Origin of the sequence: Paraburkholderia sp. SARCC-3016 (assembly GCF_031119615.1) — a bacterium.
Lineage (GTDB): Bacteria > Pseudomonadota > Gammaproteobacteria > Burkholderiales > Burkholderiaceae > Paraburkholderia.
In genome coordinates, this window is the sequence record NZ_JAVHZD010000033.1 from 1 (window position 1) to 57,671 (window position 57,671).

General features: G+C 64.9%; 43 protein-coding genes and 1 pseudogene (1 of these 44 running past the window's edge). 17 read left to right on the forward strand and 27 right to left on the reverse strand.

Features of this window, described 5'->3' with window-relative positions; translation table 11 throughout:
- Window positions 1–72: 72 nt before the first annotated feature.
- The 4 genes and pseudogenes from QYH69_RS27970 to xylA form a co-directional block, all read right to left on the reverse strand.
- Window positions 73–264: pseudogene (locus tag QYH69_RS27970) on the reverse strand (sugar ABC transporter permease); the annotation flags it as partial.
- Entirely contained in the window at window positions 261–1,817 is a 1,557-nt protein-coding gene (gene xylG / locus QYH69_RS27975; RefSeq protein ID WP_308834966.1) for a D-xylose ABC transporter ATP-binding protein, read from the reverse strand. The gene xylG and the pseudogene QYH69_RS27970, both read right to left, overlap by 4 nt.
- Window positions 1,818–1,920: 103 nt before the next feature.
- On the reverse strand, window positions 1,921–2,949 hold the full coding sequence (xylF, locus tag QYH69_RS27980) for a D-xylose ABC transporter substrate-binding protein (RefSeq protein ID WP_308834967.1): 1,029 nt from the start codon (window positions 2,947–2,949) through the stop codon (window positions 1,921–1,923).
- A 227-nt stretch (window positions 2,950–3,176) separates the two neighbouring features.
- Window positions 3,177–4,502 carry a xylose isomerase gene (gene xylA / locus QYH69_RS27985; RefSeq protein ID WP_308834968.1) on the reverse strand — a complete coding sequence of 442 codons (1,326 nt, stop codon included), beginning with the start codon at window positions 4,500–4,502 and terminating at the stop codon, window positions 3,177–3,179.
- A gap of 331 nt (window positions 4,503–4,833) precedes the next feature.
- Between xylA and QYH69_RS27990 the strand changes: the two genes are divergently transcribed.
- Window positions 4,834–6,042 carry a DNA-binding transcriptional regulator gene (locus tag QYH69_RS27990; protein ID WP_308834969.1) on the forward strand — a complete coding sequence of 403 codons (1,209 nt, stop codon included), beginning with the start codon at window positions 4,834–4,836 and terminating at the stop codon, window positions 6,040–6,042.
- 24 nt (window positions 6,043–6,066) lie between these two features.
- Window positions 6,067–7,176: an aldose epimerase family protein gene (locus tag QYH69_RS27995; RefSeq protein WP_308834970.1), complete on the forward strand. Its 1,110-nt coding sequence runs from the start codon at window positions 6,067–6,069 to the stop codon at window positions 7,174–7,176.
- Between the two features lie 271 nt (window positions 7,177–7,447).
- Here the strand turns inward: QYH69_RS27995 and QYH69_RS28000 are convergent, their stop codons facing one another.
- The gene (locus QYH69_RS28000; RefSeq protein ID WP_308834971.1) at window positions 7,448–8,227 is read right to left on the reverse strand and encodes an SDR family oxidoreductase; all 780 of its coding nucleotides are present in this window, start codon (window positions 8,225–8,227) and stop codon (window positions 7,448–7,450) included.
- Between the two features lie 417 nt (window positions 8,228–8,644).
- Between QYH69_RS28000 and QYH69_RS28005 the strand changes: the two genes are divergently transcribed.
- Window positions 8,645–9,286: a TetR/AcrR family transcriptional regulator gene (locus QYH69_RS28005; RefSeq protein ID WP_308834972.1), complete on the forward strand. Its 642-nt coding sequence runs from the start codon at window positions 8,645–8,647 to the stop codon at window positions 9,284–9,286.
- Here QYH69_RS28005 and QYH69_RS28010 read toward each other — a convergent pair.
- The gene (locus QYH69_RS28010) at window positions 9,258–10,769 is read right to left on the reverse strand and encodes an HD domain-containing phosphohydrolase (RefSeq protein ID WP_308834973.1); all 1,512 of its coding nucleotides are present in this window, start codon (window positions 10,767–10,769) and stop codon (window positions 9,258–9,260) included. The genes QYH69_RS28005 and QYH69_RS28010 overlap by 29 nt on opposite strands.
- Window positions 10,770–11,067: 298 nt before the next feature.
- Between QYH69_RS28010 and QYH69_RS28015 the strand changes: the two genes are divergently transcribed.
- Window positions 11,068–11,406 carry a hypothetical protein gene (locus tag QYH69_RS28015; RefSeq protein WP_374992513.1) on the forward strand — a complete coding sequence of 113 codons (339 nt, stop codon included), beginning with the start codon at window positions 11,068–11,070 and terminating at the stop codon, window positions 11,404–11,406.
- 168 nt (window positions 11,407–11,574) lie between these two features.
- Here QYH69_RS28015 and QYH69_RS28020 read toward each other — a convergent pair whose 3' ends face one another.
- From QYH69_RS28020 to QYH69_RS28030, 3 genes are read right to left on the reverse strand one after another with little or no spacing between them, the layout of a single operon-like run.
- Window positions 11,575–12,849, reverse strand: coding sequence for an extracellular solute-binding protein (locus QYH69_RS28020; protein ID WP_308834974.1), 1,275 nt, complete (start codon window positions 12,847–12,849; stop codon window positions 11,575–11,577).
- 56 nt (window positions 12,850–12,905) lie between these two features.
- Window positions 12,906–14,885, reverse strand: a complete 1,980-nt coding sequence (locus QYH69_RS28025; protein ID WP_308834975.1) for a beta-galactosidase — start codon at window positions 14,883–14,885, stop codon at window positions 12,906–12,908.
- A gap of 11 nt (window positions 14,886–14,896) precedes the next feature.
- Window positions 14,897–16,078, reverse strand: coding sequence for a sn-glycerol-3-phosphate ABC transporter ATP-binding protein UgpC (locus tag QYH69_RS28030; RefSeq protein ID WP_308834976.1), 1,182 nt, complete (start codon window positions 16,076–16,078; stop codon window positions 14,897–14,899).
- Window positions 16,079–16,291: 213 nt separating this feature from the next.
- Between QYH69_RS28030 and QYH69_RS28035 the strand changes: the two genes are divergently transcribed.
- Window positions 16,292–17,404 (forward strand): LacI family DNA-binding transcriptional regulator, encoded by a 1,113-nt coding sequence (locus QYH69_RS28035; RefSeq protein ID WP_308834977.1) that lies wholly within the window; start codon window positions 16,292–16,294, stop codon window positions 17,402–17,404.
- 26 nt (window positions 17,405–17,430) lie between these two features.
- Here QYH69_RS28035 and QYH69_RS28040 read toward each other — a convergent pair whose 3' ends face one another.
- Window positions 17,431–19,029 (reverse strand): histidine kinase famiy protein, encoded by a 1,599-nt coding sequence (locus QYH69_RS28040; protein WP_308834978.1) that lies wholly within the window; start codon window positions 19,027–19,029, stop codon window positions 17,431–17,433.
- Between the two features lie 488 nt (window positions 19,030–19,517).
- On the opposite strand from QYH69_RS28040, the gene QYH69_RS28045 reads away from it, so the two are divergent.
- The 3 genes from QYH69_RS28045 (at window position 19,518) to QYH69_RS28055 (ending at window position 21,719) form a co-directional block, all read left to right on the forward strand.
- Window positions 19,518–20,516 carry an aldo/keto reductase gene (locus QYH69_RS28045; RefSeq protein ID WP_075157983.1) on the forward strand — a complete coding sequence of 333 codons (999 nt, stop codon included), beginning with the start codon at window positions 19,518–19,520 and terminating at the stop codon, window positions 20,514–20,516.
- A gap of 286 nt (window positions 20,517–20,802) precedes the next feature.
- Window positions 20,803–21,069, forward strand: coding sequence for a hypothetical protein (locus QYH69_RS28050; RefSeq protein WP_075157984.1), 267 nt, complete (start codon window positions 20,803–20,805; stop codon window positions 21,067–21,069).
- Window positions 21,066–21,719 carry a hypothetical protein gene (locus QYH69_RS28055; protein WP_308834979.1) on the forward strand — a complete coding sequence of 218 codons (654 nt, stop codon included), beginning with the start codon at window positions 21,066–21,068 and terminating at the stop codon, window positions 21,717–21,719. Before QYH69_RS28050 ends, QYH69_RS28055 begins: the two co-directional genes overlap by 4 nt.
- 105 nt (window positions 21,720–21,824) lie before the next feature.
- Here the strand turns inward: QYH69_RS28055 and QYH69_RS28060 are convergent, their stop codons facing one another.
- The 7 genes from QYH69_RS28060 to QYH69_RS28090 all read right to left on the reverse strand — a co-directional run bounded on the left by QYH69_RS28060 (window position 21,825) and on the right by QYH69_RS28090 (window position 32,103).
- Window positions 21,825–22,796, reverse strand: coding sequence for an ROK family protein (locus tag QYH69_RS28060; protein ID WP_308834980.1), 972 nt, complete (start codon window positions 22,794–22,796; stop codon window positions 21,825–21,827).
- 40 nt (window positions 22,797–22,836) lie between these two features.
- The gene (zwf, locus tag QYH69_RS28065; protein WP_308834981.1) at window positions 22,837–24,456 is read right to left on the reverse strand and encodes a glucose-6-phosphate dehydrogenase; all 1,620 of its coding nucleotides are present in this window, start codon (window positions 24,454–24,456) and stop codon (window positions 22,837–22,839) included.
- A gap of 256 nt (window positions 24,457–24,712) precedes the next feature.
- Entirely contained in the window at window positions 24,713–27,466 is a 2,754-nt protein-coding gene (locus tag QYH69_RS28070) for a glucosidase (protein ID WP_308834982.1), read from the reverse strand.
- Between the two features lie 82 nt (window positions 27,467–27,548).
- A complete protein-coding gene (locus QYH69_RS28075; protein WP_308834983.1) occupies window positions 27,549–29,582 on the reverse strand; it encodes an amylo-alpha-1,6-glucosidase in 2,034 nt (677 codons plus the stop codon).
- 81 nt (window positions 29,583–29,663) lie between these two features.
- Window positions 29,664–31,010 (reverse strand): ATP-binding protein, encoded by a 1,347-nt coding sequence (locus QYH69_RS28080; RefSeq protein WP_308835032.1) that lies wholly within the window; start codon window positions 31,008–31,010, stop codon window positions 29,664–29,666.
- Window positions 31,011–31,045: 35 nt separating this feature from the next.
- Window positions 31,046–31,756, reverse strand: coding sequence for a response regulator (locus QYH69_RS28085; protein ID WP_308834984.1), 711 nt, complete (start codon window positions 31,754–31,756; stop codon window positions 31,046–31,048).
- Between the two features lie 23 nt (window positions 31,757–31,779).
- The gene (locus tag QYH69_RS28090; protein WP_308834985.1) at window positions 31,780–32,103 is read right to left on the reverse strand and encodes an EF-hand domain-containing protein; all 324 of its coding nucleotides are present in this window, start codon (window positions 32,101–32,103) and stop codon (window positions 31,780–31,782) included.
- Between the two features lie 288 nt (window positions 32,104–32,391).
- On the opposite strand from QYH69_RS28090, the gene QYH69_RS28095 reads away from it, so the two are divergent.
- Window positions 32,392–32,763, forward strand: coding sequence for a hypothetical protein (locus QYH69_RS28095; protein ID WP_308834986.1), 372 nt, complete (start codon window positions 32,392–32,394; stop codon window positions 32,761–32,763).
- A gap of 56 nt (window positions 32,764–32,819) precedes the next feature.
- Here the strand turns inward: QYH69_RS28095 and QYH69_RS28100 are convergent, their stop codons facing one another.
- Window positions 32,820–33,551 carry a DUF3313 family protein gene (locus QYH69_RS28100; RefSeq protein WP_308834987.1) on the reverse strand — a complete coding sequence of 244 codons (732 nt, stop codon included), beginning with the start codon at window positions 33,549–33,551 and terminating at the stop codon, window positions 32,820–32,822.
- Between the two features lie 456 nt (window positions 33,552–34,007).
- Here QYH69_RS28100 and QYH69_RS28105 point away from each other — a divergent pair, with 456 nt between their 5' ends.
- The 3 genes from QYH69_RS28105 (at window position 34,008) to QYH69_RS28115 (ending at window position 39,806) form a co-directional block, all read left to right on the forward strand.
- Window positions 34,008–35,429 (forward strand): efflux transporter outer membrane subunit, encoded by a 1,422-nt coding sequence (locus QYH69_RS28105; protein ID WP_374992514.1) that lies wholly within the window; start codon window positions 34,008–34,010, stop codon window positions 35,427–35,429.
- 155 nt (window positions 35,430–35,584) lie between these two features.
- Window positions 35,585–36,730 (forward strand): efflux RND transporter periplasmic adaptor subunit, encoded by a 1,146-nt coding sequence (locus QYH69_RS28110; RefSeq protein ID WP_308835033.1) that lies wholly within the window; start codon window positions 35,585–35,587, stop codon window positions 36,728–36,730.
- Window positions 36,731–36,740: 10 nt separating this feature from the next.
- Complete coding sequence (locus QYH69_RS28115) at window positions 36,741–39,806, forward strand: efflux RND transporter permease subunit (protein ID WP_308834989.1); 3,066 nt, start codon at window positions 36,741–36,743, stop codon at window positions 39,804–39,806.
- 87 nt (window positions 39,807–39,893) lie between these two features.
- Here the strand turns inward: QYH69_RS28115 and QYH69_RS28120 are convergent, their stop codons facing one another.
- The 3 genes from QYH69_RS28120 to rarD form a co-directional block, all read right to left on the reverse strand.
- On the reverse strand, window positions 39,894–40,562 hold the full coding sequence (locus tag QYH69_RS28120) for a class I SAM-dependent methyltransferase (protein ID WP_308834990.1): 669 nt from the start codon (window positions 40,560–40,562) through the stop codon (window positions 39,894–39,896).
- A gap of 234 nt (window positions 40,563–40,796) precedes the next feature.
- On the reverse strand, window positions 40,797–42,395 hold the full coding sequence (locus QYH69_RS28125; protein WP_308834991.1) for a tetratricopeptide repeat-containing glycosyltransferase family protein: 1,599 nt from the start codon (window positions 42,393–42,395) through the stop codon (window positions 40,797–40,799).
- 134 nt (window positions 42,396–42,529) lie between these two features.
- Window positions 42,530–43,405, reverse strand: coding sequence for an EamA family transporter RarD (rarD, locus tag QYH69_RS28130; RefSeq protein ID WP_308834992.1), 876 nt, complete (start codon window positions 43,403–43,405; stop codon window positions 42,530–42,532).
- A 199-nt stretch (window positions 43,406–43,604) separates the two neighbouring features.
- Here rarD and QYH69_RS28135 point away from each other — a divergent pair, with 199 nt between their 5' ends.
- The gene (locus QYH69_RS28135; RefSeq protein ID WP_308834993.1) at window positions 43,605–44,393 is read left to right on the forward strand and encodes a sulfite exporter TauE/SafE family protein; all 789 of its coding nucleotides are present in this window, start codon (window positions 43,605–43,607) and stop codon (window positions 44,391–44,393) included.
- Window positions 44,394–44,399: 6 nt separating this feature from the next.
- Here QYH69_RS28135 and QYH69_RS28140 read toward each other — a convergent pair whose 3' ends face one another.
- The 3 genes from QYH69_RS28140 to QYH69_RS28150 form a co-directional block, all read right to left on the reverse strand.
- Window positions 44,400–44,654 (reverse strand): hypothetical protein, encoded by a 255-nt coding sequence (locus QYH69_RS28140; RefSeq protein WP_308834994.1) that lies wholly within the window; start codon window positions 44,652–44,654, stop codon window positions 44,400–44,402.
- 163 nt (window positions 44,655–44,817) lie between these two features.
- Window positions 44,818–46,914, reverse strand: a complete 2,097-nt coding sequence (locus QYH69_RS28145) for a D-(-)-3-hydroxybutyrate oligomer hydrolase (RefSeq protein ID WP_308834995.1) — start codon at window positions 46,912–46,914, stop codon at window positions 44,818–44,820.
- A gap of 256 nt (window positions 46,915–47,170) precedes the next feature.
- Window positions 47,171–47,515: a BON domain-containing protein gene (locus QYH69_RS28150; RefSeq protein ID WP_308834996.1), complete on the reverse strand. Its 345-nt coding sequence runs from the start codon at window positions 47,513–47,515 to the stop codon at window positions 47,171–47,173.
- A gap of 638 nt (window positions 47,516–48,153) precedes the next feature.
- Here QYH69_RS28150 and QYH69_RS28155 point away from each other — a divergent pair.
- The 3 genes from QYH69_RS28155 to QYH69_RS28165 all read left to right on the forward strand — a co-directional run bounded on the left by QYH69_RS28155 (window position 48,154) and on the right by QYH69_RS28165 (window position 51,956).
- On the forward strand, window positions 48,154–49,764 hold the full coding sequence (locus tag QYH69_RS28155) for a TAXI family TRAP transporter solute-binding subunit (protein ID WP_308834997.1): 1,611 nt from the start codon (window positions 48,154–48,156) through the stop codon (window positions 49,762–49,764).
- Between the two features lie 318 nt (window positions 49,765–50,082).
- A complete protein-coding gene (locus QYH69_RS28160; RefSeq protein ID WP_308834998.1) occupies window positions 50,083–50,727 on the forward strand; it encodes a 2-hydroxychromene-2-carboxylate isomerase in 645 nt (214 codons plus the stop codon).
- 134 nt (window positions 50,728–50,861) lie between these two features.
- On the forward strand, window positions 50,862–51,956 hold the full coding sequence (locus tag QYH69_RS28165; protein ID WP_308834999.1) for a LysR substrate-binding domain-containing protein: 1,095 nt from the start codon (window positions 50,862–50,864) through the stop codon (window positions 51,954–51,956).
- 34 nt (window positions 51,957–51,990) lie between these two features.
- Here QYH69_RS28165 and xdhC read toward each other — a convergent pair whose 3' ends face one another.
- From xdhC to xdhA, 3 genes are all read right to left on the reverse strand, one after another.
- Entirely contained in the window at window positions 51,991–52,635 is a 645-nt protein-coding gene (gene xdhC / locus QYH69_RS28170) for a xanthine dehydrogenase accessory protein XdhC (protein ID WP_308835000.1), read from the reverse strand.
- A complete protein-coding gene (gene xdhB, locus QYH69_RS28175; RefSeq protein WP_308835001.1) occupies window positions 52,632–55,016 on the reverse strand; it encodes a xanthine dehydrogenase molybdopterin binding subunit in 2,385 nt (794 codons plus the stop codon). Before xdhB ends, xdhC begins: the two co-directional genes overlap by 4 nt.
- Window positions 55,017–55,104: 88 nt before the next feature.
- Window positions 55,105–56,679, reverse strand: a complete 1,575-nt coding sequence (gene xdhA, locus QYH69_RS28180) for a xanthine dehydrogenase small subunit (RefSeq protein WP_308835002.1) — start codon at window positions 56,677–56,679, stop codon at window positions 55,105–55,107.
- 391 nt (window positions 56,680–57,070) lie between these two features.
- On the opposite strand from xdhA, the gene QYH69_RS28185 reads away from it, so the two are divergent.
- Window positions 57,071–57,671, forward strand: partial view of an MFS transporter gene (locus QYH69_RS28185; protein WP_308835003.1) — the beginning only. Its footprint extends 614 nt past the window's final position; only the first 601 of its 1,215 coding nucleotides appear in the window; it begins with the start codon at window positions 57,071–57,073; its stop codon lies beyond the right edge, outside the window.

The following is a 57,671-nucleotide window of genomic DNA, read 5'->3' on the forward strand; positions in this document are numbered from 1 at the left end:
AATCGGTCTTAGGAAGACAAAACATTCTACCAACTCCTTGGCTCACAGAACGACATGGCTACGATCCGACTTCAGGTTCGACAGATTGCGCGGCGTGACGAACGCGCCGTCGGTCAGGAACGAAAAGAACGTCCAGATCACCGCGACCGCCAGCAGCAGCGCGAGCAGTTTGTAGCGCGCGAACAGCTGCTTGACGCGCTGGCCCGATGCGACCGATGCGCGCTCGGGCGCGCGGTTTTCGACAGAACCGATTTCAGGTGTCATGCGACGCTCGCAAGTTGGGTAGGGTCATGGCGTTCGGCGCTGAGCGCAGCGGTCAGGATATGCTCCTGCGTCAGGCCGTCGTTGACGAAGTCGCCGCGCAGGCACCCTTCGCCGATCACGAGCACGCGGTCGCTCACGCCGAGCACTTCGGGCAACTCCGACGACACGACGACGATCGACACGCCGCGCCGCGCGAGCGCGAACATGAGCTTGTAGATTTCGTATTTGGCGCCGACGTCGACGCCGCGCGTCGGCTCATCGAGAATCAGCACCTGCGGATCGGTGAGCAGCATGCGCGTGAGCACGGCCTTCTGCTGGTTGCCGCCCGAAAGACTCGCGATCGACAGCATCGGCGACGCGGCGCGCACCGACAGGCGCTTCATTTCGGTGTGGATCGCGTCGAGTTCCGATGCGCTGTCGATGCGCCCGCCTTTCGCAAAGCGCGACAGCACCGCAAGCGTGATGTTGTGGCCGACGCCGAGCTGCGGCACGATGCCGTGCCGCTTGCGGTCCTCGGGCACCATCGCGATGCCGGCGCGGATTGCGTCGGCCGGGGCGCCGATCTTCAAACGCTTGCCGTGCAGCGAAACCTCGGCGTGGCTCGCGCCCGCATACGCGCCGAAAATCGCCTGCATCAGCTCGGTGCGGCCCGCGCCGACGAGACCCGCGACGCCGAGAATCTCGCCTTTGCGCAACGTGAACGACACATCGTCGACGCGTTTGCGGCTCGCGTTCGTCACGTCGAAACACGTCACGTTGCGCGCTTCGAAAATCACCTCGCCGATATCGTGCGGCTCGCGCGGAAACAGATTCGTGATCTCGCGCCCGACCATCATCGCGATGATGCGGTCGGTGTCGAGCTGCGCCATCGGCCGGGTCGCGACATGCTTGCCGTCGCGAATCACGGTGATCGTGTCGCATACGGCCTCGACCTCGTCGAGCTTGTGCGAGATATAGACGCACGCGACGCCGCGCTTCTTCAGGTCGCGCACGATATTGAGCAGGATCTTCGTTTCGGCTGCCGTGAGCGACGAAGACGGCTCATCGAGAATCAGCAGCTTCGCGCGCTTGTTCAGCGCCTTCGCGATTTCGATCAGCTGCTGGTGGCCGCCGCCGTAGTTCATCACGGGCTGCGCGACGTTGATGCCTTCGATGTTGAGCTCGCGCAGCAGCGCGTCGGCGCGCTGATACATCGCCGCGTAATTCATGCGGCCGCCGGGCAGCGTGATTTCGTTGCCGAGGAAAATATTCTCGGCCACCGACAGCTGCGGCACGAGCATCAGTTCCTGGTGAATGATCACGATGCCGGCGCGCTCGGTGTCGCGAATGTTTTGCGCGTGCAGCGGCTTGCCTTCCCACAGCATCTCGCCGGACCAGTCGCCGTACGGATAGACGCCCGACACGATCTTCATCAGCGTCGATTTGCCCGCGCCGTTTTCGCCGCACAGGCCGACGCATTCGCCGGGTGCCACAGTCAGATCGATGCCGTCGAGCGCCCGTACGCCGGCAAACGATTTGGCGATGCCGCGCAGTTCGAGAAGCGCTGATGCCATGCGCGCTTGTTCCATGCGTTTCATCCTGGATGGATCGAGGGCGCGCGCGTGCCCCGGTCGTGCCGCAGGTGGTGCGGGGTACCGGGCACGCGCGCGTGTTGCGTCAATTGCCGGCGAGCTGGGCCTGCGTATAGAAGCCGTCCTTGATCACGATGTCGGCATTGCTCTTCGTGAGCAGCGTCGGCTGCAACAGCACCGTGTCGACCTGCTTCTTGCCGTTGTCGTACTTCGCGTTGAACGCGGGCTTCGTGCCCTTCGCGAGATCGACCGCCAGCTGCGCGGCCTGGCTTGCGATCAGCTTGAGCGGCTTGTAGACGGTCATCGTCTGCGTGCCGGCGATCACGCGCTTCACGGCCGCGAGGTCCGCATCCTGACCCGACACCGGCACCTTGCCCGCGAGATGCTGCGCGGCAAGCGCCTGGATCGCACCGCCCGCGGTGCCGTCGTTCGAGGCGACGATGGCATCGATCCTGTTGTTGTTCGCGGTCAACGCGTCTTCGGTGATGCGCAGCGCGGTTGCGGCGCTCCACTCGGGCACCCACTGCTGGCCGACCACCTTGATGTCGCCGCGGTCGATGGCGGGCTTCAACACCTTCAATTGCCCTTCGCGCAGCATTTTCGCGTTGTTGTCGGTCGGTGCGCCGCCGAGCAGGAAGTAGTTGCCCTTCGGCTGCGCGTTGAAGACGCCTTGCGCCTGCAATTCGCCGACTTTCTCGTTGTCGAACGAGATATAGCCGTCGACGTCGGCATCGAGAATCAGGCGGTCGTAGGACACGACCTTGATGCCGGCCTTGTGCGCTTCGGCGATCACATTGCCGAGCGTCTTCGAGTTGAATGGCACGATCACGATCACGTCGACGCCGCGCGAGATCAGGTTCTCGATTTGCGAAATCTGGCGCGATTCGCTCGCATCGGCCGACTGCACCGACACTTTCGCGCCCAGTTTCGTTGCGGCCTCAACGAAATAATCGCGATCGCGCGACCAGCGCTCGACGCGCAGATCGTCGATACAGAAGCCGATTTCGGGTTTGTCCTTGCTCGCGTGCGCAAGCGGTGCAATCGATGTCAGGCCGGCAAACATCGCGGCGCAGACGAGCGAATTCAGGACGGTACGACGCATGGCAGATTTCATGTCTCACTCCTTTTTTCTGGTTGGCTACCGGCGCTTTCAAAGTGCGAGAGAGGTGAAGAGGCCGGCGAAATCGTACGGATGCGCCGCGAATTCGTGTTCGCGGTCGTCGATTGTGTTGATGCTGGATTTATCCGCCCGACAGCGTGGGCTGCGCGGGCCCGCCGGGCAATTGCGAAATCGCCCGGCGCGCTTGACGTTTTTTAACGGCGCGCGACGCTTGCCTCGCGTTATTTCGCGGGGCTGTAAAGCGCTTGCGTCACGATGTTTTCGAGGTACTCCTGGCGACCGCTCACATGGCGCGGCGCGATGCCGCGTGCGACCGCATCGTTGGCCAGCGCTTCGAGCGTGACATCGCCCGACAGGATCTTGCGGCCTAATTCGCTGTCCCACGCTGCATAACGCTTTTCCTTGAACGCCGCGAGCTGGTCGTTTTCGACGAGGCGTGCCGCGCGTTCGAGCGCAATCGCAAGCGTATCGATCGCGCCGATATGACCGTAGAACAGGTCGTCGGGATCGATGCTTTGACGGCGCACCTTCGCATCGAAGTTCATGCCGCCCGTCGTGAAGCCGCCGTTGCGCAGAATCTCGTAGAAGGCGAGCGTCAGTTCTTCGACGCTGTTCGGGAACTGATCGGTATCCCAGCCGTTCTGCGGATCGCCGCGATTCGCATCGATACTGCCGAACACGCCGAGCGCAAACGCATTTGCGATCTCGTGATGGAACGAGTGGCCCGCGAGCGTCGCGTGGTTCGCTTCGATATTCACGCGAATTTCATCCTGCAAGCCGAATTGCGTGAGGAACCCGTGCACGGTCGCGACATCGTAGTCGTACTGGTGCTTGGTCGGTTCCTGCGGCTTCGGTTCGATCAGCAAGGTGCCCTTGAAGCCCTTCTTGTGCTTGTGCTCGACCACCATGCTCATAAAGCGGCCCAGTTGCTCGCGCTCGCGCTTGAGGTCGGTGTTGAGCAGCGTTTCGTAGCCTTCGCGACCGCCCCACAGCACGTAGTTCGAACCGCCGAGGCGCTGCGTCGCTTCGAGCGCTTCGAACACCTGCGTCGCGGCGAATGCGAAAACCTCGGGGTTCGGATTCGTTGCGGCGCCGGCCGCGTAGCGCGGATGCGAGAACAGGTTCGCCGTGCCCCACAGCAGCTTCACGCCCGTCTCTTCCTGCTTGCGCGCAAGGTAGTCGACGATCGACCGGAAGTTGCTCACGTACTGATGAATGCTGTCGCCTTCGGGGGCGACGTCGTTATCGTGAAACGTATAGAACGGCGCGTTGAGCTTCGAGAACAGTTCGAATGCGCAATCGGCCTTCAGACGCGCACGCGCCATCGGCTCGCCCGCGCCGTGCCACGGGCGCTCGAAGGTGCCCGGGCCGAACATGTCGGTGCCGGCCCAGCCGAACGTATGCCAGTAGCAGACGGCGAGGCGCAGATGATCTTCCATGCGCTTGCCGAGCACGAGCCTGTCGCGATCGTAATAGCGGTACGCAAACGGGTTGGTCGACTGCGGGCCTTCATAGCGCACGGCCGGCAGGTGTTCGAAATACGACATGCGCGTCTCCTTGATTGATGTCGTGAGTGCGCGTTTCATCGCAAGGGCACAGACGACCCGCACCGCACGTTTGCATGAGTGACGCCATGCTGCCAGCTTGCGCTTCGAACCGGCAATTGCGAAATCCGCCAGCGCGACTAGCGATTCTTGCCGCCCGTTAAAATCGTATGGCGGCAGCAAGCTTGCACCGCCTAGAATAAGCGGAACACTTAATACCGACAGCGTGCAAAACCGCTTGCCCACATGGTGAACCGCGTTTGCCCTTAAGGGTTTTGCCGCATATGGAGACGACGGCATCGCATCCTTCGATGCATGCTGCCTAACTGGAACGATGACACGCCAGCAACCCGCTCAACGTACGCATCGAATCGCGCTGCTCTTCAACGCGAACAAGGTCTATGACCGCGAGATCATCACCGGCATCGGCAAGTATCTGCTGTCGACGCGCGTGGCATGGGACCTGTTTCTCGAAGAAGACTTTCGCGCGCGTTTAAACGGCATCGAACACTTCGAGGGCGACGGCATCATCGCGGACTTCGACGATCCCGCCGTGTGCGAAGCGCTCTCCGATTGCCCGCTGCCCGTGGTCGCGGTCGGTTCATCGTACGAAGAGGCGTCGCGCTATCCAGAGAATCTGCCGTATATCGCCACCGATAACCGCAAGCTCGTCTCGCTTGCCTATACGCATCTGATCGGCGCGGGATTGCAGCGCTTCGCGCTATACAGCCTGCCCGAATCGCCGACGAACCGTTGGGCGCAGGAGCGCGAGTTCGCCTTCAATGCGCTGCTCGAAGCCGATGGCCTGACCGGCGACGTGCACCGCGGTCTGCCGACAAGCGCGCCCGTATGGAATCAGGCAAGCGAACAATTGGCCGCATGGCTGCAAGCTCTGCCGAAGCCCGTCGGCATTATCGCGGTGACCGATGCGCGCGCGCGTCAGCTGTTGCAGGTGTGCCTGATCTCCGGCATCGCGGTGCCCGAGGAAGTCGCGATCATCGGCATCGACAACGACCCGTTGACGCGCTCGCTGACGCGCATTCCGTTGTCGTCGGTCATTCAGGGAACCGAGGAAATGGGCCGCACGGCTGCGCACCTGCTGCATCAGATGCTGGGCGGCGCGCGCTTCGCCGGGCGGCGCATTCTCGTGCCGCCGGTCGGCATCAATGTGCTCGAATCGACGCGGCATCAGCCGGTATCGAGCCCGTATGTGATGCGCGCGCGCCATTACATCCGGCAGTACGGCTGCCAGGGCATCAAGACCGAGCAGGTCGCCGATTATGTCGGAGTGTCGCGTTCGTCGCTCGAAGAACACTTTCGCCGCGAACTCGGCTGCACCGTGCATCAGGAGATTCTCAACCACAAGCTCGAAGTCGCGAAGCGGTTGCTTGCGCAGTCCGATATTTCGAGCACCGAAGTCGCGATCCGCTGCGGCTTTACGTCGTTGCAGTACATGTACGCGGTGTTTCGCCGCGAACTCGGCTGTACCCCGCGCGAGTACCATGAGCGTCTGCACGCCACGCAGGCATCGCAACCCGGCTGAACACAGCACTTCGATTTTTCATCCATGAACCTTGCAGACTCGCGCAGCACCGATCGCGCTCCTCGCACGCACGTCACCGTCGAACGCTGGGGCACGCTGCCCGGCGGCGATGCGGTCCGTCTCTTCACGCTGCGCAACGCGCATGGCATGCGCGTGGCGATCAGCGACCTCGGTGCGACGCTCGTGTCGTGGCACGCGGCCGACCGCGCGGGCCGGGTCGCCGATGTCGTGCTCGGCCACGACACGCCGGCCGAATATCTCGCGAACACGTCGTACTTCGGCGGCACGATCGGCCGCTGGGCGAACCGCATCGCGCAGGCGCGCTTTGCGCTCGACGGCGTCACGTATCAGCTCGACCGCAATCAGGGCGATAACCTGCTGCACGGCGGCGCAACCGGCTTCCATCGCGCGCTGTGGAACGCGCGCGAAGTGGACGGCGCGCTCGTTTTCACGCACGAATCGCCGGAAGGCGACGCGGGCTTTCCGGGCACGCTCGAAGCAAGCGTGCGCTACGCGCTCGACGACAACGGCGCGCTGACGATCGACTACGACGCCATTACCGATGCGCCGACGCCGGTCAATCTGACGAATCACGCCTATTTCAACCTGTCCGGCGGATCGTCCGACATCCGCGGCCATATGATCGAAATCGACGCGGACGAATTCTGGGAAGTCGACGACACGCTGATTCCGCTTGCGCGCGCAAGCGTGGCCGGCAATGCATTCGACTTCCGCACGAGCGCGCCGATCGGCGCGCGCCTCGACTGGCCGCATTCGCAACTTGTGCGCGGCAAAGGCTTCGACCATTGCTATCTGCTGCGCAGCGCGTCGGGCGCCACGGGGGAATCGAATGCGCCCGGCGCGGTGCGCCGTGTCGCGGTGCTGTACGACCCGGGCAGCGGCCGCGAACTCACCGTCGCAACCGACGCGAACGGCTTGCAGTTCTATTCGGGCAATTATCTGGAAGGCGTGGTCGGGCGCGGCAAGCAACCGTTGCGCAAGCACGCGGGGCTGTGCCTCGAAACCGGCGGCTACCCGAACCAGATCAATATGGACGAGGTCGCCGCGCAAACCGTATTGCGGCCCGGCGAACGGTATCGGCACACGGCCGTCTACCGGCTCGGCGTTCGGTAAAAGGTCCGGCTTCGCCGATGTGTGCCGCGCGTACGGGCCGGCGCTTTAAAAGCGCCGGCTCGCGTCGAACACCGGTCGGCTGCATAAAACCGTAACCGCCAGAAACATTTCGCACAAGTATGGGACCCAGCTGAATACGCGGCGCACGCTCGGCGCGGTGCTCGTGATCGGGTCGATCGTGGCCGCGGTCTGTGTCGGGCTCGCGTAGCCGCCGGGCTCGCGTAGCGCGGTTCAGCATCGATCAGCGTCTTTATCGCCGGTCACGGCTTTCTCATTGCGGCGCGCGGAACAACGGCGCGCCGCTCGGTGCGCCCGTCAGCCCGCCATCGACGACGATCTCCATTGCCGTCATGCCCACCGAGTCGTCCGATGCGAGGAACAGCACCGCGCGCGCCGTTTCTTCGGGATCGGCGAGACGGCCGATCGGGATGCGCGGTGCGATGGCCTTTTCCGTATCGTCGAGCGTCTGACCGGCACGCGCGCCGCGCGTCCAGATCGGCGTACGCGTCGCACCCGGAATGACCGTATTCACGCGAATCCCGCGCGGCGCCAGTTCCGAGGCGAAAACCTTCGCCATTCCCGTCACGCCGGCCTTCGATGCCGAGTAAGCGGCCGAGCCCGCGATGCCCTCGCTGCGCATCACCGAGCCGTTGAGCACGATCGCGCCGCCTTCGCGCATCAGCGGCAGCGCGGCCTGCACGGTGAGGAACACCGACGTCAGGTTGGTGCGCGTGATTGCCTCGAAAGCCTCGGCCGTGGTGCTGCCGAGCGGCGTCGCGCCGCCCACGCCGGCATTGGCGAACACGACATCGAGCGATCCGAATGCGTCCTTCACCCGGTTGACGACGCGCTCGAGCGCGCTCGCGTCGTTGAGGTCGGCGTCGATGCCGATCGCGTTCGGGCCGAGTTCCGACAGCGCCTGAGCGAGCTTGTTCGCGTCGCGTCCGGTGATCGCGACGCGCGCGCCCTGCTCGATCAGCATCTTCGCCGTCGCAAAGCCGATACCGCTGTTGCCGCCCGTTACGAGGGCCATCTTGTTCTGGAAACGCATGATGTTCTCCTGAGGAACCGTTCGTCCACGCTGAACCGGATGGCTCAGCGCCTTATTCATTGCAGTCGCAACCATAAACGTAATAATACTGATCGCAATGATTAAGATCAAACGACTTGGGAAGAACACTGTGTTCAGCGGGCAAGCACAAAAGGGAAATGAAAGGAAACGGTGGCGATGCGGCTACCTTCGCCCGGTTATACGTGGCCGTCATCGGTGTCGTCGCAAGCGAAGCGATCGCCAGTAAATTGACGATCACCTCGCGGCACACGGTCGCGCGCGGATGCAATGGAATTGTTGAGTTTTCGCCGGAAATCGAAGCGCTTATAATTGCATGTGCAATTATAAAATTGCACGTCGTCACGAGACCCGGCCCGGCCGTGCAGCGGTCGGGTCGAGGCAGGTTGGGAGTTCGCCATGAAAGTCAGCAAGGAACAGGCGGCGCAGAATCGCGCCAAGCTTATCGAGACAGCCGCGCGGCTGATGCGCGAGCGCGGCATCGACGGCGTCGGCGTCGCCGAAATCGGCAAGGCCGCCGGTCTCACGCACGGCGCCTTATATGCGCACTTTCCCTCGAAGGATGCGCTCGCCGCCGAGGCGCTCGCGTTCGGGCTCGAACGTGGGCATCGGCGCCTGACGGCGCCGCGCGACGGGCGCCTGCCCGAACTCGGCGAACTGCTCGATGGGTATCTGTCGGAGCAAAAGCGCGACGACATCGCGGACGGCTGCGCGATGGCTGCCTCGGTCAGCGAGATCGGACGGCAGGACGTGTCGGTCAGTGAGCGGTTTGCCGAAGGCTTCGAGCAGATGGTTAGCGTGTTCGCCTCGAAGCTTGGCGCGGAAGAGGCCGATGCGACCCGGCGCGAGCACGCGGTGACGATGACGGTCGCGATGATCGGCGCGATTTCGGCGTCGCGCGCGGTGATCAAGGCGCGGCCCGAACTCGCCGACGAAATTCTTCATGCGGTCCGGCATTCGATCGATACGATCGCAGCGCGCGACACCACGCATCCGGACATGGCCGGCAAGCCTACAGCAGCCCCAGCGCCGACGCCTTGAGCGTAGCGGCCGCCCGCGTCGAACACTCGAGCTTGCGAAACACGCTTTCGACGTGCGTGCGCACGGTGCTCGGGCTCAGATCGAGTTCGCGCGCCACTTCCTTGTTGCTCGCGCCGCGGCTGATCGAGCGCAGCACATCGGTCTCGCGCGCGGACAGCCGCGCCGCCGCGGACGCTGCGCGGCGCTGTTGGGCGCTTGCCGCGGCGCGCGGCGCGTCCGCTCCGCACTCGCACGCAAGCAGCACCTCGACCACCTGCGGATCGAACCGGCCGCCTGCCGCATCTTCGCGCAGCAGCTTCGCCGCTTCGTCGACGCCATAGGCGGCGCGCCACGGCCGCGCCGCGCGCAGCGCGACCCACGCGACCGATACTGCGAGCACGCGTGCTTCGAGCGGCAGCGCATCGCGCGCGAGGCCGCGAAAATAACCGGAGCCATCGCCGCGCTCGTATGCATACGACGCGAGCTCCGCGGCGTCGGCCAGTGCGCCGGTCTGCCTGCCCGCGCGCGCGGTCCAGTACGGCACGAGACGCACGCGCTCCCATGCGGACGCCGGCAACCTGCCCGGCGTATCCCACAGCGCATTCGGTACCGCCGCGCGGCCGATGCCGTGCAGCAGGCCCGCGCGATAGACGCGCTGCTGCGCAAGCGGATCCGTGCTCAGCTGCGCGCAGCATTGGGCGGCCGTCTGCGCGACGGCGCGCGAGTAGCCCGTCATCCACGGCAGCTTCAGATCGATGACGTCGGCGATCAGCTCGGCCGTCGTCATATCGGACATATGCGGCGTCGCGAGCGCGTCGTCGATTCGGGCGGGCTCGAGCGCGTCGAGCATGCCGAGCCATTGCCGGCCATGCGCGTCGCCAAGAGCCGCAAGCGCGGCCGGATAGCGTGCATTCGCGCGCTGCGCGATCAGCTGCAGCGCCTGTTCGACGCCATAGACGCGCGCGAAGATTTCGAGGTCGCCGGCCAGCGCGATCAGATACACGGCAACCGGCACCGCCTCGCCCGCGAGTTTGTCGGGCAGGCCGCAGCCATCCCACGCTTCGAAGATGTGCCGCAACGCAGCCTGGGTGCCGGCCGCAAGGCCGAGCATGCGCGCGACTTCGCCCGAGACTTCGCAATGAATCTGCGCGAGCGGCGTCAAGGCGGCGCTGACGCCGCCTTGCGCGGCGAGCGGCTGCGCCCAGTCGGGCCGGTTCTCGAGCATCGCTTCGCGGCCGCCGACGTCGTCGCCGAGCAGGTCGGCAAAACCCGACGCGTTCGCGGTGCAGCCGGACCAGCGCAACAGCGACGCTTCGATGACCGCGCCGTGCACGGCGTCGTCCGCGCCGGCCGCACGCGCGAATTGCGCGGCGAGCCACGCGGTGCGCAGCGAGTGGTCGGTGGGCTGGCCCATGCTGAGGTCGCCGATAAAGGCGAGCGCCTTGACCGCGTCGAAGACGCGCAGCGCGGCGCCCGGGTCCGGCGCCGTTGACGATGCATTCATGATCCGCCGGCGAATGGAAACAGAGGACGATTGACGATCTTGCGCACTATACCGTCATCGCGGCTGCGAACAAGGCCCGGTAAAAAGCGCGCCATTGCAATAGAAGGCGGCGCGACGCGGTAATACGGACACGGCGAGGCAGCGCCCGGAACGCGAACGTCCCTGCAATTGCCCGACAAAGCTCATAACTGCAGCGTGCGCATTGCAGTCCTCGCCGCGATCGCCAATAGTAGAACGACGTGCGCGCCGCGCGTTCGATGCGGCGCGCGCCCGGTTTTCATCTGATAAGGAGCTGATCGTGCACAAGTCCACTGCTACGCTGCATCTTGCCGCCGCACTCGCCGCGCTCGCTTTGGCAGGCGTTGCCGGCTTTGCGAACGCACAAGGGCTGTCCGTCTACGACGACGTCCATGCGCCGCAAAACAGCACGAAGCTGATGCCGAACGCACCGCTTGGCAGCGAGTATCCGACGCACGGCAACCGCCAGGCAGGCGAACTCGACCTGAACCCGACCGACCCGCGCGCCCAGCTCGCCAACGGCCTGCCGAACAATGCGGAAGCAGGCGGCTATGGCGCACCGCTTGCCGGCTGGCGCAACGATGTCGCGCCGCCGCCTGCCGGACAGAAAGTCGAATGAGCACGCTACGAGCGGTCGAAGGAACGGTCGAAAAAAAGCCCGCGCAACAGCGCGGGCAACCTTCGCGGTGGAGAAACCGGGTAAAACCGCCGGCAAGCGGCAAGTGCGCGAGTCCGCAGCGATAAGCCGGCAACTACGCTCGTACGGCTCACCGAACGCCGAACCGCCTCACTTCTTGTAGATCCGCTTACGCGCCTGTTCGAGTTGCGCCAGAATCGCATCGAGCTTCGTCGGATCGGACACGAACTGCTGCATGCCCTTCATCCCTTCATCGGCCATTTCCTTCGTCATATCGCGATCGTAGAACTGCGCGATACCGCCCTTCGTATTCGCGAGAATCTGAAAGCCGATCTTCGAGATCGGATCGTCGGGTTCCGGCGACTTGCTGTTCGCCGACAGCGACCCGAGCCCCTTCGCGAGCTGCGCGCCGATCTCCGGCGTTTCGACAAAGGCAAGGAACGCGTGCGCGTCGGCCTTGTTCTTCGCGCGCGACGGGATATGCAGCGATTCGACCGGACCGTCCTCGGCGGTCGGCACGTTCGCATCTATAATCGGAAACTGGAAGTAGCCCATCGAGGGCTTCACGTTCGCCGGAAAGCCGCCGGTGATGAACGTGCCCATCAGCATCATCGCAGCCTTGCCCTGGAACAGGAACGGCTGCGCGGCGTCGAGATCGTACGACAGCGAGTTGTCGATAAAGTCGTGCTCGTCGAGCAGCTGCTTCCACGTCGTGTAGACCTTCTTCACGCGCGGGTCCGTGTACGGAACGTCGCCGGCCATCAGCTTCTGATGGAACGCATTGCCGTTGATGCGCAGGCCCAGGTAATCGAACCAGCCGGCGAGCGTCCATGCATCGCGGCCGCCGACCGCAAACGGCGTGATGCCGGCCGCCTTCAGCTTGCGGCATGCATCGAGCAACTGGTCCCACGTTTTCGGCTCGCCCGCGATGCCGGCCTTCTGGAACAGATCCTTGCGATAGAACATGCCCCACGAGTAATAGACGGTCGGCGCCGCATACTGCTTGCCTTCGACAGTCGACGCTTCCTTCGTCGACGCGTACATGCCGTCCCAACCGTTCTTCTGCCAGTCGCCGCTCAGGTCTTCGAGCAGACCGCGCCGCGCGTAGTACGCCATGCGCTCGCCGTTGTGCCAGTTCACGACGTCCGGCGCGACCGTCGTCAGCCAGCCCGGCAGTTGCACCTTGTAGGCTTCCTCATCGATAAACGATGCCTTCACGTCGACGTTCGGATGCGCCTTTTTGAATTCGTCGAGTACCTGCTGCCAGACGGCTCGCTGGCTTGCGCCCTTGAACGCGATATTGATCGTCATCGTGCCGGCGTGCGCGGCAGCCGGGAAAGTCAACACACCCGACGTCGCCGCGGCAGCAAGCGCGAGCGCAACCGCGATGCGCGTGCCGCGAGCCTTCAGTGCTTTTACGGTCATTCCTGTCTCCCTGGTTTTGCTTTCTGTGGCACTGCTACTGGATCGATCGCTGCGATTCAACGTGTGCGGTATGCGGCCACGCCTTGCGGTTCGACTTCGCGCGCGCCGATCACGAAGTCGGCCGCGGCGACGCCATCGATGTCGCCGATGTCGTGCGTACGCTCGCCGTAGTTGAATACATAGGTCAACGCGCCACGACGGCTCACGCGCACGCTGTCGCCGAGCGCGTGCGGCGCGAGACCCGCTTCGGTCGCAATGCGCGCAAATAGCTGTCCGGTAAGCCGCTCGTCGAAAATACTCGCGAAGTAGTGCGCGGCGCCGCGGCGCACGTACGCAGGATGGCCGTCCATAAAGCGCGCGCGAATCTCGAGCGTCGTGTCATCGCCTGTGTCGATCAGATCGCGCCAATGGCGCGCCTCGCCCGCCGTCTGCGCGTCGACACTGACGCGCTCGCCCGCATTCGGCCGCAGCGATTCGACGCGCCACACGCGCATCGGCAGCAACGACGCGAGCGGCCCCGGCGGCAAGTGCGGCGGAATCTGCAGGTCGCGCGTCTTCGACCCGCTGCGCGGACCGAACACGACATGCGCGCCGCTCGCTTCGACGCGCGCGGCGAAGTCGTCCGGCACGACCGGCAGCGGTGGCACGACGACCAGCGCATAGCCGTCGAGCGGCGCGGTTGCCGGAATCACGTCGACATCGAAACCGAGCGCGCGCAACGCCGAGTAATACTCGAACGCAAAACGCGGATAAGCGAAGTCGGCGCCCTGCGGATGGATCTCGAACAGCCACTTCGCTTCGTAGTCGTAGACGAGCGCAACCTTCGTGCGCACGGCGGCGTCGGCGTCGGCATGCGCCGCCGCGACCGCGCGAATTTCCCCGGCCACGCGCGCCGCTTCGCGCCCGCCGACATCGAGCCGGTTATCGGGCGTGTTGAGCCCCGCATGCATCTGTTCCTGCGCAAACGGCGCCTGCCGCCATCTGAAGTACGACACGCAGCCCGCGCCATGCGCGAATGCCTCCCAGCTCCACAGGCGCACCATGCCCGGCAGCGGCGCCGGATTCCACGGCGCCCAGTTGACCGGGCCCGGCTGCTGCTCCATCACCCAGAACGGCAGCTTCGACATGCCGCGATAGACGTCGTGATTGAACGACGCGAAATCCGGATGGCTCGTACGCAGCCATTTCGCCTTCAATTCCGGGGCGAACCACATCTGCTCGAGCGCACCGAGCGGATAGCTGTCCCACGTCGCGACGTCGAGATCGGCCGCGACCTTGTAGTGATCGAACTCGGTGAACAACTGCATGAAGTTGTGTGCGACGGGCCGGCCCGGCGAATGCGCGCGGATGATGTCGACCTGCATGCGGTTGTAGCGCGCGACCTCATCCGATGCGAACCGCCGGTAATCGAGCCGGTGCGACGGATGCGCTTCGGTGACGGTGCCGACCGGCGCGTCGATTTCGTCGAAGCTGCGGTACTCCATGCTCCAGAACACCGTGCCCCATGCGCGGTTCAATGCATCGACGGTCTGGTAGCGCGCCTTGAGCCACTCGCGGAAACGCATGATGGCTGCTGGCGAATAGCTGACCACGGTGTTGTGGCAGCCGTACTCGTTATCGGTCTGCCAGTATGCGACCGCCGGGTGCCTGCCGTAACGTTCGGCCACGGCCGTGCAGATCGTTCGCGAGGCTTCGAAAAACGACGGCGACGAAAAATCGTAGTGACGGCGCGAGCCGAACGCACGCGGCCGGCCGTCCGCATCGACCGGCAGGATGTCCGGATGGCGGTCGATCAGCCACTTCGGCGGCGTCGCGGTCGGCGTGCACATCACAATCTTCAGGCCGGCCTTGCCGAGCACGTCGACTGCGCGGTCGAGCCACGCCCAGTCGTATTCGCCGGGCGCCGGTTCGATACGGCTCCACGCGAATTCGGCGATCCGCACCTGCTCGATGCCGAGCGCTTTCATCCGGCGCGCGTCGTCTTCCCACATCGACTCGGGCCAATGTTCGGGGTAATAGCAAACTCCGAGGCGCATCGCTTCGTTCCTTATGCGTTGAGGGCGACGGCGGCGCCGCGTGCGGGCACCGCAAAGCCGTCTTCGGTGAACAGATGGCACGCGGCCGGGTTCGCGCGAAACGTCACGCGCTCGCCGATCGAAACCTGCGCGCCGCCCGGTACTTTCGCGATCAGCGTGTCGCCGCCCGGTTGATCGAGATGGACGTAGCTGTGCTCGCCGAGATGTTCGACGAGCTGGACGCTGCGTGTCAGTGTGGTGTCGGCGTGGCTCGCATGATGTGCGCCGTTGGCGTGGCGAGCATCCGCATCGATCAGTTCGAGATGCTCGGGACGCACGCCGAACGTCACCGGCTGCGCGTTCTGCAAGCTGCTGCCGTCGGCTTCGATGCGCATGCGTTCGCCTGTCTGCGCAAGCGCGACGCTCACGCCTTGCGCATCGGCGCAGACCACCGTCGCGGGCAGAAAATTCATGCGCGGCGAGCCGATAAAGCCGGCGACGAAGCGGCTCGCCGGCCGGTGATACAACTCGAGCGGCGCGCCGATCTGCGCAATGCTGCCGTAGCGTTCGGTATCCTTGCCTGCATGCAGCAACACGATGCGGTCGGCCAGCGTCATCGCCTCGGTCTGATCGTGCGTCACGTACACGACGCTCGCCTTCGCGAATTGCCGATGCAGCTTTGCGATTTCGATACGCGTCTGGCCGCGCAAGGTCGCATCGAGATTCGACAGCGGCTCGTCGAACAGAAACACGCCCGGCTCTCGCACGATCGCGCGGCCGATCGCCACGCGCTGCCGCTGGCCGCCGGATAAGGCACGCGGCCGCCGTTCGAGCAACGCTTCGAGCTGCAGAATCCGCGCGGCTTCGCGCACCTTGCGGTCGACCTCGCCCTTCGGCACTTTCGCGAGCTTGAGTCCGAACGCCATGTTCTCGTAGACGCTCATATGCGGAAATAGCGCGTAGCTCTGGAACACCATCGCCACGCCGCGCTCGGCCGCGGGAATATCGTTTACGATGCGCCCGCCGATCGACAGGTCGCCGTTGGTCACGTCTTCGAGGCCCGCGATCATGCGCAACAGCGTCGACTTGCCGCAACCGGACGGACCGAGAAACACGCAGAACTCGTTTTCGCCGATCTCCAGATCGACGTTGCGAATCACCGGCGCGCTATCGCCGTACGCTTTCTGTACGCCGCGTAAAGAAATGCTCGCCATTCGTCTCCACTCCATGTTTAAATCAGCGGGAGCCGGAGATTAAGCGCTTAATCAGCGGGGCTTCAAAAAACGATCGCAAGCGCGACCGTTCGCAGGAAGCTTCGTCTCCGATCTCATTGTGTTTGTGCGGGAATGTTGCCGCGCGCCGGGCCGCAACGCAAATTCCGAGAAGACATCCCACATACTGGCGGCACCTTTCGTCCTACCCACTCCATGTCCACTTTGAGCGAAGTCGCGGCCCACGCCGGCGTCACCTCGGCAACCGTATCGAACGTGCTGCGCAACCGCGGACGCGTCGGCGAAGTCACGCGCAAGCGCGTGCTCGAAGCGGTCGCCGCGCTCGGCTATCGCCCGCATCTGGCCGCGCGCGCGCTCGCCGAAGGCCGGGCGCCGACCATCGCACTGATGGTGTCGAGCATCGCCAATCCGTTCTATCCGGAGTTCGCGCTTGCGGTCGAGCGTGCGGCGCGCGCAAGCGGGCATTTCGTGATCATCTGCAATACGAACCAGGACCCGCTTGTTGGCCGCAAATATCTCGAACAGATTGCCGGCACGCTGTCGGAGGGCGTGCTCGTAATGAACGCGAATCTCGACTTCGCCGACCTGCACAAGACCGAAGCACGCGGCACGCCGGTCGTGCTGTGCATGTGGGAGCGGCCGCGCGACCCGCCGGGGCTGCCGTGCGTCGCCGTCGATTTCCGCCGCGCGGGCGAACTCGCCGCGCAGCACCTGCTCGAACTCGGCCATCGGCATATCGTTGCGATTGTCGGCAGCAAGCGCGCCGGCATTCATGCGGCGCGCTACGAAGGCTTTGTCGACGCGTTGCGGGCCGCGGGCGTCAAGCTGCCGCGCACGTGCGTGCGGCATGCGCCCGACACGATCGAAGGCGGCTATGCGGCCGCGCACGAGCTGCTCGACGCGCATCCGCACGCCACGGCTGTCTTCGCGACCAACGATCTGCCTGCGCTCGGTTCGATCAATGCCGCATTCGATCTCGGGCGCGATGTGCCAACCGATCTGTCGGTGGTCGGCATCACCGATATTCAGCTCGCGCAGCAGTCGCGGCCGCCTTTGACAACCGTCGCAGTGCCTACTGTCGAAGCGGCGGAACTGGCGGTGTCGCTGCTGCGAGAGCTTGTCGAGCGGCCTGGCGACGCGCGTCACGCGGCTCGGCGCGACGCACGCAACGACGCACGGCACGACGCGCGAAACGACGCGAGCGCAGCGCGTGTCTGCGTCACGTCAGCGCCACGGCTGATACTGCGTGGTTCGACTTGCGCGCCGCGTGATGCGAGCGGCTCGAACGCTAAACAGTCGCGCCCATGAAGGCTAGAGGATGAACGGCCGCAATATCAAACGCCCGTCGGCCCATTGAGCACGACGCGCACCTTGCGCGCGAGCTCCGCGCGCTGATACGGCTTGTGAATAATCGCGAACTCGGAGCCCGCCGCATCCTTGCGCTCGATCGATGCATCGGCATAGCCGGTCGTCAGCAGCACCTTGAGGTTCGGCCGCAGACGCTGCGCCTCGCGCGCGAGCATCACGCCGTTCATATTGCCGGGCATGATCAGATCGGTGAACAGCAGGTCGAAATCCGCGCCGTCCTGCAGCGCGACGAGCGCCTCTTTCGCATCGAGCACGACGCGCGTGCGGTAGCCGATCTGTTGCAGCATCGCCTGCGCGACCTCGGCTACTTCGACGCGATCGTCGACAATCAGAATCGTCTCGTTGCCCGCCTGTTCGATCGCCTTCGGCGCGACCGGTCGCGCCAGCTTCGCGTCGTGCGCGGCGGGGAAATAAAGCCTCAGCGTCGTACCGATGCCGACCTCCGAATACAGATTCACCGCGCCGCCCGACTGCTTCGCGAAGCCATAGACCATCGACAGGCCGAGCCCCGTGCCTTTGCCCTCTTCCTTCGTCGTGAAGAACGGGTCCATCACGCGATCGACGATTTCGGGTGGAATGCCGCTGCCGTTATCGGAGATCGAGATCGACACGTATCGGCCCGGCCGCAGGTCCGCGAAGCCGATCAACTGCGGCCGGTCGAGATCGAGGCTCTGCGTGCGCACGGTCACGACGCCGTCGCGACGCCCGTGCAACGCATCGCGTGCATTGAGCAGCACATTGAGCAGCGCGACTTCGAGTTGCGACGAATCGACGCGGCAATTCGCAAGGTTTTCTTCGAACTCGGTGGCGAGCGAGATTTCCGCGCCGAGCGTGCGCCGCGCCAGCTCGACCATGCCCTCGGCGAGCGCGTTTAGATTCACCGTGCGGCCGACCAGTCTTTGCTTGCGCGCAAACGCGAGCAGATGTTGAGTCAGCGTCGTGGCTTTCGAGACCGAGCCGCGCATCTTGTCGAGACTGCGCAGCATGCCGTCGCGATCGGCATCGTGCTCGATGCCGAGCTGCAGCATATCGACGTAACCGGACATCACCTGCAGCAGGTTGTTGAAATCGTGCGCAATGCCGCCCGTCAATTGACCGAGCGCTTCCATCTTCTGCGCCTGGTGCAGCGCGTCCTCGGCGTCGCGACGGCGGCTCACGTCGAGCTGCGAGCCGAAGAAATAGACGAGCTCGCCTGCCTCGTCGAATATCGGCGACAGAAAGAGCGCATTCCAGAACGTCGTACCGTCCTTCCGGTAGTTCATGACTTCGATCGCAAGCTCGCGCCGCTCGGCCACGGCGCGGCGCACTTCATCGATAGCCGCGCGATCGGTTTCGGGACCCTGCAGAAAACGGCAGTTCTGGCCGAGCACCTCGGGCAATTCGTAGCCCGTCATGCGCAGGAACGCATGGTTCGCGAAGATAATCGGGTTGCCGGGCTGATGCGGATCGGTGACGACCATCGGCATGCGGGTGGTCGACACGGCCGCGAAGAAGATGTCGTCGCGGTGGTCCGAGATCTCGTGCGCACCGCTGCGAATCGTGGTTTGAATCCGAGTCGTGTCCATAGCTTCCGGCAGGCGCTGATGACGGGCCACACGACTCGCGGGTTCGCTCGCGGGTTCAATCACTCATGTGTGGGCGCGCCGCACTCCGCCAGGCAGTTGCAGTATTGGCCGAAGTGCGAAATTCATGCCCACGGAATGCGTCGCGCGGCCGATGCGTGCGCCGCATACGAACACGCGATGCGCGAAGTCCCGGCCCGCCGGGCGTGACGCGAGTGTGTTGCAATGTGTAAGTCCGCACGTCGGCCGTTTTTGCCGCAAGGCGGCAAGGCCATTGCAACGTGGAAACGCTGGACACGACCGGTGTGCAAAATTTTCAATGCGGCGGGTGTTGTGCACGCCGTCTCCGACGCGAAGTCGCGATACCCGCTATGCTTCGTGTTTTCGCATCGCGCTCCCGGCGCGGGGCCCGCGCGGGCCGCTCCCGCAGGCATTGCGCACAATGTCGTGCGCCTTTCTTTCCCTTACGTCCTCATTGCGGAGACACGTCCATGCAATATTGCAAATTCGGCGGCACAGGCCTGACTGTTTCGCGTCTATGCCTCGGCACGATGACCTTCGGCCTTCAGACTGACGAATCCGTATCGCGCGCCATTCTCGACAAGGCGACCGATGCGGGCGTCACGTTCATCGACACCGCCGATGCCTATCCGCTCGGCGCGACCGTCGAACAGACCGGCCGTACCGAGGAAATCATCGGGCAGTGGCTCAAGGGCAAGCGCGAGCGCTTCATCGTCGCGACCAAGGCATTCAACAAGGTCGGTCCGTCGGAGTGGGACCAGGGTTCGTCGCGCAAGCATCTGCTCAATGCGATCGACAACTCGCTGCGGCGCCTGAACACCGACTACGTCGATCTCTATCAGCTGCATAACGACGATCACGACACGCCGCTCGAAGAAACGCTCGAGGCACTCGATACGATCGTGCGCTCGGGCAAGGCGCGCTATGTCGGCGTGTCGAACTTCCTCGCGTACCGGCTCGCACGCGCGCTGGGCCGCGCGGATGTGTTGCGCGTCGTGCGCTTCGTATCGGTGCAGCCGCGCTACAACCTGCTGTTCCGTCAGATCGAACGCGAACTGCTGCCGCTCGCCGCCGAGGAGAAACTCGCGGTCATGCCGTATAACCCGCTCGCGGGCGGCCTGCTGACCGGCAAGCATCGGCACGATGCGAAGCCCGCCGAGGGGCGCTTCACGTCGGCCACCGTCGGCAAGGCCGGCGCGATGTACCAGGAGCGCTACTGGCACGAGCGCGAGTTCCAGACCATCGACAAGCTGCGCGGCATCGTCGACAAAACCGGCGTGTCGCTGGCGAAAACGTCGCTGGCCTGGGTGCTCGCCAATCCGGTCGTGACGTCGGCGATCATCGGTGCGAGCCGGCCCGAACAGCTCGACGAGACGCTCGCGGCAATCGATCTGAAACTCGATCCTGAAGTGAAGGCGCAGCTCGACGATGCGACCGTCGAATACCGTTGGGGTGACGCGGCTCGATAAGGTTCGGCTTGATCGGCCACTCGAAGACGGACCGGGGAGACGAATGGCGCTCTCCTCGGTCGACAGCGTCCTGCTTGTAGGACTGGTTCGGAATTTCCTTGTTTGTATATTGCAATGCGCGGGTCCGTGTCTTATATCCGGCTATTAATAGAGAATAAGTTTAGATATATCGAGCGCCTTTAAGGCAGTGATGCATATTAAAATAAAAAGGATTACCAGGCAGATATCGAGGTGAGGTACGATTTGGTGGACGCTTATTCCATAGCAGGAAAGATCGAACCCAGCCATGGCTCTGTACTTCATCACAGCGCTGTCCAATCCGGACAGGGTCATCGCAGCAGCAAGACAGCTCGTTTCCGCACGTGATTTCCACGAAGTGGCCAGCGACAAGTTCTTTCTGTCCTTCAACGGCTCGACAGTCGAGCTCGGGGAAAAACTCGGCATCAACGAAGGCCGCACCGGAATGGGCATCTTATTGCGGGTAACGGCGTTTCACGGCCGTGCACCGAAGTCGATATGGGAATTCATAGGTCTGCAGCTGAGTAAAACATGATGCAAACTTCCTGGACACAAAGCGCCGTCGTCGACGCGCCCGACCTGCCGGTTCAGGCTCAGACAATGGGCAATGAGACCGGAAGCGACTTCGCTTTCGCGGTGTACGAACAACTCGCACGTATCCACCGCGAGCTTGGCGCTTTGACAACGTCTCAACTCCAGTTAGACGCGTACGTGAAGGACTCGGAGGTCCGCTTCACCGATCTCGCCCGCGAATCGGAATTGCGTTTGACCAAATTGAGCGAAGAGTCCGAGAAGCGTTTGACCAAGCTGGGTGAAGAATCCGAGAGGCGCCTGACCAAGCTGGGCGAGGAAGCCGAAAGGCGTTGGGCCAGGTCGAGCGAAGAGGCCGAAAAGCGTTGGGCTCAATCGAGCGCCGAGTCTGAGAAGCGACTGACTCAACTGAGCCGCGAATCCGAGGAGCGATTCGAAAGGCGCGTCGGGATTCGAAAGGCGCGTCGGAAAAGTCGAGCAGCGCGCCGACAAGCTGGAGACGAGCGCGCTCGAGCGGGTGAAGACAACCGAAGACAAACTCTCGTCGCTGAAGGACTTTGTCCACCGGTTGTTCTGGACGGGTACCGGAATTGTCGCGGTTCTCGGCGTCACGTTGGGATGGAAGCCCATCTGGCTTTGGGTCTCAACGCATAGCCTGTAACGCCGGGCATCGAAAAAAGGAGCGGAGACCGCGCGCCCGCTCCTTTCGCCAGCTCACGGTATGGCGCCGGCAATCTGCCTTAAGCTCCGCGCCCACCCCTAGCCAGACTGCTCGCTGCGCAAATCCGTATTCGGAAGCTGCCGGGTTTCGCGTACCGAACGCGGATGCCAGAGCCGCGCACCGCCCTCGATACCGGCCGCGTTCGACACGATCGCCACGTTCGCGGGCAGATCGAACTTCAGGTTCACCGCATTGCCGCCGCCGATCCACAACCGGTCATAGTTCACGAGCCGCTCGAGTATGCCGATGACCTTCTCGACGCGCTTGTTCCACCGTTTGTCGCCCGCCGACTCGCGCGCGTGTCCACCGATGTACTCATCGTACGTGCGATTCTTGCTGACGGGGTGATGCGCGAGTTCGAGATGCGGCATCAGTTCGCCATCGCGAAAGAGCGCCGTGCCCGCGCCGGTGCCAAGCGTCAGCACGAATTCGAGACCGTGCCCTTCGATCGCGGCGAGACCTTGCATCTCGGCGTCGTTGATCATCCGTACCGGCAAGCCGCCGACGCGCTTCGCGAGCATGTCGGCGAGCGGCACGCCATGCCAGCCCTCGTCGCCGATATTCGGCGCGGTCAGCACGCGGTTCTCGCGCACGACACCGGGAAAGCCCATCGACATCCGCGTCGGGTGATGTTGCTCGAGTAATGGCTTGACGAGCTTCGCCAGCGTGTCGGCCATCTGCTCGGGCGTACACGGATGCGGCGTGGCGATCCGAACGCGTTCGCTCAGCATCTTGCCGTTGCCGTCGATGACCGCGGCCTTGAGTCCCGTACCGCCGATATCGATGGCAAGAATGCGCTCGCGCGCACCGAGCCCGCCGGCGGTGTGCCGTGACGACGGTGCGGACTGTGCCGCCTTGCGCGGCGCGGCGGCCTTCCTGCCGGCGGCTGCGGTCGGACTCCCGGTTGCCGCAACCTTCCTTGCAGCGACCTTCTTTGCGGCAACCTTCTTCCGTGCAGTCTTCTTCGCACTCGTCTTCGTGCTTGCCACCGCCTTTTTTCGTGTTGGCATCGTCATCGTCCCTTTGAAGTTGTTCTTTCCACTCGACCCATCAGCGCCGCTTCGGCTCATCGTCGAGCGGCCGCCAGGCGCGCCCGTCTCGCGCCAGCAGCGCATCGGCTTGCGCAGGCCCGCTGCCGCCCGCCGCGTAGCCATGCACGGGCATCGCCCCACCGGCGGTCGGATGCAGCACCGCGTCCACCGCCGCCCAGCTTCCTTCGATACTGTCGGCCCGCTGGAACAGCGTCTCGTCGCCGAGCATGCAGTCGTACAGCAGCGTTTCGTAGCCGACGTTCGCCTGTTCCTTGAAGAAATCGTTGTAATCGAATGTCGAGCGCACGCGGCCCATGCGCATCGTCGGGCCCGGCACCTTCACGTTGAAGTCGAAACGCGTGCCGTGCGTCGGATCGATACGCAGCGTCAGCACGTTCGGCATCAGCGAATCGACGGGCGTATCGCGGAACATCAGGAACGGCACGCGCTTCAACTGCACTGCAATCTCGGTGCGGCGCACGGAGAGCCGCTTGCCCGTGCGCAGATAGAACGGCACGCCGCCCCAGCGCCAGTTGTCGATCTGAACCCGCGCGGCCGCGTAGGTTTCGGTCGTGCTGTCGGGCGCGACGTTTGGCTCCTTGCGATAGCCGACACCGGCGGGTCCGTCTTCGTACTGTCCGAATACGACGTCTTCGGCACGCAGCGGCTGGATCGCTTCGAACACTTCGGCCTTCTTGTCGCGCACCGTTTCCGCATCGAACGAGTTCGGCGGCTCCATTGCGATCATCGCCATCAGCTGGAACAGGTGATTGGGCACCATGTCGCGAAACGCGCCCGTATGTTCGTAGAATGCACCGCGCCCTTCGACGCCGAGCGTCTCGGACGCGGTGATCTGCACGCTGTCGATATACTCGCGGCGCCATACGGGCTCGAACAGCGCATTCGCAAAGCGCACCGCGAGAATGCTCTGCACCGTTTCCTTGCCGAGGAAGTGATCGATCCGGTAGATCTGCTCTTCTTTCGCGTAAGCGAGGATGTGCTCGTTCAGATCGCGCGCCGATGCGAGGTCGTTGCCGAACGGCTTTTCGATCACCACGCGCCTGAAGCCGCCCGCACTCTCTTCATCGAGCAAGCCCGCTTTGCCGAGCTGTTCGACGACCGGCTTGAAGAAGCGCTCGCCGATCGCGAGATAAAAGATCGCATTGCTGCAGCCGGTCTTGCCGATTGCCCGCTTCACGTGCTCGAAGGTCTCGGGCGTCGAGAAGTCGCCGCCCATATAGTGCAGCCGCTGCGCAAGCCAGTTCCACGACGCTTCGTCGGCCTTGCCCGCGCTCGAGCGCTCCGCCGCGAACTGCTGCAGCGATGCATGCAGATCGTCGCGCCAATCGTCGGTGCCGCGCTCGCCGCGATTCACGCCGATCACCTGCATGCCGTCATCGAGCAGCCCGTCGACGACGAGGTTGTACAACGCGGGCACGAGCAGACGCTTGGTCAGATCGCCGCCCGCGCCGAAGATCACGAGCGTGCACGGCGGCGCCTTGCATTCGCCCGCGGGTCCGCAAGGACCCTCGCCTCGGGCGAGCGCGGCGGGCGGCGCAGCAGGCACTTTCGCGGTGGCGGTGGCCGAGGTTGCCCTGGACGCATTCACTTCGACGGTGGCATTCGTATCGGACGGCATGACATTCCCTCGCAGATGGTGACCCATAGATGACTGGCATTACCAGGATGACCCGCCGCGCGGCCATACAGTTCCATCGGATCGCGCGGCGGCGCGCTTTCGCAAGACTTCCGTAAAGCCGCCGCGCCAGCATGACATCGACGCGGCAAGAACTGCGCCCCCGTATGCGCAACGGCAAGCAGGTTGTGCCGCCCGATGCCAGCGCGAGTGCGTATCGGGCGGCCCTTGCTGCATGCGTGCGCGGTTTGCGCTTGTCTTATTTGACCGCCTCGGCCTGCTCGGCTTCGCTGGCCGCCGCGGGCACGAGGCCCGACGTCGCCACTTCGCGCGGCTGCAGCAGCAGCGCGACCAGCCCGCTCCAGCCCGTCTGATGCGACGCGCCGACGCCGCGGCCGGTATCGCCATGGAAATACTCGTGAAACAGCACGAGGTCGTCAGAACGCGGGTCCGCCTGCAACTGCGGATAGGCGGCCATCACCGGCCGCTTGCCGTTCGCGTCTTTCAGGAACAGCTTCGTGAGGCGGCGCGCGAGCTCGTCGCCGATCTCGCGCAGCGACAGCCGCTGGCCGGACCCGGTTGGATACTCGATACGAAATTCGTCGCCGTAATAGCGGTGAAATTCGTATAGCGATTCGATCAGCAGGAAATTGACCGGCATCCAGACCGGCCCGCGCCAGTTCGAGTTGCCGCCGAACACGCGCGAATCCGATTCCGCGGGCAGATACTTGACGGAAAATTCCTTGCCGTCGAACCGGAACACGAACGGTTCGTCGCAATGCACGCGCGACAGCGCCCGCACGCCGTAGTCGGACAGAAACTCGGTTTCGTCGAGCGCTCGGCGCAACAGCGCCTTCATCCGATGTCCGCGCAACAACGACAGCAGCAGCGTATTGCCCTTGCCCGGCTCGTTCCAGCGCGACACGAGCCGCGCGAGATCGGGCCGGTGCCGAAAGAACCACATGAGCCGCTCATGCAGGCCGGGCAGCGTGCCGTGCAGCCGCTGTTCGAGCGCGTGCACCGCGAACAGCGGAATCAGCCCGACGATCGAGCGCACGCGCATCGGCACGTTGCTGCCGTCGGGCAGGCGCAGCTTGTCGTAGAAGAAGCTGTCCTGTCCGTCCCACAAACCCGTTTCGCAACCGTCCTCGCAACTGACCGCTTCGGCGATATACAGGAAGTGCTCGAAGAACTTCACGCCGATATCGACGAACACATGGTTTTCGTATGCGAGCTCGAGTGCGATGCGCATGAGGTCGAGCGCGTAGGCGGCCATCCACGCGGTGCCGTCCGCCTGATCGATATGGCCGCCCGTCGGCAGCGGCGACGAACGGTCGAAGATGCCGACGTTGTCGAGCCCGAGAAAACCGCCCTGAAATATATTGCGGCCGTCCGCGTCCTTGCGGTTGACCCACCAGGAGAAATTCAGCAGCAGCTTGTGAAACACGAGCTCCAGAAAATCGCGGTCGCCCTTGCCGGTCAGCGCGCGATCGATCTCATAGACGCGCCACGCGGCCCATGCGTGCACGGGCGGATTCGCATCGCCGAAGGCCCACTCGTAGGCGGGCAACTGGCCGTTCGGATGCTGATACCGGTCTTTCACGAGCAGCAGCAACTGGCGCTTTGCGAACGCGGGATCGATGAGCGCGAAGGCCGCCGCATGAAACGCGAGGTCCCACGATGCGTACCACGGGTACTCCCACTTGTCCGGCATCGACACGATGTCCGCGTTGCACAGATGCCGCCAGTCCGCATTGCGGCCGCGCCGGCGGCCCGCGGGCGGCACCGGCTGCGCCGGGTCGCCGTCCATCCAGCGCTGCACGTCGAACTGGTAGAACTGCTTCGACCACAGCATGCCGGCCAGCGCCTGGCGCTGCACGAGACGTTCATCGGGGTCTTCGATTTCGCGTTGCAGCGCGCCGTAGAATTCGTCCGCTTCGGCAATCCGGCGCGCGAACAGCGCGTCGCAATCGAGCGGCACTTCATCGGGCGACGACGCGACACGCCAGCGCAAATAGACGACTGCCGTGCCGTGCGGCTCGAGTTCGAGCGGCACGTGGGCCCCCGCCTTCGAGCCGGAATCGCGGCGCACCGCGTCGCGCTCTCCGTGCACGAGGTAGTCGTTGAAGCCGTCCTTGAACGGGCCGGTCGCATCTTCCATGCCGTACAGCCGCCGCGGATTGGTTTCGTTCTCGCAGAAGAGCCATTCGACGCCGGTTCCGTAACCGGTGTTCTCGCGCTCGACGTCCTTGCGCCACGCGGCGACGATAATCGATTCATAGCCCGGATGGCGGCCGAACAGATAGGTGCGGTCGCGCATCCTCTCGAACATCAGCGAGGGCTTGTCTTCGAGCCCCTGCCACGACCACTTGTTGCGTGCCCAGATCTGCGGCAGCACGTCGAGCGACGCGGCTTCGTCGGCGCGGTTCTCGACGGTCACGCGCATCACGATGTCTTCGGGCGTGTGCTTCGCGTACTCGACGGTCACGTCGAAATAGCGCGAATTGTCGAATACGCCCGTGTCGAGCACTTCGTACTCGGGCATATCGGCGCCGCGGCGCGCGTTCTCTTCGACGAGGTCCGCGTAGGGAAACGCCGCATGCGGATATTTGTACAGCATCCGCATGTACGAATGCGTCGGCGTGCCGTCGAGATAGAAATACAGTTCCTTGACGTCCTCGCCGTGATTGCCTTGCGAGTTCGTGAGACCGAACAGACGTTCCTTGATGATCGGGTCGCGCCGGTTCCACAGCGCCAGCGACACGCACCAGTTCAGCATGTCGTCGCCGAAGCCGGCAATGCCGTCTTCGCCCCACCGGTACGCGCGGCTGCGCGCGTGATCGTGCGGGAAGTAATCCCATGCGGTGCCGTTCGGGCTATAGTCCTCGCGCACGGTGCCCCACTGGCGTTCGCTCAGATACGGACCCCAGCGTTGCCAGTGCGCACAGTCGGCGGAATGCAGACGGGCGCCCTCGACGGTATCGAGCAGATTGCAGGCGCGAAGGCAGGGCATGACAGCGTCCTCCTTTTGACAAGGCAGCAGGAGTCACATCGTAGCGCGCTTTGCGCGGCACTGCGCAATTAGCGGGGTATCGCTAGTCCCGCGCGGCCAGCAGCGCATCGATGCGCAGCCGCTCGCCGAGCGACCACGCCTGAAACGGCGCGCCCGCGGGGCGATGCGGCGCGTTTGCGTCGGCTATTTCACTGATGTGATCGAGGCCCGCGCGATCCAGATGCGCAGCGAGCGGCGCGATAAAGCGCTCGCAGGCTGCCGCGCGCGCCGCCGCATCGGGCGCCTCGACGCGCAGCCACGCTTCGACGAACGGCCCGAGCAGCCACGGCCACACCGTGCCTTGATGATAGGCGCCATCGCGCTCGCGCGGGCCTCCCGCATAGTGAGGGCGATACGCGGGGTCCGACGGCGCGAGCGTGCGCAGGCCCATCGGCGTGAGCAGATGGACGCGAACCTGCTCGACGACGGCGCGCGCGGTCGAGCCATCGACGATCTGATACGGCAGGCCGCCGACCGCGAAAATCTGGTTCGGGCGAATCGCACGGTCGAACGTGCCGCTTACATGATCGACGTCGATCACGTCGAACAATGCGCCGCTGGCCGGATCGATGAATCGTTCGACGAAAGCGCGCGCCGCGCGTCGGGCCGGCGCCTGCCACTGCGCATTCCAGTTTGATGCGATGCGCAATGCGTTGATCCACAGCGCCTGAATTTCAACTGGTTTGCCGATGCGCGGCGTCACGACCCAGTCGCCGATCTTCGCGTCCATCCACGTTAGCTGCACGCCGGGCACGCCCGCGCGCAGCAGGCCGTCGTGGTCGGCGCCGATGGCAAAGCGCGTGCCGCGCGTATAGCCCGCGAGTATTTCGTCGACGGCCTGCTGCAAGCACCGGCGCGTCGCATCCGGCGCATGCTGCACAGCAAGATAGTCGTGCACGGCGACGACGAACCACAGCGATGCGTCGACCGAGTTGTACTCGGGCGTATCGCCGTAGTCGGGAAAGCGGTTCGGTAGCATACCTTCGGACAGCGTGGCCGACCATTGCAGCAGGATCGCTTGCGCTTCGTCGTAGCGTCCGCATGCAATCAGCAGTCCGCGCATCGCGATAAACGTGTCGCGGCCCCAATCGGTGAACCACGGGAAACCGGCAACGATCGTGCGGCCGCCTTCGCGCGCAACCACGTACGCATCGGCCGAGCGATGCAGGCGCGATGCGAATGCCGCGCGACGCGTGCGTTCCACGTAATCGAGCTGCTGCGCATGCGCAAATGCGTCGGACGGGGAGAACGCTTGCGCGCGCGGTACGCCTTCGGCGCTCAGGATCATAACGGCATCGCACGCCGAAAGATCGAACGAAAAAATGCCCGGTGTCGCGAGATCTTCGGTGAATTCGAGCCCGCGTTCGCGTTCGACCGGGTAGCAGAAATTGCGGTACCAGTCGGGCTCATGCGCATAGCTGCCGTTCGATGCCGCGCGAATCGCCGGCAAGTCGCCGTATGGACGCCAGCGCACGCAGGCACCGTCGATCTCCGCAGTGAAGTCGAAGGCACCGTTCTCATGGTGCAATGCGTGATAGTCGCGGCCCGACAACAGCGGACGCACGTGCAAGGTGACACCGCGTGGAAGCTCACGGTTGCTGCCGTTGTTCGTTCCGTTCATTGCGCTTCCCGCGCTCGCACCGCACTGCAGACGCCAGCGCAATACGGTTTCGCCGGTTGCTTTTGCGACGAACACTTCCGCGCTTACTTCGGCACTGATTTCGGCGTTCATGTCCGCGCCCGTTCCCGCGAACGCGCCGAGCGCGATGCGCCACGTCGGCCACGGCTCGGTCGTAAAGCCAAGCAGACGATCGGCGATATCGGGCACGTTCAGATCGGGCACATAACATTGCGTCGTCAGCGCATAGCGCTCGCCATTCACGTCGACCCACGCCTCGATGCCGTTGACGAGCACGACGCGCCCCGCGGGCGGCCGCGTCGCCGCGAGCAGCAGCGCGTGGTAGCGGCGCGTGCGCGGCATGCCGACCGTGCCCGATGCAAAACCGCCGAAGCCGTCCGCTTCGAGCCATTCGTCCCGGAGATGCTCGCTGTCGATCGGCCCTGCGATGGTCGTCATCGATATGCCCTCTCGCTCCTTGACTGACTCGCGTCGTGCTCTGGATAGACCCGTTGCGCCCGCTTTGCGGCAAGCGCTGCATCATTGCGGCAGCACGACCCGCACTTCGAGCCCGCCGCCGTCGCGCGGATGGAACTGAAGCGTGCCGCCATGCAGGCGCGCGATCCGTTCGACGATCGCGAGGCCGAGGCCCGTGCCGCTCGTCCCGCTATGCGCATTTCTGCCGCGCTGGAACGGCGCCTTCAGCGCCTCGAGTTCGGCGGCCGACAAACCGGTGCCGCGATCGCCGACCGCGACATACACCGCCTGCGCATCGCGCCACGTGCGCACCGCAAACCCGCTGCGGCCGTACTTGACCGCGTTCTGCATCAGGTTCATGAGCAGCCGCATCATGCTGATCGGACGGAACGCGACCGGCGGCAGGTCCGCAAGCGACAGTTCGAAATCATGCCCGAGCCCCGCGAAATCCGCAGCGAGCTGCTCGACGAGCGCATTGAGATCGCCGGGCTGTGCAGCCTCGCGTTCGCCGCTGCCCGCATAGTCCATGAACTGCTGCAGGATCGTGTCGATCTGATCGAGGTATGACTCGGCGGCATCGGTGAACGGCGCGTCGCGCGGCGCGCCGGCCATCGCCATCGCGAGACGCAGCTTCGTGAGCGGCGTACGGATGTCGTGCGAAATGCCGGCGAGCATCACCGCACGCGTTGCTTCAGCCTGCTGCAGCGCCTGCGTCATCTGGTTGAACGCCGTGCTGACCTGCGCGATTTCAGTCGGCCCATCGACGGGCAGCGGCGCGGGCGCGTCGCCGGCACTGATGCGCCGCGCCGCATCGGCAAGGTGCTGTAGCGGCCGGTTCAAATGCAACTGGAGCAGAAAGCCGGTCAGCGCGGCCAGCACGCCGAGCGACAGCGCCAGCAGCAGCGCGCTCAGAAGCCGGCCGCCTTGCGCCTCTTCGGGCAGCATCAACGCGATCCAGTAGGGCGTGTCGGCAATATGCACGCGCAGCCACATCGTTTGCGGCGCTCCGCGCATGGCTTCGGCTTCCCAGCGCACGTCGCTGCCCGCGGGCAGATAGCGGCGCAGCGTCTTGAGAAAAATGCCGAGTTCATGCGTGCGGTAGAACTCGAGCGGTCTCACCGGCGGCTGCGCGAGCGCATCGGGCGGCACATCGGCGCGCGCGCGGATACGCGCAGCCGTCACGTCGCGCGAGGCGGGCGGCGTCGCGGCAAGCACCGTGTCGAGCGTGGTGATGTATGCGCCGAACACCGCGGCCGCGCGCTCGACGCGGGGTCGCTGCACATAGTGCAGCAGCACGGTCAGCGAGCACGCCTCGCTGACCACGACGAGCGCGAACAACAGAACGATATTGCGGGCAAGCAGCGAACGCGGCAACAGACGTGGCAGCAAGCGTGGTATCGAGGTCGGCATCGGGCGTGGCATGAAGCTGCGCATCAGGCGCGCCATTATTCGACGTCCGCGATCAGCATATAGCCGACGCCCCAGACGGTCTTGATGAAGCGCGGCTTCGACGGATCGCCTTCGATCACCTGGCGCAGCCGCAGCACCTGCACGTCGATGCTGCGATCGAGCGCGTCGTGGTCGCGGCCGCGCGCGCGCGCGATCAGATTGTCGCGGCTCACCGCGCGGTTCGGCGACGAGCCGAGCGCGGTCAGCAGCAGCATCTGGGCGGAATGGAGTTCGATCGGTTCGTCGCCGCGAAACAGCAGGCTTTTACCGACGTCGAGCCGGAACTCGCCGAAGCGCAGCGTCTGCGTCGTGACGGTCGGATCGCCGGCTGCGATCTTCTGCCGGCGCAACAGCGCATTGATGCGCGCGGTCAATTCCTGTGGCAGGAACGGTTTGGCAAGGTAGTCGTCGGCGCCGGTTTCGAGGCCGACCACGCGATCGAGCGGATCGCCCTTCGCGGTCAGCATCAGGATCGGCAAGGTCTCACCCTCGGCACGCAGGCGCGCGCAGATATCGAGACCGTTTTCGTCGCCGATCATCAGATCGAGCACGAGCAGGTCGAACGGCTCGCGCTCGAGATAGCGCTTGAGGCGCGTGCTGTTTTCCACCACCCGCACCGAAAAACCCTGCGACGTCAGAAAGCGCTGCAGCATATTGCGCAGCTCGGCTTCGTCGTCGAGCACGATGATGCGGGGGGACCGGTCCATGCAAAGGCTCCTTTGAAAACGGGCTATTCACGGCGCTGGGTTGCGAGGAACTGCTCGATTTGCGGCAGTGTCACATATCCGGCCTTCTGCGTGTCGATCTGATCGAAATGCTGCGCGACTCGGGGCATGCCGAGTTCTGCCTGCTGCTTCGTGAGCTTGCCGTCGTGCGTCGTGTTGGCGGCGGCAAACCGTTCCTGCAACTGTTGCATCATGCGCTGCATACGCGCGGAGCCGCCCATGCCCATTCCCATGCCCTGCATCGACTGCGCGTTCTGGGCCGGCGCTTGTTGCGCCAATACGCTTACCGATGCAAGGCACAGCGCCAGCATCGCAATCCACTTCTTCATACCGACCTCCGTCGAGTCGCTCACCTGCGTCGCTTGCGATGTGCCGCGAACCGTTTGGTGACAGGCGAATTCTTGTCGCTCGCCGCGCCCGACGCAACGCGAAAACCATGTCATTCGATGTCGCGCATTCTGCTTTCGCGACGACATCGAATGAAACATGTTTTCGCTGTTTTTCCCGTGCCGCGCTACGTATCGTTTGTTGCAGGCCCATACCGTTTCGTCGGTTCCACCGCGCACCGGACCGCTGCGCGGGTTGCCTTGCGCACAATCGATACGAGGAGTGTTTGCGTGAATATCCGTTCTGTCTGTTCGTCCGCTGCCGCCGCGCTGGGCATCGGCTGGTCCGCATGGTCGAAGAGCGCGCTGGCAGGAACCGTGTTCGTGCACGCCGCCTATGTGCCGGTAACCGTCTTCTGCCCGCCGCCGCGTCCTGTTTATGCGCCGCCGCCCGCCTATGTCGTCCGGGCTTCCGTGACCGGTGCGGGAGCGGCCACGGAAGCCACGGTGCCATCGGTCAGAACCTTGCCCTACGCAGCGGTGCCGATTCCGGTCACATGCGGCGTCGTTGTGCCCGCCACCGTTTCCGTGGGCAGCGTCGTCTACGCACAGCCGGTGCGTAACGTGGCGGTCGTCACGTCTTCCGCCGCCGCGCCGCGCTGATCCTGTTGCGCGCACATCGAAATGCCCGCGATGACGCGATGGCCCGATGCGGCAACTCAATGCGCATCCCGTATCGCCTCGAACACCGCCCTCAGGTTTTGCGCTTTCGTCGCGAGCACTGCCGGTATCTCGTCGAGCCGCACCGATTCCTGCACATCGCCGGGCCGCGGCGGATTGTCGATGGCGAACAGCAGCGTCTCGTTGTCGCCCGACGCGCCGATCGCCTGCACGGTCATCGTTTTGAATGAAATCTTGCTGACACCCGCGATGCGTTTTACGCCGTTGATCGCAATGCCGACCGGCGTCAGGTTGCGCAAGCGGAAGCCCTGCTTGTCGAGCCGCACGTCGGTCAGCGCGATCTGCAGGATCAGCGAATCGGGTTGCGGCGTATCCACGACGATCATGTCCTTCATCACTTCCTGCGTCAGGATCTGCGCAAAAGTGCGCGTGACCTGCGCCATTTCGTCGGGGTCGATGCCTTTGTATGGCGAATCCGGTGCGAGAAATACTTCGATCGGCACGAGGTAGACGCTGTGAAGACGTGCGCGCTGCGCGCGATAGTCGGGCGCCATATAGGCCTTCGTGCCGGGAAATTGCGCAACGGGCGTGAGCTGCACGCTAGCCGGTATCAGAGAGTCGGCGCGCGCAGCGCCGCCGTGGAACATGAGCGACGCGACCAACACGGCGGCGGTCATCCGCGATGCCTTGCGCATCATCGATCGCGCACGCAGCGTTTGCAAGATCGACATCGTCAGCATCTCGAACCCTGGATTCGTCGGCATTTTCATGATTCGTTTCCCGATGCGGCGGCCTGTCTCGGCGCGCGGCACCAGCATAGGTGATTTGCGATGTGCGCCCGCCTGGTGGATTCCCGCTGCGATATATCTGAACAAAGCCCTGCGGCGCCTGTGCCCGATTGCCGGCACGCGCTCGACCCATGCTAGGCTATGCGCCAATTCGGCATGCCGCCACGAATTTTGCATCCCGAAAAAACCAGATTAGTTGCATTGACTATCGGCATCCGTGCGCCTCACCTCAAATGGCGCGCGGCGAATTATGGTGGATTGATGACAAAGGACAATAACCCGCTCTACCTGTTACGAGACCGGCTATGGGCGGCGCTTCGCAGTTCCGCGGCGGCCGCGGCGCCTGCGTCGACCGCACGGCTCGCCGCGCCGCGGCTCGCGTCTCTTTTGCCCGCCGTACCGTTTGTCGCGCTGCTGCCAGTACTCCTGACGGGCTGCATGGTCGGCCCCGATTACCGCACGCCGGCGCCGCCCGCAACCGACCGCTACACCGCGGCGCCGCTGCCCGGGCAAACTGCGTCGGCGCCCGGTGCATCGGGTGTGCCGCAGCGCTTTGCGGCCGGCGAAGACATCCCCGCCGCGTGGTGGTCGCTATACCATTGCGAGCCGCTCGATACGTTGATTCGCAAGGCGCTTGCGAACAGTCCGAACATCGCGTCGGCGCGCGCCGCGCTGCGTCAGTCGCGCGAGAACCTCAGCGCGCAGTTCGGCGGCACGCTGCTGCCGCGCGTCGACGCGCAACTGAACGCGACGCGCGAAAAATTCAACGGCATCACCTTCGGTCAGCCGCAGTTCACCGAAGACCTGAACCTGTACAACGCGTCGGTCAGCGTGTCGTATGCGCTCGACCTGTGGGGCGGCGCGCGGCGCGGCGTCGAGGCGGCGCAATCGCAGGTCGACTATCAGCGTTACCAGTTGCAGGGCGCATGGCTCGCGCTGACTGCGAACATCGTCACCGCGGCGGTCAGGGAAGCATCGCTGCGCGCGCAGATCGCCGCGACCGAAGAAATCGCCACGGAAGAAGAGTCGCAACTGAAGGTGCTCAAACAGCAGTTCGAACTCGGCGGCATCGGCAAGACCGATGTGCTCACGCAGCAGACGCTGCTCGCGCAAACGCGCGCGACGCTGCCGCCGTTGCAGCAGCAACTCGACCAGACGCGCCATCAGCTCGCGGTGCTGTCGGGCAGCCCGCCGAACGACCCGACGCTGCCCGAGTTCCGGCTCGAGATGTTCTCGCTGCCGCAAACGCTGCCCGTCAGCGTGCCGTCCGCGCTCGTCAGACAGCGGCCCGACATTCTCGCGGCCGATGCGACGCTGCATCAGGCGAGCGCGCAAGTCGGCGTCGCGACCGCGAACCTGTACCCGCAGATCACGCTGTCGGCAAGCTACGGCACGCAGTCGCTGACGCCGGCCGAACTGTTCCGCGCGGAAAGCACGGTATGGGCCATCGGCGCCGGCGTGCTGCAGCCGCTGTTCCACGGCGGCCAGCTGCTCGCGGAAAAGCGCGCGGCCGTGGCCGCGTACGAACAGGCCGACGCGCAATACCGTCAAACGGTTTTGTTAGCGTTCCAGAACGTGGCCGACTCGCTGCGCGCGCTCGATCACGACGCAAACGGTCTGCGCGCGCAAACCGACGCGTGGCAATCGGCCAGCGACGCGCTCGAGATGGCGCGCGGCCAGTTCAAGCTCGGCGGCATCAGCTATCTGTCGCTGCTCGTCACGCAGCGCCAGTATCAGCAGACGGTGGTCGACCTCGCGCAGGCGCAGGCGGCGCGCTACGCCGATACGGCTGCGCTGTTCCAGGCGCTCGGCGGCGGCTGGTGGAACGATCCGCTGCCCGAGACCGCCGCGGCGCAATGACTACCCGATAAGGACGAAGCGCCGTTGGACCGGCCGAAGGCGAGCCCGCGCCGGCGCTTCACGATGAGACGTGCAAGGACATAACGATGAGCACAAAAGGACCGACCGCCAATCAGATCGAAACGGTAGACACGCCTGCCCGTCACAGACGGCGTATGACGAAACGCATGATCATCATGTTGATCTGCGTCGCGCTGCTGCTCGGCGCGATTGTCGGCTTCAATCTGTTCAAGGCGCACATGATCGCGAAGTTCATGGCCAACAATGCATTGCCGCCCGCCACGGTCGCCGCGGCCGTGGCGCAGTACCAGACGTGGCAGCCGCAGCTCGCGGCGGTCGGCAGCCTGCGCGCGGTGCGCGGCGTCGACGTGACGACCGAAGTGCCGGGCCTCGTGCGCGAGATCGCCTTCTCGTCGGGGCAGGACGTGAAAGCGGGCCAGGTGCTCGTGCGTCTGAACGACGATTCCGACGTCGCACTGCTGCGCTCGCTGCAGGCCGCGGCCGAGCTCGCGCAAACGGTCTATAAGCGCGACAAGGCGCAGTTCGACATCCAGGCGATCGCCAAAGCGCAGCTCGACGCGGACGCTGCCGATCTCAAGGCCAAGACCGCGCAGGTCGCGCAGCAGGCGGCGCTCGTCGAAAAGAAGACGATCCGCGCACCGTTCGCGGGCCGCGTCGGCATCACGACGGTGAACCCGGGCCAGTATCTGAATCCGGGCGATGCGATCGTCACGCTGCAGGCCATCGATCCGATCTACGCCGACTTCTATCTGCCGCAGCAGCAATTGGGCCAGCTTGCGGTCGGCCAGCAGATCGTGATCGATACGAATGCGTTCGGCGGGCGCACCTTCGCCGGCAAGATCCGCTCGATCAATCCGCGCGTCGACAACACGACGCGCAACGTGCAGATCGAAGCGACCGTCGACAATCGCGAGCGCAAGCTGCTGCCCGGCATGTACGCGAACGTGAAGATCGACGCGGGCGGCGAACAGCGTTATCTGACGCTGCCGCAAACGGCGATCACGTACAACCCGTACGGCGCGACGGTATTCATCGTGAAGCCTGCCCCGCAGGACAAGGCCGCATCGAGCGCGCAGGGCAAGGCCATGCCGACCGCGCAGCAGGTGTTCGTCACGCCAGGGCCGACGCGCGGCGACCAGGTCGCGATCCTGAAGGGCATCGAGGCGGACATGCAGGTCGTGACGAGCGGCCAGCTGAAGCTGAAGAACGGCACGCCGCTCGTGATCGACAATCGCGTGCAGCCAGCCGACAGCCCGAATCCGCAGCCACAGGAACAGTGAGGGGCCGCGCATGAACTTCACCGATATCTTTATCAAGCGGCCGGTACTCGCTGCCGTCGTGAGCATGCTGATCCTCGTGCTCGGCGTGCGCGCGCTGATCGCGCTCAAGGTGCGCGAATATCCGCAGACCGAAAACGCCGTGGTCACCGTCACGACCGCGTACTACGGCGCGAGCGCCGATACGATCGCCGGCTTCATCACGCAGCCGATGGAAGCCGCGATCGCGCAGGCGCAGGGCATCGACTATATGTCGTCGACGAGCACGACGGGCGTGTCGACGATCACCGTCACGCTGCGTCTGAACTACGACTCGAATCGCGCGCTCACCGAAATCAACACGCAGATCGCCTCGGTGCGCAACCAGTTGCCGCCGCAGGCGCAGCAACCGGTGCTGACCGTGCAGACGGGCGAGACGACCGACGCGATGTATATGGGCTTCTATAGCAGCGTGCTGCCGAGCAATAACGTCACGGACTACCTGTTGCGCGTGGTCAAGCCGAAGCTCGATTCGATCGAAGGCGTGCAGACGGCCGAAGTGCTCGGCGGACGCCAGTTCGCGCTGCGCGCCTGGCTCGATTCGGCGCGTCTCGCCGCGCACAACGTCACGGCGCAGGACGTCTATACCGCGCTCGGCAACAACAACTACCTGGCGACGCTCGGCACGACCAAAGGCCAGATGGTGTCGGTCGACCTCAACGCAGGCACCGATCTGCATACCGTCGACGACTTCAAGAAGCTCGTCGTCAAGCAGAAAGGCACCGCGATCGTGCGGCTCGAAGACGTCGCAAACGTCGTGCTCGGCGCCGACAACTACGACTTCAACGTCGCGTTCTCGGGCAAGCGCTCGGTGTTCATCGGCATCAAGGTGGCCCCCGACGCGAACATTCTCGATGTCGCGAAGCGCGTGCGCACCGCGTTCCCGGGCCTGCAGTCGCAGTTCCCGACCGGCATGACCGGCGACATCGTCTACGACGCAACCGACTTCGTGAACACGTCGATCGAGGAAGTGATCAAGACGCTCGTCGAGGCGCTGCTGATCGTGACGGTCGTGATCTTCCTGTTTATCGGCAGCCTGCGCGCGGTGATCATTCCGGTGGTCGCGATGCCGCTGTCGCTGGTCGGCACGTTCTTCGTCATGCAGGCGCTCGGCTACTCGGTCAACCTGCTCACGCTGCTTGCGCTCGTGCTCGCGATCGGCCTCGTGGTGGACGACGCGATCATCGTCGTCGAGAACGTCGACCGCCATATGAAGGAGGAAGGCCGGCCGCCGTTCGAGGCCGCGCTGATCGCGGCGCGCGAGCTGGGCGGCCCGATTCTCGCGATGACGGTCGTGCTGATCGCCGTGTACGCGCCGATCGGCTTCCAGGGCGGCCTGACGGGCGCGCTCTTTACCGAGTTCGCGTTCACGCTGGCAGGCGCGGTAACGGTATCGGGCATCATCGCCTTGAGCCTTTCGCCGATGATGTGCTCGCGCTTTTTCACGAGCGAACAGGAATCGAGCCGCTTCGTACGGTTCGTCGACCGGCAGTTCGAGCGCGTGCACCGCGGTTATTCGCGCATCCTGCACGCGACGCTCGACACGTGGCCCGTGTTCATCGTGATGGGCGTGTTGCTGCTCGGCGGCACCGTGTACCTCTTCATGACATCGCAATCGGAACTCGCGCCGCAGGAAGACCAGGGCATCGTGCTATCGCAGATCCAGGGGCCGCCGAACGCGACGATCCAGCAGATGCAGACGTACGCGGACCAGGTGTTCGAGATCTCGAAGCAGTTGCCCGAATACTCGCAGATGTTCCAGCTGACCGGCGCGCCGACGCTGAATCAGGGCATCGGCGGCGTGCTGTTCAAGACCTGGGACAAGCGCAAGAAAGGCGCGACGCAGCTGCAGCAGGAACTGCAGCAGAAGTGGAACAGCATCGCGGGCGCGCGCGTCGCCGCCTTCCAGTTTCCGCCGCTGCCGGGCGCGCAAGGGCTGCCCGTGCAGTTCGTCATCACAACGACCGAGCCGTTCGAGAACCTCAACGAAGTCGCACAGTCGGTGCTCGCGAAGGCATACCGGAGCGGCATGTTCTTCTACGTCGACAGCGACCTGAAGGTCGACAAGCCCGAAAGCGTGCTGGTCGTCGATCGCGACAAGGTCGCCTCGCTCGGCATGACGCAGGCCGATGTCGGCGCGGCGCTCGGCGCGGCGCTGGGCGGCAACTACGTCAATTACTTCTCGATCGCGGGGCGCTCGTACAAGGTGATTCCGCAAGTGCTGCAGACCGACCGCCTGAATCCGTCGCAGGTGCTCGACTACTATCTGCGCACGCCCGACGGCAGCGTGATTCCGGCGTCGACCGTCACGCATCTGAAGCAGCAGGTCGTGCCGGAGTCGATCAACCACTTCCAGCAGCTGAATTCGGCGACTATCTCCGGCGTGGTCGTGCCCGGCGTCTCGCAAGGCGAAGTGCTCGATTTCCTGCGCAAGGCGACGGCCGAAGCGGCGCCGGCCGGCTATGCGGCCGACTATGCGGGGCTCTCGCGCCAGTTCGTGCAGGAGTCGGGCGGCTTCGTCGTCACGCTGCTGTTCGCGACGATCATCGTGTTTCTCGCGCTCGCCGCGCAGTTCGAGAGTTTTCGCGATCCGATCGTGATTCTCGTGTCGGTGCCGATGGCCCTCTTCGGCGCGCTGATCTTTATCAACGTCGGGCTGTCGACGCTCAACATCTACACGCAGGTCGGGCTTGTCACGCTGATGGGGCTCGTCAGCAAGCACGGCATTCTGATCGTACAGTTCGCGAACCAGTTGCAGCGTGCCGGCAAATCGAAGCGCGAGGCGCTCGAAGAGGCGGCTGCCGTGCGTCTGCGGCCGATTCTGATGACCACCGCCGCCATGGTGTTCGGCGTGCTGCCGCTCGTGATCGCCTCGGGCGCGGGCGCGGCGGGCCGCAATGCGATGGGCCTCGTGATTTTCACCGGACTGTCGATCGGCACGTTGTTTACGCTCTTCGTCGTGCCGGCGATGTATATGTTTATCGGCGCCGATCATCACAGGGACAAGCGCGGCGACCGGCAGACGCCGGGCATCGCCTGATCGCCGGCCAGCGTCATGGTCGGCAGGCGGCGCGCCCGAGCAAAGCGCGCCGCCTGCCGTTTTTCATCGTCCGTTGTTTTGCCGCTCTTACGCCGCCGATGAGTATGCGAGCCGCGACGACGGAAAGGCGACTGGCGTTTGCGGCGCATTCCTGAAATGCAGCAGGTGCCAGTAGCGGAACGCGTTGACGCGCTCGGAGCGGATCAACTGAAAGTCGGAAAAATTCAGCACCTCTTCGAGCGGAAAATCCGACTTGAAACCGATCACCGACTCGAGGCCCGCGAGCAGGCGCTCGAACGCGCGGACCCAGCGGTTACTCGAAGCGAAGTGATTGACGACGATCACTTCGCCGCGCACCTTGCAGACGCGCGAGATCTCGCTGAGGAAGGCGGCCGGATCGGGCACGACCGAAGCGACATACATCGCGACGACGAAGTCGAAACTGTTGTCTTCGAATTGCAGCGCGGTCGCATCCATGTTCACGATGCGAATTTCGTTACCGAGACCTTTCGATTCGACGCGGCGCCGTGCGCGATCGAGCATTTTCTCCGAGATATCGACGCCGGTAATGCGCAGATCGGAGCGGTAAAGCGGCAGCGAAAGGCCGGTGCCAAGCCCGACTTCGAGAATCTTCGCGCCCTCTTCGGCTCTCGCGTTGATGTGCGCGGTACTGCGCTCGCGGCCATGCTGGAACGCGCGCCCAAACAGGTAATCGTAAAAACCCGCCGCGAAATCGTAGATTTGTTCGACTCTCATCGCGCCCTCGCTTGAATGTACCGACTGTCGAGAAGATGCCTGGCCGCGGCGTGGTTCCCGGACTATTGCCATCGCATTGTCATATCGGCCCGGTCGGCCCTCGCGGTCCGCAAAGACCGCAATCGTCGCGGCCGTCGAATCGGTACAGTGTCCGATCGTCACGGCGCCAGATACAACAACCAGGGAATCGAACTATTCCAGAATGGGGTCACAGCTGCGGGCTAAACGCGCTTTTCAGCGCGCCGGCTTCGAGACCTGCGCATGCGGCGTACCCGCTTCGAGCTGTGCGCGAAGCGAGGCGATCACGCCGGTCCAGTCGCCCCGTGCCGGCTGCCGGAAGAGCCGCGCCGTTGCGTACCACGGGCTGTCGCTTCGCTCGAGTTGCCATCGCCAGTCCGGCATGAAAGGCAGCGCAATCCACACGGGCTTGCCGAGCGCGCCCGCCAGGTGCGCGACCGCCGTGTCGACGCCGATCACGAGATCGAGCCGGGAGATCAGCGCCGCCGTATCGGCGAACGACGTGAGGCGCGGCGCAACGTCGCGCAGCACGCCGCGGGTTTCGAGTTCGGCGAGACGCGCGCGGTCGCTGTCGCGCACGTCGTGCTGCAGCGAAACGAAGTCCGCCTGCGCGTCGAACAGCGGTTGCAATTGCTCGAGCGGAATCGCGCGGTTGCGGTTGCGATCGTTGAGCAACATGCGGCTTCCGGACCACACGATGCCCACGCGCGGACGTCCGGAAGCATGCGCGAACAGATCGTCCCATTGCGCGACGAGCGATTCGGGCGCGTGCAGATAAGGACCGGCCGTGTCGAAATCGGCTTCGCGCAGTTTCAGCGCAAGCGGCAGGCTCAGCATCGGAATGTGATAGTCGAACGCCGGCACCGGCGCGCGCTCGCCGATCACGTCGGCCGCGCCGCGATAGTGCTGCAACAGCGGCAGCAGCGCGTCCTGCACGCGCAGTACGACGCGTGCGCCCATCGCTGTGAGGCGCTCGACGAACCGCACGAACTGCAGCGTGTCGCCGAAGCCCTGCTCCTGATGCACGAAAACCGTCTTGCCGGCAATCGGCTGCGTACCGGTCCATTGCGTGCTTTCCGGCAAGCCGTGGCTCATCGTGCCGTCGCGCCAGCGCCATTCGTATTCGCGCCAGCCGTGCTCGAATTCGCCGCGCAGCAGATTCGTCTGCGCCCGGTTGGTACGGGCGCCCGCGTCGTTTGGATCGATCGCCAGCGCCTTTTTGAACTGAAGCATCGCGTCGTCGAAGCGCCCCAGATCGCGCAACGCGACGCCGAGATTCGTATAGGCGGCCACGAAGCGCGGCTTCAGTCTGATCGCTTGCTCGTATGCAACGCGTTCGTCGTCGAAGCGCTCCATCTGGCCGAGCAGCGTGCCGCGGTTGTAGTGCGCTTCGGCCGACTGCGGCTGGAGTTTGCACAGATGCTCGAGCTTTTCGAGCGCGCGCGGCAAGTCGCCGACCTGAACCAGCGACATCGCCGCGCCATGCAGCGACGCGATATGGTTCGGGAACTGCGCGAGACAACGCTCGAACAACGCGATCGCATCGTCGTGCCGCTGCGCCGACTGACACACCTGTGCCGCAAAGTTCAGGTCGTCGACCGGCATCGGTATGCGCGCCGATGCCTCTACGAGGTGGGCTGCCGCGCGCGCGTGGTCGCCCTGCCGGGCAGCGATGAAGCCGAGACCCGCATGCGCTTCGCCGTGATCGGGCGCGCTCGCCAGCACGCTTTGCAGCAGGCGTGCGGCTTCGTCGAATCGACCGGCGGCGTAGTGCTGTTGCGCCTCGGCCAGCGTGGGTTCGAAATCGTGACTCATGCAAACCTGATGTAATGCGGACGGATTCGCCGCTTGGCGATCCGTATTGGCCGGATAAAGACCTGGGTCGACCAGGCCAGGACCCGTAGTTTAATCACTTGATCACGAAACGGGCCGGCAACTCCCGCAGCCCGCTACTGCCGCAGCAGTCGAACGCGCGCGAGCCCTTCGAGCGAGTACACGGCAAGCGCGACCCAGATCGCGCCATAGCCGATCAGTTGCGTGCCGCTGAACGGCTCGCGATAGATCAGCACGCCAATCAGCAACTGTAATGTCGGCGTCACATATTGCAGCAGCCCGAGCATCGACAGCGGAATGCGCCGCGCGCCCGACGCGAACAGCAGCAGCGGAATGGCCGTAATCGGCCCGGCGAGCGCGAGCAGCACCTTCAAACCGGCCGGCGCCGCGCCGAAACTGCTATCGCCATGCAGCGACAAGGCCGCGAGATACAGCAACGCAACCGGCAGCAGCAGGATCGTTTCGAGCGTGAGCCCTTCGAGCGCGCCGAGCTTCGCGGTCTTGCGCAACAACCCATAGCCGCCGAACGTCAGCGCAAGCGCAATGCTGATCCAGGGCGGCCGGCCGTTTTCCCACGTGAGCCACAGCACGCCCGATGTCGCGATCGCGACTGCGAGCCACTGCACCGGCCGCAACCGCTCGCCGAGAAACCCAAGACCGAACAGCACGCTGACAAGCGGCGTGACGAAGTAACCGAGGCTCGCTTCGACGATATGACCGGAATTCACGGCCCAGATATAGGTGCCCCAGTTCGCCGACAGCAGCGCCGCGCTCGCCGCGAAGCGCGCAAGCAGGCGCTTGTCGCGCAGCACGGGGCCAAGCCAGCGCCACTGCTGCCGCGCGGTCAGCACGATAAACAGGAACACCATCGACCAGACCATGCGGTGCGCGAGTATCTCGAGCGGCGCGATCTGCTGCAGCGATTTGAAGTAAACGGGAAAGAGCCCCCAGATCGTGAAGGCGAGAAACGCGTAAACAACGCCGTAGTTCATTGTGATTGACGAAGTGCAAGACCGGGCGAATTGTATTGTAAGCTTCGGTTCACACAATCCAATACGCGCAAGATTGCCGGTTTTGCGACAATACGGGTCTTTCGGCATACGCGCTCGTCAATTTCCACAAAGAAATCGCCGATCCGGTGCAATCGGCAATCTTAAGGACGGTCCGCCGTTCACCTGATGTCATTCCCCGATGTCTCTTCCGCATATAGATCTTTTATATTCCGCCTTCGGACTCTTCGTTGGTTTTCTCGTCGGCTTGACCGGCGTCGGCGGCGGCTCGCTGATGACGCCGATTCTCGTGCTGCTGTTCAACGTTCACCCGGCCACCGCGGTCGGCACCGACTTGCTCTATGCGTCGGTGACGAAAGCGACGGGCACGCTCGTGCATGGCGCCAAGGGTTCGGTCGAGTGGGGCGTCACGCTGCGTCTTGCCGCGGGCAGCGTGCCGGCCGCGACGATCACGCTGATTCTCCTGCACCGCTACGGCATGGACACGCCGCGCGGCAGCTATCTGATCCAGGTCGTGCTCGGTGCGGCGCTGTTGATCACCGCGATTGCGCTCGTATTCCGGCCGCAGCTCGCCGCCTTCGCGTCACGCCATCGGCCGGCGCCCGCATACGGCAACACGCTTGCGCTTACGATGCTGACGGGCGCCGTGCTCGGCGCGCTCGTCACGCTGACGTCCGTCGGCGCGGGCGCAATCGGCGTGACGGTGCTGTTGCTGTTGTATCCGGCACTGCCGGTAACGCGCATCATCGGCTCCGACATTGCGCATGCGGTGCCGCTCACGCTGCTGGCGGGCGCGGGGCACTGGCTGCTCGGGTCGATCGACTGGTCGGTGCTGCTGTCGCTGCTCGTCGGGTCGTTGCCGGGCATCGTCGCGGGTAGCCTGCTGTCCGCGAAGGCGCCGGAGAAGTTGCTGCGCCATATGCTCGCCGCCACGCTGACCGCGGTCGGCATGAGGCTCGTGCTGGCTTGACCGAAACTACTTGAAGAACCGGCAGTTCAGATCCGTTTCGAACTCGCGAACCCAAACTCCGGCGCTGTCCTCATGATACGACTGCGCCCAACCGCCGCGCCGCACGGTCACGAGCCGCCGTTCCTCCGCGGTGTCGTGCGCATCGATCGTTGCGGTCACATCGAAATGCGCGGGCGCAAAACCGTGCCGCGCGCACACCAGTTCGAAAGCTGCCCGTTCGCCGATCGGCAGGTCGGTGTACCTCAAAAGTATCGTGTCCATTATGCGACTCCGATTCCGATACCTCACAGTACGACACCGAATGCGTAAATTATGTGTCGTCGCGCACAGGCAGCCCACGTATCCGAAGCGTTAACCGCGTCGATCGTGCGTAGCAGCGCACGGACACGCCCATCGATGCGCGGTGAATCGGCTGACCGGCCGCCTAGCGCGGCACGCTGACGGTACCGAAACTGACCCTGATCGCATTCGCCCCGGGGCTCGCGACGATCGGCGGCAGATTCGCCGTGTCGAGCGCGGGCGCGGAGCCGGGCGTGCCGCCGCGCGGCACCGTGCGCACGACCTGCGACGGCGGCAGTGCCGCGCCGCTCTTCAGACGACTCCACATCAGGTTCAACGCCTGCAGGTTGTAGTAATGCAGCGGCACATAGCGCGTATCGAAACCCGCGACACCGAGAAACGAATCGAAATGCTGGGCATTCGTGACTTCGTAAAACGACAACTGGCTGCTCGACCCTTCGGCAAGGCTGTTCATCGCGAGATACGGGCGCGAAGCGTGATTGACCGGCACGAGCGCGTCGCTTCTGCCCTGCACGATGATGGCCGGTTTGCCGCGCAGATTCGCGTTCACGCGAATCGCGTTGACGCTCGTTTGCATGCGCGGATCGCCGCCGGTCCATAGTCCGCGCAGGCACACCGCGCCGGAAAAGCTTGCATCGGCGGTCGCGAGCCGATGATCGAACCCGAACGGCGGAAGGTTGTACACGAGGTTGATGCCGTTGGTCGGCGGCACGCCGTTGCCGAGGCCGAAGATCGACGGCATCGGCAAGACGGACGGCGGCACGCCGGCCGCGCCTTGCGCGTTCGTCGTGCCGAAACTGAAGCCGCAGAGGTTGTCGCCGACGCTCGACTTCGTATACGCGTCCATATAAGTGACCGCGACCGCCGGCACCGCCTGCGAATCCCACATCGACGCCTGCAGCAGGTCGGAGTCGGTTTCGTAGCCGGCCGAATGGAGCCGGCTCAGCGCGTCGCCCGATTGCGTCGCGAGATTTCCGCTGTTGACGAAACCGCTGCCCGCCAGCGATGCGCAGCGCGCGGCGCGGATCGCCTGGGTGGTGGCGAGCGGCAGCGTCGACAGATAAGGTGCGCCGAGCAGCGCGGGCGCCGCCGCGGCGCATGGCTGCAGCAGGTTCGCGTAAGTGATGTAGTCGGCCAGCGGCGCGCCTGCCGACGCGATACGCAGGCCGCCTTCGAACACCTGGGCGTTCGGCGACATGTTGAGATTGATCTGCGGCTCGCCGACCACGACCGCGGTAATCCACCCTTGCGTGTCCTGCTCGGCGGCCGCGAGCGATGCGCCACCGCCGTTGCTGACCGACGCGGCGATCGTCGTGATGCTGCCCGTCCGATAGCGCACGCCGTGGTTCCTGTCGTCGACCATCGGGGCGAACTGCTGGTTCAGCACCCAGTACGCAAACTGGATTGCCTCGAGCGTGTCCTTGCCCCAGTCCTGTTCGGGGTTCTGCTGCGAGTGCGCGTGCTTGTACGCGTAGCGGTTCGGGAATGTCTGATTGAAGATCGCGAGACTGGACAGCGGCAGGTTCGCGGTGAAGAGACTTTTCGTGCCGGCCGTGTTCGCGTTTGCAAGGCGGCCGTCGATCAGCGTGACGAGATTGGTCGTCAGTTCGTGGGCGCCGTTGCCGGTGCCCTTATCGGTGTACGCGACCGCGCAGCCGCGCTTCAACCCCCACTCGCCCGCCGCCGAAATCGCGCCGTAGACGCCGCGCGAACCCGACGACGTGGCCGTGACGATGCACGGATTCGCCGGATCGAAGCTGACCGGCAGCTGGACGAGCAGCGTGACGTTCTGCAGGCCGCTGCCGTCGTCCGCGTAAGCGATGTATTCGGTGCCGGCGATCTTGCCTTCGCCTAACGTGTCGTTTCCGTTCAGGTCGATATTCGGCCCCCAGAAGCGTCCGTATCCGCCATTCGCGGTGATGTCGACGAGCGCGCGGTAGTTCGACCAGATCGCGAGACGCCGCAGTTCGGCGCTGGTCGGCGCGGCCGGGTTCGCAAAGCCGGGCGCGGCGCCGGCGAGGCCGGTCTTGCCGAGGCCGGCGGTGAGAAGATCGTCGCTGTTGCCGTCGTAGAAGGTCGTCGTCATGCTGCTCGGGACGACGAAGGCCGGCAGCATGTTGATCGACGAGCCGCTCGTGCCGCTGCCGCCACCGCAGCCGCAGCAGACGAGCGCGGCGGCGCACGCAATGATCGCGCAACGCAAGGACGTGGTTGCCGGCATGGTTGTTGTCTCCTGTGCGACGCAAGCAAGACAGACACACCGTGAGCGTAGTAGACGAAACGCCCGGCACAAAGGAATGTCGCAGCACACGAACGCATGCGCGCAAACATGAAGCATGACGCATAAATGAGAAACGGGCCTCGGCGTTTTGCCGAAGCCCTTTCTCCGATCGGTCTGGCTGTCGCGCAGGCAACCGGTCCGCAAGCCGCTGCCGGGTAGCCTACCGCTTGCGCGAAACGCCGATCGCGTACAGCGCTTACTGTTGCTGCACGTTCAGCTTGTTCGACACCGACGACACGCCGGCCACACCCTTCGCCGTGGTGCCGGCGAGCTCGATCTGGCCCTGGTCGGGGACCGTGCCCGTCAGCGTCACCGCGCCGCCCTTGGCGCGCACGGCGATGCTCGACACGTCGAGGCCCTTGGCCTTCGCAAGTGCCGCACGGACCTGACGGCCGAGCTGGCGATTCGCTTTCTTTTCGGCCTTCACGCTCGTCTGCGCGGCCTGAGCGCCCGCTGCTGCGTCGCTTGCCTGCGCGTACACGTTGCACGCAACCATCACTGACACCACACCGCCCAACGCCTTCAGAACTGCCGATTTCATGATTTCTCCTTTTTTCACTTCAGATTGACGCGATCGGCCGGGCCGCGTGATGAACCCGGCCAGGCCAGACCGCATTGCGGCTTCGTTACGACTTCGTTCAAACAAACCGACGCACGCGTCAAGCGCACCCCGCTCGCAGACAACGACACGCGAACACAGGCGCGCCCGACGCGAAGTCGGCCGGTTGACCGGCTGACGCGGCAGGCGAGAGACGAGAGGCGGGAGACTGAGTAAACGGAACGACAGCAAGGGAGCGGAGCGAACCGGTGCCGCGCGGCTCCACGACGTGCCCGATTCTTGTGACCGGATTGCGCGTGCGAGCGCTGATGCGCGACAGCGACGCCAATTTAATCTAGCGCAGCAAGAATCGCAAAGCTTTTAACGACGAAATCGCCGCGGATCGGCTCAGATGTTGTGCCGCCGCCGACTCGCGCCCGCGCAATCCTGCGCGCGGCGCGCCGGCGCACGCGAGCCGCCCGGAGTCTTGCAGGCGCGCATGCGCACGCGCTTCGCACTCACGAATTGTTACGCGTTTGTGGCCGCGACGCAGCCGTTCGCGCGCCGCCGCGCCGGCAATCTCATGTACCATCGGCGCGAGCATCGTCGACAGCATGCCGCCCTAGCCGCCACGACCTCCAATGACAGCACCCAACGGCCCCGACATCGACCCGAGCGCCGACGCGAAGCGCGGCGCAAAGCCAGCCGGCAAGCGTCCGCGCCTCGTCGCGCGCTTCGTCGCCATCTCGTGGCGCGACCTCGCGGTCACGTTCTTGCCTATCCTGCTCGTGAGCGCCATCGCGATCTGGGCCGCCGTGCGCCTGATCCAGCCGGCGCCGCCCGATACGCTGACGATCAGCGCCGGCCCGCGCGGCAGCACATTCTGGAATGCCGCCCAGCGCTACAAGGAAATCCTCGCGCGCAACCGCGTCAAGCTCGTCGTGCTCGACTCCGAAGGCTCGGCGGAGAACCTGCGGCGGCTTCTCGACCCCAACGCAAAAGTCGACGTCGCGTTCGTGCAGGACGGCATCGCGAAGGGCAAAACCGACGGGCTCATGTCGCTCGGCAGCGTCGCGTACGTGCCGGTTGCGATCTTCTATCATGGGCCGACCGTCGAATGGCTGTCGCAATTCAAGGGGCAGCGCATCGCGATCGGCGCCGAAGGCAGCGGCACGCGCGAACTCGCGCTCGCGCTGCTCGCGGCGAACGGCATCACACCGGGCGGTCCGACAAAGCTTCTGCCGCTATCGGGCGACGATGCAGCGAAGGCGCTCGTCGACGGCAAGATCGACGCCGCGTTCCTGACCGGCGACTCCGCGCAGCCGCCGGTCATGGTCAAGCTGTTCCGCACACCGAATATCCAGTTCTACGATTTCACGCAGGCGCATGCTTATGCGGGACGCTTTCCGTACCTGACGCGCATCGAGCTGCCGATGGGCTCGCTCGATCTCGGCAGGAACATCCCGTCGAAGACGCTGCAAATGGTCACGCCGACCGCCGAGCTCGTCGCGCGCACGTCGCTGCATCCGGCACTGTCTGACCTGCTGATCGAAGCCGCGCGCGAGGTGCACGGCAAGGCGACCGTGCTGCAGCGCGCGGGCGACTTCCCCGCGCCGCTCGCCCACGACTTCCCGATCAGCGACGATGCGGCGCGCTACTACAAGTCTGGCAAGAGCTTCCTGTACCGCACGCTGCCGTTCTGGATCGCGAGCCTCGCGGACCGGCTGCTGGTCGTGCTCGTGCCGATCATCGTCGTGCTGATTCCGGGCCTGCGGCTCGTGCCGTCGCTGTACGCATGGCGCGTGCGTTCGCGCATCTACCGCTGGTATGGCGCGCTGATCGCGATCGAGCGCGGCGCGCTGTCCGAGACGTCGCAAGCCGAACGCGACACGCTGATCGAGCGGCTCGATGCGATCGAGGAAGCGGTCAACGGGCTCAAGATGCCGCTTGCCTATGCGGACCAGTTCTATGTGCTGCGCGAACATATCGGCTTCGTGCGCGAGCGGCTCACGCGTCCGCGCGACGCGCATGCGGACGCGCAGGAGACGGCGCCGCCGGCCGCGGAGCCGCGCGCCGACGCAGCAGAGCCTGCCCAGGCGGCAGAGCACGAAACGGCGCAGGCAGCTGAAAAAGCGGAACTCGAAGGGCAACACGAAGGGAAACAGCAGCAGGCCGCCGACACCGCCCGCGACGGGCAGATATCGAGCGACGCGCCGCGCGCCGGGCAGGCCGGCCCCACCCATATTGCGTGAGCCTCGCTCGCGGGTTGCCGCTCGAGCGGATCGACCGGGCCCGTCGTCGGATCGACCGGCGGCCCGTCACGCCGTCGGCCCGACAGCCTGGCCGTTTCCGGTCGACCGGTTGGGCCGCCATCACGCAACACGTCAGGCGAAACCCGCATTCCGCGCACATTTGGCGCTTCGCCGGCCGCGCCGGTGCTGCGCGGCGGGTCGGCTTTGCGTAAGATCGAGGGCAACCGGCACGGCGCGCATCCCTCAGACGTTCTGAAGGTCAGACGTTCAGGCATTCGGCAGCGCCGCCGTGCCACACTGGAAATCCCGGGAGACATCATGACCGATGGCATCGACGCCACGCAGCCACTGTGGTTTTACGACTTTGTCTCGCCGTTTTCGTACCTGTTGCTCGAGCAGTACGATAAATGGCCGGGCCTTCCATTCGTGATGACGCCAACCTCGTTGAACGAGGTGTACGGCCACTGGCGGCAGCGCCTCGCGTACGACGTTCCCGCCAAGCGCGTCTTCACGTATCGCTATGCGCTGTTTCGCGCGGAACAGCTTGGCATTCCGTTCAGGATGCCGCCTGTGCATCCGTTCGATTCGACGAAGCCGATGCGTCTTGCGGCCGCGCTTCGCGCGGACGTGAACACGGTACGCGAGATTTTCCGCTTCATCTGGCGCGAAGGCCGCGACCCGTCGACGCCCGACGGCTTCGCGCTGCTGTGCGAGCGCCTCGGCATCGCGGACGGCCCCGCACTCGTCGAAACCGAAGAGGCCAAGGCGCAACTGCAGCGCAATAACGCCGATGCGATCGCGCTCGGCGTATTCGGCGTGCCGACCTTCTGGATGAACAAGCAGCTGTTCTGGGGCGAAGACGCGTTGCCGATGGTGCTCTATTGCGCGCGCACGCCGAACTGGCTCGAGTCGAAAGAGGTCAAGCGGATTTCCTCGCTGCCTTCGGCATTCCCGAAGCCGTGATTGCCGGCGCCGTGCTTTTGCGAGCATGACGGCGGGCGGCCGATGCTGATGCCCGCCATACCGCGCGCGCTATGCCTCATGCGTGCGTAAAGGCTTAAGGTTACGCAAGGAACGACCCGACCGACGCTCAAACCGTGGACGACACTACCGCTACCCTCGACATCTGGCTCGTGCGCGTGCTGCGCACGCTGCTCGTCGAGCGCAGCGTCACGCAGACCGCGCTGCGCCTGAACCAGACGCAGCCGGCCATCAGCACGGCGCTGCGCAAGCTGCGCGAAACGCTGAACGATCCGATTCTCGTGCGCGGCAAGTCGGGGATGGTGCCGACCGAATACGGCGAGTCGCTGCTTGCGTCGGCGCAAAAGGTGCTGCGCGACGTCGACTTCGTCGCGACGCCGCATGGCGATTTCGACCCGGCGCGCTCGCGCCGCATATTCCGCATCGCCGCGCCCGACTACCTGAACGACTTCTTCATGCCGACCGTGATCGCGCAATTCCGCGACGCGGCGCCGCATGCGCGGCTCGAGATCGAGTCGCTGGGCCCGCTGCTCGATCATGCGGCGGCGCTCGACAAGGGCGAACTCGATCTCGTGATCGGCAACTGGCCGAGGCCCGACGAGCGCTTCGAACGTAGCGACCTGTTTTCGGACAGCGTCGTCTGCATAATGCGCGCGGACCATCCGCTTGCGCAGGCGCCGCTCTCGCGCGAAGCGTATCTCGCGGCGCCGCATCTCGCGCCGACGCCGTATAGCGGCGCGCGCGGCGGCGCGATCGACGCGGGCTTCGAGCGCGCGGGCGCAACACGCCGCATCGTCGCCATGCTGCCGTACTTCGGGCTCGTGCCGCACGTGCTGCTGCAGTCGGATCTGATCTTCACGACGACGCGCCGCTTCGCGATGCACTATGCGAACCTGCTGCCGCTCGCGGTTATCGATGTGCCGATTCCGTTCCCGCGCATCCGCTGCTATCAGATGTGGCATCCGCAAACGGACCGGCCAAGCGATCTCGGCTGGCTGCGTGGCCTGCTCGCGCAGGTATCGGCCAACCTCGTCGCGCACAAGACGCGGCGCACGCGCGACGGCAGCTGCGAGGCCGCGCGGGCGCCTCGATCGGGTACCGCATCTGCCGCGCCGCAGGAACAGGCCGGTGCGAGCGACGATATCGACGTCGACGCCGGCCCGCACGCCGGATTCGATACGAGCCCGCCGCGCATCACGCGCTCGCGCTGAGCTCGCCTCAATCGCCTCAATCGCTTCAATCGCTTCAAGCGCTTCGGCCGCTTTCCGCGACGTCCGCCGCGTCAGCCATTTCAACCGCGCCAGCTGCCGGACGCGCACCTCGCACTTGCAGCAACTGCGCGCAGACTGCGAGCGCAATCGCATGCGGCGCCTTGTCGGTGATGCCGTCGACACCGATCGGGCAAGTCATCTGAGCCATCCGCGCGGCGTCGACGCCGCGCTCGATCAGGCGCCGTTCGAATTTCACGCGCTTCGTCTTCGAACCGATCATCCCGAAGTACGCGAAGTCGCGCCGCCGCATGATCCGCGACGCGAGCGCGAAGTCGAGCGCGTGGTTGTGCGTCATCACGAGAAAATACGTGCCGGCCGGCGCCTGATCGACGATCGCTTCTGGCGTGTCGGTCGCTTCGATCTGCACGTTCGCGGGCACTTCGTCGGGGAACAGTTCGTCGCGTTCGTCGACCCATTGCACGACGCACGGGAGGCTGCCGAGCAGCGTCACGAGCGCATGGCCGACATGGCCCGCGCCGAACAGCACGATATGCATCGGCGGCGGCAGGCTCGCGCGCCGGCCGCTGCGGCGGCGGTCCGCTTGCAGCGGTGCGGCATCCGTCGGCGCTTGCGGCGAAGATCCGCGCGTAAATTCAGGCGCGAAGCACGAGTTCATCATCGCTGCCATCCTTGCGCCTGCGTATTCATGGCGCGCACGGCGCCGACCGCCTTGAGGATCGCTTCGCCCGTTGCCGGCGCGTTCAACGGCGGGTTGACGCGATAATCGGCAACGCTGGCAACCGCGTCGCGAATCGCGAAGAACACGGAGAACGGCAACAACAGCGGCGGCTCGCCAACCGCCTTCGAGCGGTGAATGCTGTCTTCCGCGTTGCGATTTCTGAACAGGTTCACGCGGAAATCGGGCGGCATGTCGTTGACGGTCGGAATCTTGTAGGTGGAAGGCGCATGTGTCATCAGCTTGCCGCCCTCGTTCCACCACAGCTCCTCGGTGGTGAGCCAGCCCATGCCCTGCACGAACGCGCCTTCCACCTGGCCGATATCGAGCGCCGGATTCAGCGACGCGCCCACGTCGTGCAGCGCATCGGCACGCAGCACGCGCATCTCGCCCGTCAGCGTATCGATCACCACTTCGGAAACGGCTGCACCGTACGAGTAGTAGAAGAACGGGCGGCCTTGCAGCTTCGCCTGATCCCAATAGAGCTTCGGCGTCGCATAGAAACCGTCGGACCACAACTGCACGCGCGCGAGATACGCTTTCGCGATCACCTCGTCGAACGGTACGACCGCTTCGCCCACGATAACGTTATCGTTCGCGAAGCGCACCGCGGCGGCGGGCACCTGTTCCGCGCCGTAGCGTTCGGCCGCAAATGCGGCAAGCCGCTCGCGCAACTGGCGCGCGGCGTCCTGCGCGGCCTTGCCGTTCAGATCCGTGCCCGTCGATGCGGCCGTCGCCGAGGTGTTCGCCACCTTGCTCGTATCGGTCGCCGTCACGCGCACGCGACCAAAGCCGATGCCGAGCTCGTGCGCGACGACCTGCGCGACCTTCGTGTTGAGCCCCTGCCCCATCTCCGTGCCGCCGTGATTGACGAGCACCGAGCCGTCCGTGTAGATATGAACGAGCGCGCCCGCCTGGTTGAAGTGCGTGACGTTGAACGCGATGCCGAATTTCACCGGCGTCAGCGCGATGCCCTTTTTCAGCACTGCGTTGTGTTCGTTGAAGTCGCGGATCGCCGCGCGCCGCGCGCGATAGTCGCTCGTGGTTTCGAGTTCGCCGATCAGTTCGTGCAGCACGTTGTCTTCGACGATCTGGCCGTACGGCGTCTGGTTGCGCTCGGTTTTGCCGTACAGATTGCGGCGCCGCACGTCGAGCGGATCGAGCCCGAGCGAGCGCGCGACATTGTCGATGATGTATTCGATCGCGAACGCGCCTTGCGGTCCGCCGAAGCCGCGAAACGCCGTGTTCGACTGCGTGTTGGTCTTGCCGCAGAAGCCCGCGATCGCAACATCGGGCAGCCAGTAAGCGTTATCGAAGTGGCACACGGCGCGCGTCATCACCGGCCCCGACAGATCGGCGGAGAAGCCGCAGCGCGACGTCATGTCGACCGACACGCCTTCGAGCATGCCGTCGTCGTCGTAGCCGACTTCGAACGTGTAGTGGAAATCGTGGCGCTTGCCCGTGACCATCATGTCGTCGTCGCGGTCGGGGCGCAGCTTGACCGGGCACAGCAGCTTCCATGCGGCAAGCGCCGCGCAGCAGGCGAACAGGCCCGACTGCGATTCCTTGCCGCCGAAGCCGCCGCCCATGCGCCGGCATTCGACGAGCACGTTATGCGACGCGACGTTCAGCACATGCGCGACCAGATGCTGCATTTCGGTCGGATGCTGCGTCGAGCACCAGACGTGCATGCCGTCGTCGTCCTTAGGCACCGCGTAAGCGATCTGTCCTTCAAGATAGAACTGCTCCTGGCCGCCCAGCAGCATCTCGCCGGCCTCGCGATGCGCGGCGCGCGCGATTTGCGCGCCGGCATCGCCGCGCGCGAGCTTCATCGGCGCAACCACGCTCTGCTTCGCCGCGCGCGCCTGTTGCGCAGTCAGTACCGCGGGCAGTTCCTCGTAGACCACTTGCGCGCGCCGCGCCGCGAGGCGCGCGGTGTCGTGCGACGTCGCCACGACGATAAACATCGGCTGGCCGACGTACTGCACGATGCCGTCCGCGAGAATGGGATCGTCGCCTTTGACGATCGGCGCGCAGTCGTTGTGGCCGGGAATGTCGTCGGCGGTGAACACCGCGACCACGCCCGGCGTTGCGCGCACCTGGTCGAACGAGATCGAGACGATCTTCGCGTGCGCCTTCTGCGACAGGCCAAGCGCCGCGTGCAGAGTGCCGGCGACGAGCGGAATGTCGTCGGTGTAGGTCGCGCGGCCGGCCACGTGCAGATGCGCGGACTCGTGCGGGCGCGACACGTGCACCTGTGTGAACGTGTCGCGTTCGGCGAGTGCCTCGGCGCCTTTCAGGAACGGTTCGGCTTGCTGGTTCATGCGGATGATTCTCCGTGTCTCTTGTCTTGCGGGCTTGAGTCTGGCTTGTGTCCGTCCCGTGCCTGGCTAATGGCGCGTATCGCGCGTCTTACGCGTCCACCGCTGTCGCGGCCTGCACCGCACGCACATCGAGCGCCGACTTCGGCAGCGGATCGTGCGGACGCGTTTCGAGCCAGAACCGGTAAAGCGTGTTTTTTGCGGTTTCCATACGATAGTCGTCGGTGGCGCGCATGTCGGACAGCGGCGCGTAGTCTTCGGCGAGCGCGAGCATGGCGGCCTGCGCGGTCGCTTCGTGCCAGTGCGCATCCCGCAGCACGCTTTCCGCGTGCGTGGCGCGCTTCGGCGTCGCTGCCATGCCGCCGAACGCGATGCGCGGCTCGCGAATCGCGTCGCCGTCCGCGATAAACGCGAAGGCCGCGCATACGGCCGAGATATCGGAATCGAAGCGCTTCGAGATCTTGTACGTGCGAAAACGCAGGTTCGCGCGCGCACCGGCACGCGTCGGCACCTTCACCGCGACCACGAACTCGTGCTCGGCCATGTTCTTCTTCTGGTACGCGAGATAGAGGTCTTCGAGCGGCATCTCGCGCTCGACGTCACCGCCGCGCAGCACGACATGCGCGCCGAGCGCGATCAGCCCCGGCATCGAATCGCCGATCGGCGAGCCGTTCGCGACATTGCCGCCGAGCGTGCCCGCGTTGCGGATCGGCAGGGACGCAAAGCGCTGCCACATCTCGGTCAGTTCCGGGTAAAGCTTCGCGAGCTCCGCGTACGCGGCTTCGACGGTCACGCCCGCGCCGATGCGCAGCCAGCCGCCGGCCGTTTCGATCTTCTGCAGCTCGGCAATCTGGCCCACGTAGACGATATCGCCGAGCGCGCGCATCTGCTTCGTGACCCACAGCCCGACGTCGGTGCTGCCGGCGAGGATGCGCGCCGCGGGTTGCGCTTCTTTGAGCCGCGCGAGCGCATCGACGGTGCGCGGCGCGGCAAAACGCTGGCCCGCGTGCTCGTATTCGAACGTCGCGTCGCGCTCGAGCGACTGCAGCGCGCGCGACAGCGCCGCGGTATCGACCGGCGCGGCCGGCGCCGGCAACGCGAACATCCGCATCGCCGCATCGACGATCGGCCGGTAGCCCGTGCAGCGGCACAGATTGCCCGTCAGCGCGTTGGCGACCTCGTCGCGCGTCGGTACCGTGCCATTCGCGCCGCCGCAGGCGTGCGCGTGTTCGTGCGTCTCGCCATGCTTGTGGCCGGGCCGGTGGCCATATTCGCGGCCGTGCTTCTTGTACATCGCCCACATCGACATGACGAAGCCCGGCGTGCAGAATCCGCACTGCGAGCCGTGGCATTCGACGAGCGCCTGCTGCACCGGATGCAGCGAGCCATCCGGCTGGCGCAGGTCTTCGACGGTGATTAGCGCTTTGCCGTCGAGCGTCGGCAGAAACTGGATGCACGCGTTGACCGCCTTGAAGCTCACGCCGCCCAGTTCGTCGCGCTCGCCGACGACGACCGTGCACGCGCCGCAGTCGCCTTCCGCGCAGCCTTCCTTGGTGCCCGTGCAGCGCGCGTCTTCACGCAGGTACTGCAGGACGGTGCGCGTGACCGGCGCGCCGCTGATTTCGCGGATCGCGTTGCGGTGATAGAAGCGGATCGGCTGGCTCATGTCTCGTGTCTCTCGTGTCTGATTCCGGCTTGCGGCAATTTTGGCGTTCGCGCGGGGGATGCGGCAGCGGTATGGTTCGAAAACTATCACCGCCGGTTCCGCCAACCCATAGCGTGAGGACCATGCAGCTCATATCGCCAGAAACATATTGAGATAGGCAAACGCACCGCCGGTACTTATACCGGCGCGTCCGTTATGACATGCTTCGGATTCGAATACGTCCTTTCGGCCAATCGCTCCGCGTCGCGAGCTTCGGGACGTCGGAGTGCGCCGAAATCCAACCGCTATGGTCTGGCACCTTTATGCGAAAGATTTTTAAGCATCCGCTGCATGAAAGCCGGTTCCGTGGGAAAATCACGGACTTCCGCCGTTTTCAAGTCTCGTTTTCCCCATGTCCGCCGACTCCGCTTCGCCGCGCAGTGAATTTGCGACCACGTTGCAGATCATTCCGGTCGTCTTCTTTACATTCGTTTGCTACCTGAATATCGGCATTCCGCTCGCGGTGCTGCCGGGCTATGTGCACGGCGGGCTCGGCTTCAGCACGGTGGTCGCCGGCCTCGCGATCAGCGTGCAATACCTCGCCACGCTCGCATCGCGCGCGCTCGCCGGCCGCTCGGCCGATACGCTCGGACCGAAGAAAACCGTGTCGAACGGACTGATTGCAAGCGGCGTCAGCGGCGCCGGGCTGCTGCTCGCCGCGCTCACGAGCCACTGGCCCGCGTTGAGCATCACGCTGCTCGTAGTCAGCCGCCTCGTGCTCGGAGTCGGCGAAAGCCTGTGCGGCACCGGCGCGATTCTCTGGGGCATCGGGCGCGTCGGTACCGCGAACAATGCGCGCGTGATCTCGTGGAACGGCATCGCCACTTACGGCGCGCTGGCGATCGGCGCGCCGTTCGGCGTCGTGATCGCGCGCGACATCGGCTTCGCTTCGCTCGGCATCGCCGTCATCGCGCTCGCCGCGGGCGGCTATGCGCTCGCGCGGCTCGTGCCGT

Excerpts from the sequence above, each read along its gene's own strand:
- xylG (WP_308834966.1), bottom strand. The coding sequence starts at position 1,817 with ATGGCATCAGCGCTTCTCGAACTGCGCGGCATCGCCAAATCGTTTGCC.
- xylF (WP_308834967.1), bottom strand. The coding sequence starts at position 2,949 with ATGAAATCTGCCATGCGTCGTACCGTCCTGAATTCGCTCGTCTGCGCC.
- xylA (WP_308834968.1), bottom strand. The coding sequence starts at position 4,502 with ATGTCGTATTTCGAACACCTGCCGGCCGTGCGCTATGAAGGCCCGCAG.
- QYH69_RS27990 (WP_308834969.1), top strand. The coding sequence starts at position 4,834 with ATGACACGCCAGCAACCCGCTCAACGTACGCATCGAATCGCGCTGCTC.
- QYH69_RS27995 (WP_308834970.1), top strand. The coding sequence starts at position 6,067 with ATGAACCTTGCAGACTCGCGCAGCACCGATCGCGCTCCTCGCACGCAC.
- QYH69_RS28000 (WP_308834971.1), bottom strand. The coding sequence starts at position 8,227 with ATGCGTTTCCAGAACAAGATGGCCCTCGTAACGGGCGGCAACAGCGGT.
- QYH69_RS28005 (WP_308834972.1), top strand. The coding sequence starts at position 8,645 with ATGAAAGTCAGCAAGGAACAGGCGGCGCAGAATCGCGCCAAGCTTATC.
- QYH69_RS28010 (WP_308834973.1), bottom strand. The coding sequence starts at position 10,769 with ATGAATGCATCGTCAACGGCGCCGGACCCGGGCGCCGCGCTGCGCGTC.
- QYH69_RS28020 (WP_308834974.1), bottom strand. The coding sequence starts at position 12,849 with ATGACCGTAAAAGCACTGAAGGCTCGCGGCACGCGCATCGCGGTTGCG.
- QYH69_RS28025 (WP_308834975.1), bottom strand. The coding sequence starts at position 14,885 with ATGCGCCTCGGAGTTTGCTATTACCCCGAACATTGGCCCGAGTCGATG.
- QYH69_RS28030 (WP_308834976.1), bottom strand. The coding sequence starts at position 16,078 with ATGGCGAGCATTTCTTTACGCGGCGTACAGAAAGCGTACGGCGATAGC.
- QYH69_RS28035 (WP_308834977.1), top strand. The coding sequence starts at position 16,292 with ATGTCCACTTTGAGCGAAGTCGCGGCCCACGCCGGCGTCACCTCGGCA.
- QYH69_RS28040 (WP_308834978.1), bottom strand. The coding sequence starts at position 19,029 with ATGGACACGACTCGGATTCAAACCACGATTCGCAGCGGTGCGCACGAG.
- QYH69_RS28045 (WP_075157983.1), top strand. The coding sequence starts at position 19,518 with ATGCAATATTGCAAATTCGGCGGCACAGGCCTGACTGTTTCGCGTCTA.
- QYH69_RS28050 (WP_075157984.1), top strand. The coding sequence starts at position 20,803 with ATGGCTCTGTACTTCATCACAGCGCTGTCCAATCCGGACAGGGTCATC.
- QYH69_RS28055 (WP_308834979.1), top strand. The coding sequence starts at position 21,066 with ATGATGCAAACTTCCTGGACACAAAGCGCCGTCGTCGACGCGCCCGAC.
- QYH69_RS28060 (WP_308834980.1), bottom strand. The coding sequence starts at position 22,796 with ATGCCAACACGAAAAAAGGCGGTGGCAAGCACGAAGACGAGTGCGAAG.
- zwf (WP_308834981.1), bottom strand. The coding sequence starts at position 24,456 with ATGCCGTCCGATACGAATGCCACCGTCGAAGTGAATGCGTCCAGGGCA.
- QYH69_RS28070 (WP_308834982.1), bottom strand. The coding sequence starts at position 27,466 with ATGCCCTGCCTTCGCGCCTGCAATCTGCTCGATACCGTCGAGGGCGCC.
- QYH69_RS28075 (WP_308834983.1), bottom strand. The coding sequence starts at position 29,582 with ATGACGACCATCGCAGGGCCGATCGACAGCGAGCATCTCCGGGACGAA.
- QYH69_RS28080 (WP_308835032.1), bottom strand. The coding sequence starts at position 31,010 with ATGCCGACCTCGATACCACGCTTGCTGCCACGTCTGTTGCCGCGTTCG.
- QYH69_RS28085 (WP_308834984.1), bottom strand. The coding sequence starts at position 31,756 with ATGGACCGGTCCCCCCGCATCATCGTGCTCGACGACGAAGCCGAGCTG.
- QYH69_RS28090 (WP_308834985.1), bottom strand. The coding sequence starts at position 32,103 with ATGAAGAAGTGGATTGCGATGCTGGCGCTGTGCCTTGCATCGGTAAGC.
- QYH69_RS28100 (WP_308834987.1), bottom strand. The coding sequence starts at position 33,551 with ATGAAAATGCCGACGAATCCAGGGTTCGAGATGCTGACGATGTCGATC.
- QYH69_RS28105 (WP_374992514.1), top strand. The coding sequence starts at position 34,008 with ATGGTCGGCCCCGATTACCGCACGCCGGCGCCGCCCGCAACCGACCGC.
- QYH69_RS28110 (WP_308835033.1), top strand. The coding sequence starts at position 35,585 with ATGACGAAACGCATGATCATCATGTTGATCTGCGTCGCGCTGCTGCTC.
- QYH69_RS28115 (WP_308834989.1), top strand. The coding sequence starts at position 36,741 with ATGAACTTCACCGATATCTTTATCAAGCGGCCGGTACTCGCTGCCGTC.
- QYH69_RS28120 (WP_308834990.1), bottom strand. The coding sequence starts at position 40,562 with ATGAGAGTCGAACAAATCTACGATTTCGCGGCGGGTTTTTACGATTAC.
- QYH69_RS28125 (WP_308834991.1), bottom strand. The coding sequence starts at position 42,395 with ATGAGTCACGATTTCGAACCCACGCTGGCCGAGGCGCAACAGCACTAC.
- rarD (WP_308834992.1), bottom strand. The coding sequence starts at position 43,405 with ATGAACTACGGCGTTGTTTACGCGTTTCTCGCCTTCACGATCTGGGGG.
- QYH69_RS28135 (WP_308834993.1), top strand. The coding sequence starts at position 43,605 with ATGTCTCTTCCGCATATAGATCTTTTATATTCCGCCTTCGGACTCTTC.
- QYH69_RS28140 (WP_308834994.1), bottom strand. The coding sequence starts at position 44,654 with ATGGACACGATACTTTTGAGGTACACCGACCTGCCGATCGGCGAACGG.
- QYH69_RS28145 (WP_308834995.1), bottom strand. The coding sequence starts at position 46,914 with ATGCCGGCAACCACGTCCTTGCGTTGCGCGATCATTGCGTGCGCCGCC.
- QYH69_RS28150 (WP_308834996.1), bottom strand. The coding sequence starts at position 47,515 with ATGAAATCGGCAGTTCTGAAGGCGTTGGGCGGTGTGGTGTCAGTGATG.
- QYH69_RS28155 (WP_308834997.1), top strand. The coding sequence starts at position 48,154 with ATGACAGCACCCAACGGCCCCGACATCGACCCGAGCGCCGACGCGAAG.
- QYH69_RS28160 (WP_308834998.1), top strand. The coding sequence starts at position 50,083 with ATGACCGATGGCATCGACGCCACGCAGCCACTGTGGTTTTACGACTTT.
- xdhC (WP_308835000.1), bottom strand. The coding sequence starts at position 52,635 with ATGATGAACTCGTGCTTCGCGCCTGAATTTACGCGCGGATCTTCGCCG.
- xdhB (WP_308835001.1), bottom strand. The coding sequence starts at position 55,016 with ATGAACCAGCAAGCCGAACCGTTCCTGAAAGGCGCCGAGGCACTCGCC.
- xdhA (WP_308835002.1), bottom strand. The coding sequence starts at position 56,679 with ATGAGCCAGCCGATCCGCTTCTATCACCGCAACGCGATCCGCGAAATC.